Raw genomic sequence first — 57,088 nt, forward strand, 5'->3', positions numbered from 1 at the left:
GTCGCCATCGGAACGACATCAAGTTCTTCCAGGGCTTGAGTTTCGTGATCGGCGACACCGAAATCGAAGCGAACGAAAAGGCTGAGGAATTCACCCGCTGGTCGAGCAATGAGGGCTACCTCGCGCACTCAGCTCTCGTGGACGACAATGGGCGCGTATACCCACCCAACACACCGCTCAAAGACATCAACACGAACACGGCACGAGGGTTCCTCGAGTGGACGAGTCGGGCAATCACCGACCGCGAACCCGTCGTTCAAGACGTTGCTGTTCGGGTCGGTGGCGCAAACCGCGTCGTCGGCACTCCCGAGCAGATTGCGGATCAACTCGAGCGCTGGCAAGCCGCGGGCGTGGACGGGATCAACGTCATCAACTGGGTGATTCCCGGTTCCTTCGAGGAATTCGCCGACAAGGTGCTGCCGGTGCTGCGGGAGCGCGGCCTCGCGCAAAGCGAGTACGCACCGGGCCCGCTGCGACAGAAGCTGTTCGGCGAGGCGTGCCTGAACGAGCGCCACCCCGCGGCTCGCTATCGCGGCGCGTTCGCGCGGGATGCGGCAGGGCAGCTCGCGTAGGTCTAGTTGCCGTAGTCCGGGGCCGGGTCTACGCCGAGGAACTCCTCATACGTGGTCGCACCGGACTCGTGGTACTCGGTGGCAGCATCCACACCGATGAAGCGGAAGTGCCAGGGCTCATACGAGTATCCGGTGATCGCGGTCTCGCCCTCTTCGTACCGCAGGATGAACCCGTACTGCCAGGAGTTCTCGGCGAGCCACTGGCCAGCTTCGGTCTCGCCAAAGCACTCCTGCAGGATGCAGTAGGGATCGCTTCCCGGGGCAGAGATATCGGCCGCGAGCCCGGTCTGGTGCTCACTGTATCCGGGGCGCGCGCTCGTTTCGTCGGCGGTTTCTTGACCTCGCTCGGAAACGTAGCCGTCATAGAGCTGGGTCTGCAGGTCGTAATCGCGATAGCCGCTGGTCATGTCGAGGACGTGGCCGGCTTCCGCAGCCGCCGCGAACAACTCCTGGATACCGAGTGCCGCATCCTCGCGGAGCGCGTGGCCGTTGATCGAATCAATACCGATATCGCTCATATACACGAGCGGCTCGGGGGCGTAATCGGCGGGGTCGAGCGGAGTGCGCTTGTTCAGCAGCACGGTCACGCTTGACGCGGTCGAGATGTCGAGGTCGGTCGTTGACTCCGCTGCGGTGGTCTCCGGGGTGTTCGTCGCGTCGCCAGTCGGCGCGGTGGATGCGCCGTCACCGGTGGGTGCGCCCGGTGCCGTCGAAGTCGTGGGCTGGTCCGGAGCAGTCGTCGGCGAGACAACCGCAGTCGTCGGCGAGACAACACTAAGTGGCTCGTTCGGGGCACCCCAACCGGCAGCGATTCCGATACCGATTACCGTCAGCGCAACGAGCGCAACACTGCCAACGACGCGCGCGATCTGCGGTGCCTTAGAAGAGGATGCCGCAGCTTCGTCGGGCTCAGCAGTCACGTCGTATCTCCTCGGATTCAGGCAGGTATCTCCGCGCTCGGGCGGTCCGGCTCAATCGAGCCTCGCATAGCTTCCCACATCCGTGGAAATCTGCGGCCCTGACTCCCCAGCCCTAGCGGAAGTCGTCCGCGTCCTCCTCGGACTCGTCTTCGTAGCGAGCCACATTGCGCGGTTCCCACAGCACGATTTCGTTGCGAGCACGGATGCGGCTGCCGCGAGTGACAGCAATGATTTCGCCGTGTCCGGCAGCAAACACCCGCTGACGGTTAATGCGTTCCTCGGCGAGTTCGTGCTCGAGCTGCTGCATCCGTTTGCGCAGAATGCGGTTCTCTTCCCGCAGTTCGATAATGCGCAGGATGCCCTCCAGGCTCACCCCAGCTTCCGAGAGCTGGGAGATTTCCCGCAGCTTTGCAATATCGGCGAGCGAATAGCGCCGCACCCGGCCCGAAGTGCGCTCGGGTACCACAAGCCCCATCCGGTCATATTGCCGCAAGGTCTGCGGGTGCATCTGCGCGAGGTCGGCAGCGATGGCAATCGAGAATACCGGTGCGTCCTCATCGAGATTCGGCGTGGGTGGGATTGTCATCGCTACCTCCTATCGAGCAAATGGATGTTGGACTCTACCGAACGCTACACGCGTGCCTCACGCAAGAGGTCATCGCGGGGGTTGTCGGCAGGGGATGCGCTAATAAAGTCATCGAGCGCTTTTTCCTGTTCCTGCGTGAGTCGGTTCGGGACGACCACGGCGAGTTCCACCACCATGTCGCCGGTGGCAGATTTCGTCTTCACGCCACGGCCCTTGACGCGCAGTTTCTTCCCCGACTGGGAAAACTCGGGCACGCGGACCTTGACGGTCTTATCGTCGATGGTCGGCACTTCGATTGTGGCGCCCTTGACGGCTTCCGCAAAGGTGATTGGCGCGGTAACAACGATGTTGTTGCCGTCCCGCTTAAACACGGGGTGTGGCCGCACGCTCACTTCGAGGATGAGGTCACCCGCAGGTCCGCCCTGGTACCCCGGGGAGCCTTTACCGCGCAGCCGAATCTTTTGGCCATCCTTCACCCCGGCGGGGATGCGCACGGTAATGACGCGGCCGTCGCCGGCCTGCAGGTCGATCGTGTCACCCTTGATGGCGGTCATGAAGTTCAGGGTTGTGGATGCGCGTTGGTCCGCACCTTTCGGCGAGGCTTGGAAGCCTGCCGGTCCGCCGGCCCCGGCGCCGAACATCCCGCCAAAGAGGTCTTCGAAGTTGCCCGCACCGGAGGTTGAGTAGCTGCGGCCGCCCTGCTGGAAGCCGCCCTGACTGAAGCCGCCCTGGCCGAACATCCCGCCGAAGAGGTCTTCGAAATTGCCTGCACCGCCAGGACCGCCCGGCCCGGCGGAGAAGCGTGCGCCCGCGCCCATCGCACGAATTTGGTCGTACTCCTTGCGCTTATCGGCGTCGGAGAGCACGTCATAGGCTTCGGAGATCTCTTTGAATTTCTCTTCGGCGGCCTTGTCCCCGGGATTTGAATCCGGGTGGTACTTGCGCGCGAGCTTGCGGTAGACCTTCCGCAGCTCCGCGTCGCTGATGTCTTTGTCGACATCGAGCGTCTTATAGAAGTCTTTTTCAAACCAGTCTTGGCTTGCCATGGACTTCGTCTCCTTTCAAGATCACGGTATTGCCAGCCCTGTGGGCAAATGGGGGCACCCGCGTGAGCGAGCACCCCCATCCATTTCGCCGCTATTCGGCCGGGACAAACACCGCGACCTTGGCGGGACGAATCTCTCGCTCACCAATTCGGTATCCAAGCTGGACCACGTCGGCGATCGTGTGCTCGGTCACTTCGGGATTCGGGATCTGCGCGATCGCTTCGTGGATGTTCGGGTCGAAGGCCTCTTCCTTCTCGCCATACGCTTCCACGCCGAGTTTCTCGATTGTGGCGTAGAACTTCGCCACGATCACCTGCAGCGCGCTGCCCTCGGGGAGGTCCCCCGCGGTCTCGGCGCGACCGAGGTCGTCCAAGACCGGGAGGAACTGCTTGACGATCTCGGCCGCAGTCGCGTCACCAAGTTCGCTCTTCTCCCGCTCGGTGCGACGGCGATAGTTGGTGTACTCAGCCTGCACCCGACGCAGGTCGTCGAGGCGCTCCCGCGCGAGGCGCGCATCCTCGGTCTCTTCGACCGCGGCTGCGGATTCCTCGGGCAGATCAGAAGCTGCGGATGCGTTCATCGCTTCGTTGAGGAGGGATGCGAGGTCTTCGTCCGAGATGGTTTCTCGGTCGAGGTCCTCGGCCGCCTCTTCGTCTGCTGGTGCGTCGTCAGCCGTAGCGTCACTCGCAGCCGCTTCCGCGTCGAGGTTCGGCTCGCGAACCTTCCCGGTCTCCGGGTCGATCCGACGCTTGTCGCGAATGATCGGCTCTTCGTTCTCGGCAGGGTCTCGTTCGCCCCTGTTCTGCTCAGTCATCGACTAGTTCTTCTTCTCTTCGTCGTCTTCGTCTACAACTTCAGCATCGACGATGTCCTCGTCAGCGTCGGTCGCTTCGCCTTCGGTCGGGGCCTGCGGGGCTTCGCCCTCTTCGGCCTGCTGAGCGTAGATAGCCTGACCGAGCTTCTGCTGCGACTCATTGAGCTTGTCGAATGCGGTCTTGACAGCCTCGTCGTCTTCGCCGGCGAGCGCAGTCTTCAGCGCGTCGACGTCGGCCTGCACGTCATTCTTGACGTCGGCGGGGAGCTTCTCGTCGTTGTCGGAGATGATCTTTTCGACCTGGTAGACCGTCGACTCAGCGAGGTTGCGGCGCTCGGCAGCGTCGCGACGCTCCTTGTCCTCTGCCTCGTGTTCGGCAGCTTCCTTGACCATGCGGTCGATGTCTTCTTGCGGGAGGCTCGAGCCGCCCGAGATGGTCATCGACTGCTCGGTGTTGGTGGCTTTGTCCTTCGCGGAGACGTGCACGATACCGTTCGCGTCGATGTCGAAGGTGACCTCAACCTGCGGAATACCGCGCGGAGCCGGTGCGATACCGGTCAACTCGAAGGTGCCGAGCGGCTTGTTGTCGCGCGTGAACTCGCGCTCACCCTGGAACACCTGGATCTGCACCGAAGGCTGATTGTCTTCCGCCGTCGTAAAGGTCTCGGAACGCTTGGTCGGGATCGCGGTGTTGCGCTCAATGAGCTTGGTCATGATGCCACCCTTGGTCTCGATTCCGAGGCTCAGCGGGGTGACGTCGATGAGGAGAACGTCCTTGCGCTCACCCTTGAGAACACCTGCCTGGAGGGCCGCACCCACGGCGACAACCTCATCCGGGTTCACACCCTTGTTGGGTTCCTGACCACCGGTGAGCTGCTTGACGAGCTCCGAAACGGCGGGCATACGGGTCGAACCACCGACGAGCACGACGTGGTCGATGTCGCCAACCTTGACGCCTGCTTCCGCGATGACGTCGTTGAAGGGCTTCTTGGTGCGGTCGAGGAGGTCCTTGGTGAGTTCTTCGAACTTGGCGCGGCTGAGGCTTGCGTCAAGGTTCGCGGGGCCCGAGTCGGTCAGCGAAAGGTAGGGCAGCTGGATGGAGGTGCTGGTCGAGTTCGACAGCTCCTTCTTTGCCTGCTCAGCGGCTTCCTTGAGGCGCTGGAGCGCGATCTTGTCATTCGAGACGTCGACACCGGTCTGGCTCTTGAATTCCTTCGTGAGGTATTCGACGACGCGCTGGTCCCAGTCGTCACCACCGAGGCGGTTGTCACCGGCAGTTGCGCGAACCTGGATGGTCGAGAAGTCGTCGTCCTTACCCACTTCGAGGAGGGAGACGTCGAAGGTACCGCCACCGAGGTCGAAGACGAGGATGAGTTCGTCTTCCTTACCCTTGTCGAGGCCGTATGCGAGGGCTGCTGCGGTGGGCTCGTTGATGATGCGGAGCACGTTGAGGCCCGCGATCTCGCCGGCTTCCTTCGTGGCCTGACGCTCAGCGTCGTTGAAGTAGGCGGGAACGGTGATGACCGCGTCGGTCACACTGTCACCGAGGTAGGTTTCGGCGTCGCGCTTGAGCTTGCCGAGCGTACGCGCCGAGATCTCCTGCGGCGTGTACTTCTTGTCGTCGAGCGACTGAGTCCAGTCAGTACCCATGTGGCGCTTGACGGATGCGATGGTGCGGTCGACGTTCGTGACGGCCTGGCGCTTGGCAGTTTCACCGACGAGCACCTCGCCATCCTTGGCGAATGCGACGACCGAGGGGGTCGTACGCATTCCCTCGGCGTTGGCGATGACCTTCGGCTCGCCACCTTCGAGGACTGCAACGACAGAGTTCGTGGTTCCGAGGTCAATACCAACGGCACGTGACATGTGTTCTCCTTTTGGCTTTTCTTAGTGCGGTCTGCGGTTTCTCGGATGCTATGGGAGCGATTTCCCGAAGAAGCAACCTTGAGTGAACCTGACTCAAGCTTAGTCTTGAGCCGGAGCGTGTCAAGTTTGAAAAGCTGAGAGTTGAGTGGGGGTGGCTCAAGTCTTGCGGTGGCCAGGCGATCAAGACAAGGTGGGCCACCACACTCAGCGATATTCCAGGCGCAACCGGTCCTGTGCATAGTGGAGCACGGCAACAACTTCAATCAGCTCGGACTCCTCGAATACCCGATACCAGAGGTGGTAAGGAAAGACGTCCGTCTTGACGTTCCGCAGTCCCCGATATGCGACACGCGCCAACAGAGGTCGATCGCGAATTACTTCAATGGCGAGGTCGATTTTCTCTACGAAACGCTCAACCTCATGGGGCGCTTCGGCCAGGTACCAGTCAATTGCCTGACTGTAGTCATCATCTGCGGTCCGACGAAAAACTAGTTGAAAGGTCACGCAGATTTCTTCGCTGCAGAAATTTTGCGTTGCCCTCGCGCACGGACGTCCCCCCAGGAAACATGGTCATCAGGGTGGGCGTCTGCTTCGCGAATCCGGGCATCCAGTTGGCTAGCGAGTTCCGGGTCGACCTCGATGTGTAATGAATCGTCGATCGCATCACGAAGCTCGCGACGGGTAGCTGCATCGAGCTGCAGCACTTTCTCCAAGAGATCGCGGTCAACCATGAGTCCAAAATACTCCCGAAACCTGACTATTCAGCTTTGAGTCACACGTATGCGTGCTTGGCGCGTCGCATGCACCACCTCGAGAAACTGATCCGCGAGTTGCCGCGACCCCGCACGCATCCGTGCCTCAACTTGCTCAAACGCAGCAATCTGCGATTCAAATGCCGCTGAGCGATCGGGGTTCTCGGCGAGATCTTCAATGCACCACTCTCTGAACCGAGCCAAGCCCGCTTCGGGGTGAAATTGCACGCCCCAAGCCGACCCGATTCGGAAAGCCTGATGCGCGTAGTCAACGCCGGTACCGAGCAACACAGCCCCCGGCGGCAGCACATCAATCCCGTCGGAATGAAATGCCGCAGATATGAAATCATTCGGAAGCCCGCCGAACACTGCGTCATCGGCCGCCGCATCGGTCCACGACACTTCGACCGCGCCCGATTCGAGGCCCTGCGGCGCAGAGACCTTGACGCTCCCGCCCATCGTCGCGGCAATCAGTTGCCCTCCGAGACAAATACCCAGCGTCGGAATTTCCTTGTCGGCAGCGTCCCTAATGAGCGACCGGACGTCCTCGAGCCAAGGAGCCCGTTCATCTGCGTAGGCATTCATGTGACCGCCAAGAACAATCAGGCTGTCTTCCGCGACCTCGCGTGGCAGCGGTTCCCCCGAATAGGGGCGAATGACCCGAACGGTGACCGCGGCATCCTCGAGCCAGCCAGCGAACTGCGCCAGGTCCGCGGCCTCGTCGGGTTGGATCACGAGCACCGAAGGCTGCGCGCCGGATGCCTCAGAGGACATCGATTCAGGATGCGCAGTTTCGGGATCCGCAACCGCCGGAGCTGCCTTGAGTTCCGATACAGCTTGGTGAGTCGTGTCCTGCGACATTCGATCCCTCTTTCCTCCGAATAACCAGACGACACGCTCAACAATTCGGCGTCGGCCCTGCATTCCTCGCACCGGCACCGATCTGAGCGTTCTTGCTCGGACTCTATCCCACCGGTTGCGGTTTCGGGCGCTCTGAGCGATCTTGCACTATCCGCTTATCGAAGCGGCCGCTCTCACCTACCAAATCAGGAGAGAGCGGCCACTGCGCACGAACGATTAGAGCACCTTGGACAGGAACGCCTGCGTCCGTTCGTGCTGCGGGTTGGTAATCACTTGATTGGGAGGTCCTGCCTCGACGACGTAGCCCTGGTCCATAAAGATCACTTCGTCCGCGACCTCACGAGCAAAGCCCATCTCGTGCGTAACCACAATCATGCTCATTCCTGTGAGTGCGAGGTCCTTCATTACATTGAGTACTTCCCCAACGAGTTCCGGGTCCAGCGCCGAAGTCGGCTCATCAAAAAGCATCAGGCTCGGTTCCATCGCCATCGCACGAGCGATCGCGATGCGCTGCTGCTGTCCACCTGAGAGCTGTGAGGGATAGTGCTTCTCGTGCGTGGATAACCCGACTTTGTCGAGTAAATAGCGAGCCTTTTCAACCGCATCCTTTTTCGAGACACCTTTAACTTTGGTGGGACCCTCAATGATGTTCTGCATCACCGTCATGTGCTGGAACAGGTTGAACTGCTGAAATACCATGCCCGTCTCGCGACGACGCTTCGCGATGGATTCCTCGCGCATCTCGTAGAGCTTGCCGTTTCGGTAGTCGTAGCCGACAAGCTGACCGTTCACCTCGATGGTGCCGCCGTCATGAGTTTCGAGGTGGTTAATACACCGAAGAAAAGTGCTCTTCCCCGATCCTGAAGGCCCAACAATGCAGGCGACCTTGCCCGTCTGCAGGGAAAGATCAATGCCTTTCAACACATCATTCGAACCGAATGACTTCGTGACGCCCTGCGCAACCAAGACTTTTTCATTTTTCATGAGTTACCTCCCCGCAAAGTGACGTTCGACGCGGCCTTGGGCAAGCGTCAACACCGTCGTGACGACCAGGTACCAGATGCAGACCACAATCAGCAGTGGAATGGTCTCGTAGGTTCGCGCGTATATGAGCTGTGCCGAGTGCAGTAGATCCGCCATCGCGATCACACTCACAAGCGAGGTGTTCTTGAGTAACGTGATGAACTCATTGCCCACCGGCGGAATGATCGCTGGCATGGCCTGCGGCAGGATGATTCGGCGATAGATCAGGCCGGGCGTCATCCCGACAGCCTGGGCGGCTTCGCGCTGTCCCTTCCCGACCGAGATGATGCCGCCGCGCACGACTTCGGCGATATAGGCCGCTTGGTTGAGTCCCAAACCGAGAATCGCGGCAGTGAGCGGCGTAATGAGGTCGTTCGCCTGCAGGCCAAAAATCCTCGGATAGAGCGCCCCGAAGTTATACCAAAAGATCAGCTGCACGAGCACGGGAGTGCCGCGGAAGAACCAGATGTACGCGCCCGCGAGCAGCTGCGCAATCTTGGTTGAGGACAGGCGCATGATCGCGAGCAGGAGACCAAGGATGATACCGATGACCATTCCGACGACGGTCAGCACGAGGGTATTCCCGAGTCCGGTGAGAATCTGCGGGTTAAAGAGGTACTCAAGGACGGTGAGCCATTGGAATCGCGAATTGGTTGCGACGCTGTACCCAACGATGATGACCGAGGCCACCAACAGCACGGTCAGGATGTTGCGGACGGGGTGCCGGAGCGGAATGACCGGTGGTTCTTCATTGGGCTCGGTCTTATGTCCTTGCGACGTCGCATCGGGCGGCGCCGCTGATGAGTTTTGAATCGTCATGGTCGCGGCCTACCAAGTGATTTCGGGGTTGAGTTCGGCCTCGGTGATACCGCTGTCGACAAGACCCCAACCATTGAGGATTTCTGTATAGGTGCCGTCATCAATAAGTTGCTGAAGGGCAGCTTCCACAGCAGGTCCGAGCTCCGAGTCTTTTGGCAGCGCGAGTCCAGTCGGGTAGGGCTCAAGGTGATGCCCGACAATTTCGGCGTCATCGGCTTGATCCACGAGGTATGCAACGTTGGTGGTGCCGTTCCAGTAGAGTTCCACGCGGTCTGACTGCATGGCGAGCCAGGCGTCGTTGGCGGTCGGGAAGACATTCAGGTCGATGGCCGCTTCGCCATTCTCTTCACAAGTGGCGCTCTGCTCCTCACCAAATTCGTGCTGGCGTGAGCCCTGCATGACGGCAACCGACATGCCGCACAGGTCTTCGATTGTGACATCCGTGAGGCCGGAGTCAGCGCTCGCGGCAAATGCCTGATTGACCAAAATCAGCGTGACAAAGTCGATTGTTTCCGCGCGCTCGGGTGTAATTCCGATCTGGCCAGCAGCCATTTCAAAGCGCTCGGACTGCAACCCCGGAATCATGGACGCGAATTCAGTGATTTGCCACTCCACCTCGAGACCAAGCACTTCCCCCACGGCCTCGGCAATTTCAATCTCATAGCCAGCGAGCGAACCATCCTCATCCTGGTATCCCTCGGGCGGGAACGTTGCTGGCGTTGCGATCGTGATGGAACCCTGGTCAGCAATGTTTTCAGGGACGAGGCCAGCAGGGCCTTCGGCCGGGACGCCCTCGGTTGAGGATGCATCCGCACCGCCCTGGGCACAACCCGCCAAGGCAATCGCTAGGCCGGCGGCCATCAGGCTAAACGCAAAACGTGACTTCTTTTTCATTTCAGAACTCCTTCGTTCCTTCACTGCTACTGGTATGCGACGAATGCGCGAGTGGGTGACATGTGATCAATTGCGAAGTCTGTTTCGCCGGTGGTGACGAGCTGCGCAATTGCCTCACCCATCGACGAAGCGAACTTGAAGCCGTGACCGGAGAACCCGGTCGCCGCAATGACTCGGCCATCGGTGGAAACCGGGCCAACTACCGGGTGGTCATCAGCGGTGTATCCCTCGTGATAGGCCTCTCGACGCACCGCGATGTCGTGGAGACCGTTGAAGCCTCGGCGAACCGCTTCTCGCGTGGCCTCGACGTACTCATCTTCGATGGTGCGGTCCCAGCCGTCGGCTGCGTCGAGCAGCGTCCGCGGCAAGTGCAGGTTCACTTTGACGAAGTTCCCATCAACGCTCGGGAATGCGGTGAGGTCCAGTCCATCTCCGCGTCGGAGGGTGGGGACGAAGCGATCGGGACCGAACTCACGAGGCTGATCGGTGGGGAACCAAATGGACACGATTCGCTCGGGCCGAACCCGCGGTATTACACCCCCGAGCAGCTCATCCGCCCATGGGCCGGGCGCCACGATGACGCGATCGAAAGTCTCAGTTCCGTGATCGGTGGTGACGGTTGCCTCGGATGCACTTTCTTCCACCGCGCTGACGCGCACGCCCGTGCGGAGTTCCATTCCAGCGTGCTGAGCCTGTTCAATTGCGGAAATTACCGCTGCTTCCGGGCGCAATAGTCCGCCAAGCGGGTCATATATTCCGATTTCACCGTCGTATAGCCGCCACTGCGAGAAGCGCTCGGCCATCGCATCATGACCGAGTTCAAGCAGCTCGAGATCATATGCGTCGGCATTTTCGCGGATGCTCTGGAGATCTTCGTGGTCGGGGTTTCCGATTGTGAGCGAACCGTGCTGCTGGAAGAGTGTCCGTCCGCTTCGCTGTTGAAGCTCCTTCCACAGCGGCGCTGCAGACTGCAGCAACTCCGCGTACTCAGGCCCTTCCTTATAAGCGACCCGATACATGCGGGTTTCGCCAGCCGATGCCCCTCGATTGCTTGCGGGGGCGTACTGATCAAATCCCGTCACGGCTACGCCGCGGGCGGCGAGCCTCCATGCCGTCATCGAACCGATGGCTCCCATGCCAATGATTGCGACTCTTGGTGCAACTGCCATTCCAGCTCCATTCAGCGCTGCTCGTCTCTCGCGACATTGCGATTGAGATGACTGTAGTGGATGCTGCAGATTAGATCAAGAGCGTAGTGTCACTTCAATATTCACTACTCGGATGCGATCAGAGTTGGTCCCGATCACACCGTTTTCTAGATCGTCGAGTTCGGAAACGGTGGTGATGGCATTTCATTACTGCCGATGAAGCGTGATGCGATTTGGTTGAAGAGCGCCCCTTGATTTGCTGAAGTGTTCTGGTTCCGTGCAGCGACCTGAAGGACAAGCGCATAGCCCACAGTCAGTGGCACCAAACTCTCACTGGCGAGATTTGAGATTGTCGGTGGTGTCTTGATGATCATCCGTACGCGATCACGCAGCGAGACACCGAGCGCCTCAGTGATGAGAATGACATCCGTCTCGGTCGCGCTCGCATGTTCGATAATTGCATCCACTTCTGGAGTCTGGTGATAGGGCGCGAAGAGCACAATGACGTCGTCTGCACTCAGAGCAAGCAGATCATCCGCGATTCGATACCCCGTGTGCGACAGCGCGACAGCGTCGCAGCCAATTCGTGTGAGATGAAGTGCCAAGAACCCCGCGATGAAGCTGCCTGGACCAAGTCCAAACGTGAATACGCGGCGCGCAGCAGTCAATAGGGTTGCCGCTGCGTCGAATTGTTCGTCATCCAAGTCCTGCCGAAATCCCTCTAAGACACCGACTGAATCGGCGAACATGCTCATCAGGGGTCGTTCGGTTGCGAGCATTTGATCAATGTTGTGATCGAGTGCCGCTGACATATTCCGACGTCGAAGCACATCTTCCAAAAGCTCGCGCTTGAGGTCTCGGAGGCCACCATAACCAAGTTTCTGAACAGTACGTACGACAGTCGCGTCACTTGTCTCTGACGCCGCAGCAATCTGGAGCGCCGAGGCGTCAATCACCTCATCGGGATGCCGGAGAAGATAATCGCCGATCTTCCGCTCCGTCGGTGTGAGGTTAGCCAGTGCCTGCGTATAGCGCTCTTGAAAGCTGCCTTCAGTTGTCATCGTCGCCCAATTGTTCGTTCACCATTGAATGTTCGCCAATAGTAGGGCGGGCGACGCTGGGGAACTCAACAATGCTGCGGAGGGCAGCATCCCCAGCAGCAAACCCTGGCAAACTAACACCATGAATCGGCGGCCGCTCTCGCGCATCCTTGCCACCACGCTCGCGCTGGTGGCGGCGACGCTGCTGACCGGCTGCAGTGTCGCCGTTGATTTCTTGGCTGAGCCGTCGGATGCGCCGCAAATCACGCTCGAAGGCTCCGCCGAAGAGACCTACGACCTGAGCCACGATGCGCCACTGGCCCAGGGCTCCGCCGGTGCCGAAGCAGTGCTCGAACTCGTGAACCGAGTGCGCGTGCAGGAGGGACTCGATCCGCTCGAGTTGAACGCGCAGCTAAATGAAGCCGCCCAGGCACAGGCCGATCACCAAGCAAGTATCGAAACGATGACCCACGACGGACTCGGCGGGCTCGGCGAACGCGTCTCTGCCACCGACTATCAGTGGCGGATGGTCGCCGAAAACGTGGCAACCGGGCAATTGTCGTATAGCCAAGTCATGACCGGATGGGTCGATTCACCCGATCACTACGCCAATATCGTCAATCCCGATCTCACCGAAATGGGATTCGCTATGACGATCGGCGCTGACGGCCGGACCTACTTCGCGCAGGTCTTCGGAACGCCACTCTTCTAGCCCTCCTTCCGCACGGACCCCGCTTGGGAACATTCAGGGAATGTCATGCCATGATTCGAAGATTGAGGTAATCGGAGGCACGTAAACATGGCACGCTCGGAAGGGCTGGACGGGGCTGCAAGGATTGCAGCTGCGATTGAAGATCTCGGACCCCGTTCGTTCGGCGGCTCCCTAGCATGTTTCGGCGCCGTCCACGGCGGCAAGGTCGATAACTATCACGAACTCGTCGAAGTCCATTCCGTTGCCAGGCACCTCATCCTGCTCTTTGAAGACGGTGTCTCGGTGCACATCTGGCACCCGATGGGGCTAAAACTGGGTGTGCCGGGGCTTGTCATTACCGGGGCATCCAAGGTCGTTCTCGAAGTAATGACGATCGGCTCCGAAGGCGAACCAACAACTACGCGAACCACCGAATATCGCGTGACCGACTCCGCGGAGGTGGAAGTCCGCGCGGACTGGGATGCCCGCATCCCCAAATTCTGGCGCTTCGGCCGGAAGCGGCGCGAGCGAGTGATCACCGGCGAGGAACTCAGTCGCCCGATCATCGCCGCGCCAGCATTCGAGATCATTGACCACGAGGAATATTTCACGCCAGCGGACGACTGAGGTGTCCGGCGCGAGACTCGGTAACGCGCCCGACGCATCCACCGCTTAGACTCCGCTGTGTGAGCACCTCGACGACGCCGGAGCACGGCAAGCCAGACACCGCATCCGATCTGCTGACGACCCAGGACGGCGAGCAGATTCCCGCGAAGGAACAGCGCCGTCGCGCCTTCGCGTGGCAGCTCTACGACGTGGGTAACTCGGCATTCCAGGCCGTGGTCGTCACGTTCGTGTTCGCGACCTACCTCGCATCCGATTTCTTTCTCGACCCTGCCGTGGTTGCGCAAAAGGTCGACCCGGATTTGGTGAGCGCGACGAATCCACAAAACCCGGCGTACCTCGCGGCACAAGCGGGATCGCAGCAAATTATGAGCGGGCTTGACCTTGCGGCAGCGATCATCGTCGCGGTGATTGCGCCGGCGCTCGGTCGCTCGGCTGACGGATCAAAGAAGCGCAAGCTCTTCCTCGCGCTGTTCTCCGGCATCACGATCGCGTGCATGCTCGCAATGTTCTTCGTGTTCCCTGATGCCAAGTTCCTCCTATTTGGGGCTGCGCTTCTCGCTCTCGGCAAGGTGTTCTCGGACCTCGCCGAGGTGAACTACAACGCGATGCTTTCGCAGGTGTCAACGAAGGACAACGTCGGTCGCGTCTCTGGCACCGGTTGGGGACTCGGATATATCGGCTCGATCGTCTTGCTGCTCGTGCTGCTCGTGCTTTTCCTCCAGGATTTCAACGGGGATGCTCCCGGTATTGGTATTTTCGGGGTACCTGATGGGCTTGAGGGCCAGGCACTCAATATCCGCCTCGCTGTCGTCGTCGCAGCTCTGTGGTTCATATCCTTCGTAATTCCGCTGCTGCGTCGCGTCCCCGAAGCTGACGCTCCCGCAGGCGTTAAGCGAGTCGGATTCTTCAAGGCCTATGGCGAACTCTGGAAGACGCTGGTGTGGCTGTGGAAGAACGACCGGAAACTGCTGCAGTTCTTGCTATCCAGCGCGATCTTCCGTGACGGTCTGGGCGCGATCTTCGCCTGGGGCGCGGTGCTCGCCTCGCAGGTCTACGGATTCTCCGGCAGCGAAGTCATTTACTTTGCGGTTGCCGCCAACCTCGCCGCAGGCTTCGGAACGCTCATTTCCGGCTACCTGGATGACAAGTTCGGCCCGAAGACCGTGATCATCGCGTCCCTCGTCTGCCTGCTCGTTGCGGGCGTGGTGCTGATGTCCACGGGCAACGGCAAAACCGTATTCTGGGTGCTCGGCCTCATCCTGTGCCTCTTTGTCGGACCGGTGCAGTCGGCCTCGCGCTCCTATCTTTCGCGCGCGGTACCGACCGGTCACGAGGGTGAGATCTTCGGGCTCTACGCCACCACCGGCCGCGCTGCCGGATGGATCGCAAACTTGCTCTACTTCGCATTCATCACGTGGCTCATGCAGCCCAAGGCTGGCGTGTGGGGCATCCTTATTACGCTCGCAATCGGCCTCGCGATCATGCTCACCGTGCCGGCGAAGCGTCCGGTCGCGAAGCTCGACCAGTAGTTAGGTTGGATGTGCGGGTCGGTGAGATGACTTCTTGCTGTCCCGCACTTCCGCATTGCTGCACAGAATGGAGTCCCTGTGAACCCGAGTCAGCCCTCACCCAAGCCAGGACCACGCGAGGAACCCTCGGCCATTCCCTCGCTCGGAGCATCGGTGCGTTCGCGCATCCCCGCCTTTGAGGTAATGCGCATTACGGATGAGATTGGCCGGCGAAGAGCGTCTGGCCACGACGTACTGTCGCTGTGTGCCGGAGAACCTGAACCACGCCCCGGCCCGCGGTCGGTAACAGCCAGCGGATATACCGGGCCTCTCGGCATCCCATCGCTTCGACGGGCAATCGCCGAACATTACAGGCGCTGGTACGACATCGACGTCGATCCCGAACAAGTCGCGGTCACGACCGGCTCCTCGGGAGCGTTTCAGCTCGCGTTCTTGACTGCATTCGACCCGGGCGACCGAGTCGCGCTCGCGAGCCCCGGATACCCTGCCTACCGCAACATCCTGCGAGCGCTCGGGGTCGAGGTCATCGAGATCGCGACTGGACCCGACACCCGATATCAGCCGACGCCGACGCTACTCGACACGGCAGCTGCCCAGCACGGGCCGCTCTCCGGACTCATTCTTGCGTCACCCGCGAACCCAACCGGCACGATGCTTTCGCGCGCCGACCTCTTGGCGCTGGTGGAGTGGTGCCGCACAAACGGCACTCGCATGGTGAGTGACGAGATTTATCACGGCATCACTTACCCGCAGCCCGGTGATTCCGACCCACGAGGAGTGACCGCGCTCGAACTTTCCAGCGATGCGATCGTCATCAACTCGTTTTCGAAGTACTGGGGGATGACCGGTTGGCGGCTTGGTTGGGCGATCCTGCCACCTGCACTCGTGCCGCCATTTGAAGCGCTCGCGTCGAATTTCGCGCTATCGCCGCCCGCACCGGCGCAGGATTTTGCACTATCAGCCTTCACCGAGTCGGCCTATGCCGAACGCGAGGAAGTCGTCGCTGGATTCGCGCGCGCTCGGTCACTGCTCCTGGATGCGGAGCCGCAGCTTGAGTGGGGCGTCTCGGCTCCCTCCGACGGTGCGTTCTACTTTTACGCCGATCTCGGGAAGCAGCTTGAACGATTTGGCGACTCGACCACGTATGCTCGCGAGCTCTTGCAGGTCGCGGACGTGGCGGTGGTTCCCGGCAATGACTTCGACCCCGCCGGCGGTCACCGCACGGTGCGGTTGTCCTTTGCCGCTGGTGAACAAACAATCGCCGCGGCGATTGCGCGCATCCTGCAGTTTCAGCGCAGCGGGTAGGTCGCGATTTTACTCGCCCCTCCAGAAGCCGCCTGCCCTACCCGGGTCTTGTCGGAGGCGCGAAGTATCCTGTTCTTTAAAGCAGGAGGGAAACGAATGACTCTCATTGAGATGAACAAACTGATCAATGTCCACACTGTGGATACTCACGATTTCGCTCGCCGCCGGGACGAGATTCTTGTTCGAGTGGGCAGCACGTACGACGAACTGCTCGCCAAAGAAGACACCTACTCACTTACGAAGACAGAATCGGCAGCGCTCCTCGAACTGCGTAACCTGGACTTCCTCATCGGTGAGTAGCCACCGTCCAAACGCCACGTCGGACGAGAACCACATCGTCCAAGCAGCAACAGAGTGGGCAGGTGAACTCCTCTACGACCTCGCCCGCATCCTTCCCTCAGATGCAATCGAATTAGTGCCCAATGTCGACACCATGGAAGGAACAGGCCGCGTCACGGTCTCCCATCCAGGCATCCCTCTGCTCGTTGAAGGTAAGCCTGTTCTAGAACTCGAGATCGCGTATTGGCTCGTCTCACGTTCCTCAATAGATCCAAGACTCACGGTTGAGTCATCATCACTAAAGTTGCGAGTGGTCGATGTACAAATGCCACTATTTTCGCTTGATTTTAGGCGCAACGAGAAAAAGAACATTCCAGCCAGCCACTACAACGTTCATGCCAAGCGTGACGACATGGTGTGGGCAATGGCATCCGCAGGTCGGCGTCATCGTGGACGACGCCGTCGGCAAGCACTCGACTCCGGCAAGCGCAATCCGCAATTTAGCGACCTCCATTTCCCGACCGGAGGGGCGCGGTATCGCCCTTCCTTAGAGGATGTTCTTCAATTCGCCATTCTTGAGTTTGGAATCGACACGAGACCAGAGGCCGATGATGTGCTGATAGAGCGTCGACGCGTTTGGCGAGAAATTCAATTGCGCGCTGCCATCGGTGATGACCTTGAAACTGCCATTAGTGAGTTGGAAGCTCAAGGGTTTGCTGTTGAACGGACGCGGACAGTGCCCTCGCCTCGGCGCGAACGAACTGACCGATACTAGGAACGCCGAATACGCGTAGGTCTGGAGAGCGCCAGATACCGTCTTGAAGGCTTCAGGCCGCAGGAAGGGTGAAGCCCAGCAATACCAGAATCCTTTCCCCAGCGATCCGCGGCATACTTTGGGAATGACGGCCAACGACGCCCCGCACCAAACCGCGCGCTCACGCATCCGCCCCGCAAGCCGCGCCGAGCAACTCGCGACCGGCCGCGCGTTGCGAAAGCAATCACCGCGGAAATCACTCGCGACCCTCAAACCAACAGGCCGCGATCCCGTAGCCCACCTCGAGGAGCAGAACGCGACTCGGCTCCAGCACCTCGTGCCGTTGCGGTTCGGGCGGATGCTCGCCAGTCCATTCGCGTTCTACCGCGGCACCGCGGGACTGATGGCCCTCGATCTCGCGAATGATCCGCACTCGGGCATCCCGGTACTCGCCTGTGGGGATGCGCATGTCAGCAATTTCGGGTTCTTCGCCTCCCCCGAACGTCGGCTCGTGTTCGATCTCAACGATTTCGACGAAGTCGCAATCGCGCCGTGGGATTGGGATGTGAAACGGCTAATCACGAGCATCATTGTCGGCGGATTCGACAATGGCGACGATGAGCCATCGATTCGGAAGAGCGCCCTCGCTGCCTTCGCCGCGTATGCGGATGGGCTGCGCGCGATGGTCGATCAGAGCCCCGTGGAGCGCTACTTCGTGCAACCACATATCGAGGCGCTCACCGCAAAGATCGACAAGCACACGCGAAAGGTACTGGAACGCTCGGTTGATTCGGCGCATAAGCGGACTTCGGAGCGCGCTGTTCGGCGCAATACCGAGCGAGATGAAGATGGCCGCTTGCGGTTCATCGAGCAGCCACCACGCATGACGCGGCTTGACAATATGAACGCGCCCCTCGTTGGTCGACTCTTCGATGAGTATCGCAGCACCGTCACCTTCGATGTCGCGTCGGTGCTCGCACAGTACGCCCCGACCGATACGATTCGCCGCGTGGTCGGGGTCGGTAGCGTCGGTACGCGCTGCGCATTGCAGCTGCTCGAAGGTGCCGATGACGACACCCTCGTGCTGCAGATCAAGCAGGCGAACCAGTCCGTGCTCGCGCAGTATGGCGGGTTCGCGCAGCCCCTTCGGTTGGCGGATGCCGTGGGCCGGCTTGGCCAGGGAGCTCGCGTGGTCAACGGCCAGCGGCTGCTGCAGGCGGTGTCGGACCCCTTCCTCGGGCACCTGCAATTCGACGACAGTGACTTCTACGTGCGCCAGTTCCACGATATGAAGGGCTCGGTGGAGCTCACAGAACTCGACTCGGATGGGTTTCGCGACTATGGCATCCTGTGCGCAACGCTGCTCGCGCGAGCGCATTCGCAGAGCCCGCTTGCGGTCGAGGTGGTGGGCTATATCGGGGCCTCAAAGACAGTCGCCGAGGCAATCGTCGATTGGTCCTTCGCCTACGCCGAACAGTCCCTTGCCGATTTTCGGGCACTGGAGGCCGCGGCCGCAGCGGGGCGCATCGAGGTGCAGCGCGAAGACTGACCGGCGCCGCAGGTCACGCAACCGCCTGCGAAACTTTCCGCGCCGCTACAAGTTCCCGAACCCGCGGCAGCACGTACTGCCCCAGCTCAATATTGACCGCGTTCCAATCGCCATAGCCACGCAGCGAGAAAGTGGTGTATCCGAGGTCGTAATAGGCCGCGAGCGCCTCGGCGACGCGTTCATAGCTGCCGACGAGCACCGCGGATGATCCAATCGCGCCGGTGGTTTGCGCGAGCTTCGTCCACAGCACCCCGTCGTGAAGCTCTTCGCGTTCCGCGATGTTCAGGATGCGGTGGGTAGATTCCGCGCCCTGTTTACCCGAGTGCGCCTTCACCTCGCTCGCCGCCCGATTCCGCGAGGCCCACGCGGCGAGTCGCTCCTGGATGCGATGGGCTTCGGCCCAGGCCAATTCATCCGTCGGCGCAGTGATCACGCGCGAGTCAAGCATCAGTCCGAGCGGCGCATCCCGGTCGGCTTTCGCCTCGAGAGCGCGGAGCTTCGCGATCTCCGCGCGCGATTCCGCGAGCGGTTCGGTGAAGGTCGAGAAGATATCGGCCGCGGCCACGCCGGCCTGGAAGGCGGCCGCCGAGGAGCCGCCGACCGAGATGGGCAGCGGCGCTCCGGCGTGCGGTTTGATGCGCGGCGTGTAATCGCGGATCGTGTAAAACTCACCCTCGAAATCGAAGGATGCGTCCTCGCCCCAGCTGCGGCGGAGGAACTGGGCATATTCGGTCATCCGCCGATAGCGCTCATCCTTCGTGGCGAAGTCACCCTCGCGCTGCTGATCGGAGTCCAGCCCGCCCGCGATGAGGTGCACCTGCGTGCGGCCGCCATTGATCTGGTCAACCGTGCCATAGGCGCGCGCCGCCATCGTGGGTGCCAGCGCGTTCGGCCGCAGCGCGATGATCGACCCGAGCCTGTCGGTGTGCTGGCCGATTGTGGTCGCCACCGTGAAAGGATCCAACGAATACGAAGAGTAAATGATGATCGTCTGGTCGAAGCCGCTGGCTTCCATGATCTGTGCCGAGGCGATGGTCCGCTTCACGTCAATCTCGGCGACATCGACCCCGTTCCATCCGTCTGCCGTGCTCAATGTGCCGACAAATTTCACGTCGTCCTGGGCTGACACAGTGCTGGTTCTCCTTAGGATCCGCAAATTGTTGGATCTGGTACATTTACTTGGGTTGCCAGTCTACAGATCGAATAATTTGGCCGCAGCGCGGCCACCTGAGGGAGCTTCATTGCCCAACGCAATACCCGAACGCGTCTTCGCCGCAATCCCACCCGCGATAACGCCGTCAGCCCTCGACGAACTCACGAAGATTCTCGCCGCATCCGCCGCCGAAGCCGACGCGACCGGACGACTCTCCTGGGACTCGATCGAAACGGTCCACGAGGCGGGACTCCTCACCGCGACGGTCTCGGAACGGTTCGGCGGTCGCGAAATCGACTTCGGCAGCTACGTGGATGCGTACGCCGCCATGGGTGAGGGCGACCCCGCGGTTGCCCTGGTGGCGCTGATGACCTCGATGCAGCATTCCGCGGTCGCCAGTGGCGTCACCTGGCCCACCGATGTCTACGAGCAGGTGCTGCAGGATTCGGCGAAGCGTCCAGTGCTCGTGAACACCGCACGTTCCGAGCCCGCGCTCGGCGCGAGCGAACGCGGCGGTCAACTCGCCACCACGGCGCACAAGACTGAACGCGGCTGGGTGATCAACGGCCGCAAAGCGTTCGTCACCGGTTCCGAGCTTCTCGACTGGCACGTCGTCCTCATCGCACTCCCCGATGAGGGTGGGCTCGCGCGCGCCTTCGTCCCCGGTAACGATCCGGGTATCGAGGTCATCCAAAGCTGGGATGGGATCGGGATGCGCGCCTCGAGCACGCACGATGTGGTCTATCGCGAGGTCGAGATTCCGGATGAGCACCTCATCCCATCGACCGGCGGCACCGGACCCGCGATCATTGGCGCGATGTTCGGTATCGGATTGAGCGCGATCTATCTCGGGGTGGCTCGAGCGGCACGAAACGCGCTCGTGAAGTTTCTGAACGAGCGGGTGCCAGCCTCGCTCGGCGCACCGCTCGCGACCGTCGAGCGGCTGCAGGATGCGACCGGTGAGGTGACGGCGGAGTTGATTGTCGCCGAGGAAGTGCTCCACTCGGCAACCACCCAGCTCAGTCAGGGCGTCGAGCCGGATGCGACCCGCATCGCCGCGACCAAGCTCATCAGCACGCGCGCCTCGATCAATGTCGTGCAGGAATCACTTCGCATTGCGGGTAGCTACGGGCTCAGCGGCAGCGGCCCGATCCAACGACACCTCCGGGACGTGCTGTGCGCGCGACCGAATCCACCGCAGGAGGACGTCGCGATTCGACGTCTCGGTATCAACTCCCTCGCGGAGGCACACTGGCGACTCAACAACTCCACACTGAGAGACAACAACGCATGAATTTGCTCCCCATTTCGCCCCGTTCATCGCGCCGTCGTGCCGTGCGTGGGGTGGCCATGATCGCCGCCGCAGCCGCAACCCTCGTGCTCAGCGCCTGCGCGGGAACGAATAGCAATCCCGACTCCACCGAGGCGGTCGAGGGCGGCACGCTACGCATCGACGGGCCGATGGACGCCGGAGCGAACCCCTGCCTCGACCCCTTCCAGGGTTGGGGTAGCGACTGGACCCTCCTCACCTCCAATATCGCTGAGCGACTCGTGGATCAGCATCCCGAAACCGGCGAAATCGTGCCGTGGCTCGCATCCGGGTGGGAGATCAGCGAAGACGGACTGAACTACACCTTCACCCTGCAAGAAGGCGTCACCTTCAGCGACGGCTCGGCGTTTAACGCGGAAGCCGTCAAGACCGCCTATGACGCGGACCTCGCCCTGCTCGAAGAGAACCCCGGAGTGCTCGGCGGCGCGGACATCGCGGGCCTCGAGTCCATCACCGTCGATGACGAATACACCGTGACCCTCACGCTCGACCAGCCCAACGCATCCTTCTTGAACCGACTCTCGTGGAACCGCCTCGGCATCCTCTCCCCCGCGTCCTACGAGCTTTCGGCGCAGGAGCGCTGCGAGGTCGGGATCTCGAGCACAGCCGCATTCGAGGTTACCGAGTTCACGCCCTACGAGTCGATCGTGTTCAGCGCCCGCGGGGACTACACACCGACTTCCACGCTCAACACACACGACGGCCCCGCACACCTCGACACGATCGAGTACTACTTCGTCGGCGAGAACAGCGTGCGCGTGGGCAACCTGACCAGCGGTGCGAGCGATATCGCGTGGAAGGTGAATCCCTACTCTCCCACCGACCTCGAGCAGTTTGCAGCGAACGGCAACATTACGCTCGAACAGCGTTCGATGCCCGGTACGACCTACTTCTACTGGACGAATACCGCGGCCGAGCGCCCGTTGAGTGACAAGAACATCCGCCTCGCGGTGCTCCACGCGCTCGACAATGAGACCTACGCCGACGTGCTCTACGGCGAGGACTACCCCGACCTCACCGGGATGTACGACAGCTCGACCTCGCTCACCGAACCCGCCGACGCGAGCCTGTACGCCTACGACCCCGAGCTCTCGGCCCAGCTGCTCGAGGAGTCTGGCTGGGAACTCGGCGAGGACGGTTACCGCGTCAAGGACGGCGAGCGGCTCACCATCGAGGCACTCAGTTACGGCACCGACCCCGTTGGGGAGGCGCTCCTGCAGTCCCAGCTCAAGGAAGTCGGCATCGACCTCCAGCTCATTGAGGTTCCGGCCGCCGAACTCGTCGCGCTCGAAAACGCGGGGGAATTCGACATCGCCTACGGCTACTTCAACGGCAGCGACCCAATCACACTCTTCCGCTTCTACAACCAACCGGGTGCTGGTGGGCTGCGCGGCCTCGACGAGGACACGACCGCCGCGATCATCGACCTCATGGATGCGAACCTCGCGGCCGCTGACGATGAGGAACGCCTCGCGCTCACGAACGAGTTGCAGACGCTCATGCTCGAAGAGGGCCTGATCCTGCCGATCTTCGATCGGATGCAGCAGGCTGCGGTGTCGGATCAGGTCGGTGGGTTCCAGTTCACCGCCGAGTCGGTGATCCGCTTCCACGACCTCTGGTTGAACCAGTAGCGAGGCGCCGCCCGCCAATGATCGCCATTGTGCTGCGAGTCACGCAGGCCGTGTTCGTACTGCTCGCGGCCTATACCGTGACGTTTTGTGTGCTGCGGCTGGTGCCCGGCGATCCGGTCACCGTGATGCTGACCGCGGGCGGGCACGAGGTGAGCAACGCCGATCCCGAACAGGTGGCCGTGCTCACCGCCAAGTTCGGGCTCGATAAGCCTCCGCTCGAGCAATACTTCGCGCAGCTGTGGGATCTCGTGCGCGGCGACTTCGGGTTCTCGTATCGCACCGGGAATCCCGTCATCGACGTGATCACCGACCGCGCACCGAGTACGCTCTCGCTGAGCGCCCTCGCGCTGGTGCTCGCGGTCATCGGCGGACTCGCTCTTGCCTGCGTGACTGCGCTCACGAACTGGCAGCCGCTGCGCAGACTCCTGCGGCGACTTCCCGCGCTCGGCATTGCCGTGCCCAGCTTCCTCGGTGGTCTGCTGCTCATCCAGGTCTTCGCGTTCTCGCTAGGCCTGCTGCCATCAGGGGGCGGTCGTGGCTTTTCGAGCCTGATCCTGCCCGCGCTCACACTGGCCATCCCCGCCGCCGCAGTGATCGCCCAGGTGCTCATGAAGGGGTTCGACGAGGTCGCGGTCGAGCCGTACCTCAATACCGCACGGATGAAGGGGCTGAGTCGAGTCCGTGTGCTGCTGCGGCACGGTCTGCCGAACGCCATCGCCCCAACCGTGACGATGCTCGCGCTCATCATCGGTTCGATGGTGACCGGCACGGTCGTGGTCGAAGAACTGTTCTCGCGCAACGGTCTCGGCAAAGAACTGCAGCAGGCGGTGCTGCATCATGACTTCCCGGTCGTGCAGGGCATTGTCGTGCTCGCATCAGTGCTTTTCGTCACGATCAACTTGCTTGTTGACCTCCTCTATCCGCTGCTCGATCCGCGCCAGCGCGACGATGCCGAAGTACCAGAGGAGATGCTCGTTTCGTGACTGCCCCTACCCGCGCGCTGTTCCGCCAACCCGGCGTGACCATCTCGCTACTGTTCCTCGTGTGGGTCGCAATCGCCGCGGTCTGGCCGCAGTGGCTCAGCGATGTCGATCCCACCTCGGTCGACCCCGACAGCCTGCTGCAGCCACCGAGTACGGCAGCTCTATTCGGGACGGATGAACTCGGTCGCGACGTCTATTCGCGCGTCGTGCAAGGTGCATCGCTGACCGTGCAGGCGGCATTTTTGGCGATCGTGATTGCCGCAGCCTTCGGCCTGTTCATCGGTGTCGTGGCGGGTGCCGCGGGAGGCATCCTCGACACCGCCCTGATGCGGATCGTCGACGTGAAACTCGCGGTTCCAGGTTTGCTCCTTGCTCTCGTGATCATCTCGGCCCTCGAGTTCAACGCCGTCAACGCAGCAATCGCGGTAGGAATTGGATTCATCCCGAGTTTCGCGCGCACCACCCGAGCGCGTGTGCTGACCGTTCGTTCCGCCGGCTACGTCGAGGCGGCTCGCACGAGCGGCCATTCACGAACCTCGATCCTTTTCAAACACATCCTGCCCAACGCATCCGGCCCGGTGGCAGCGCTCTTTGTCCTCGACTTCGGGGGCGCGATCATCGCCGTCGCCACGCTCAACTTCCTCGGTTTCGGCGCACAACCGCCGCTCGCGGACTGGGGCTCGCTCATCTCCGACGGTCGCAACTTCCTCACCACGGCACCGTGGGTGCCGCTGCTGCCGGGCCTCGTGGTGGTCTGCACCGTGCTCGCCTTGAACCACCTCGCTCGCTCACTCGAGGAGGTCTCGCGATGACACCATCCACAAGCCCCGCGACCCGGCCCGCCGCAAGCCTCGAGATCCGCGACCTTAACGTGTCCTACCGGCAAGGCCGTTCGTCGGTGGCCGCGGTGCGTCACGTCGATCTCGTCCTCCGCCCCGGCGAGGTTCTCGCGATCGTCGGAGAATCCGGTTCGGGAAAGAGCACCCTCGCATCGGCATTGCTCGGTCTCCACGAGCGCTCCGTGACGGTCGCAGCCGAGCGGATGCGCATCCTCGGCCAGGACATGCGGGATGCGCGGGAGCGTGACTGGCGCCACCTGCGACAAGACGTAATCTCGCTCGTGCCGCAGGACCCGCTCGTGAGCCTCAACCCGTCGATGCGCATCGGGCAGCAGGTGCTCGAGGCGCTGCGCAGTTCGGATGCGAGGCGGCAGGATCCAGCGCAGGTCCTCCACGATGCCGGGCTCGATGACCCCGAACAGCAGCTGCGCAAGTATCCGCACGAGCTTTCGGGAGGTCAGCGGCAACGCGTGCTCATCGCGATCGCCCTGGCCTGCGAGCCGCAGCTGATCATCGCCGACGAACCGACCAGCGCCCTCGACGTCACCGTCCAGCGGCGCATCCTCGACCACCTCGAAAGGCTCGTTCAAGCGCGAGGCATTTCACTCATCCTCATCACCCACGATCTCGCCGTCGCCGCCGAACGCTCGCATCGAATGCTGGTCCTCGACCAGGGCCTCGTGGCCGAGCAGGGACCAACGCAAGAGGTGCTCGAGTCTCGATCCCCAGTCGTTCGGCAGCTGCTGGATGCGGCGCCGGCGCGCAGCGCCTCGGGGGAGCTTGAGCTCGGCAGATTCGCCAACGGCGAGCCGGATCTTGCGCCATCAGCAGCCGAGCCGCTCATCGCGTTCCGCGGGGTGAGCAAGCAGTACCGGGTGCGGGCAGTCGACAATGTACAGCTCGAAATTCCGCGCGGGCAGACGCTCGGCATCGTGGGTGAATCCGGGTCCGGCAAGAGCACCCTGCTGCGCATTGCGCTTGCACTGACGCAGCCAAGCTCTGGAGAGGTCACGTACGCGGGCGAGAGCCTGCAGGAACTCGGGCCGCGAGCGCTTCGGGCGCTGCGCCGGAAGTTCCAGTTTGTGCAGCAGGATCCCTTCGCATCCTTTGATCCGCGCTACACGGTCGGCCGCGCCATTGCGGAGCCGCTCGACGCATTCCGAATCGGTACCCGGCAGCAGCGCCGCGCCCGCGTGCGGGAGCTGCTCGAAATGGTCGACCTGCCAGCGGAGTTTGCGGAGCGCTTACCGCACCAGCTTTCGGGCGGCCAGCGACAGCGCGTCGCGGTCGCTCGCGCACTGGCCGCGGAGCCGGAGACCATCTATTTGGACGAGCCCGTATCTGCGCTCGACGCCACCGTGCAGAAGCGCCTGCTTGACACACTGGTCGCGATTCAGCGCGACCTCGGCGTCACCTACGTGTTCGTCTCCCACGATCTCGCGGTGATCGCCCGAATTGCGCACCGGGTCGCGGTGATGCAGCACGGTCGAATCGTGGAGGAGGGTCCGGCACCGCAAGTGCTGCACGACCCTCGAGCCGGATATACCCAAGCGCTCCTCGCCGCGGTGCCCAAGAGCATCCACGAACCGCAGACTTCGGAGAGCACCTTGCATAACGCGCAGGAGTCTTGAAACTCCTCGAACCTTGCACTTCATTGACGCTGAATACCTAAATTGCTCCTACCCCAAGAGTGATCATTAGACACACGCGTCACATCTCACAGTGCCGAAGAGGCGTGATGGCGCGAGATCGGGATGGTCAATGATGAACTATTCGGGCAGAGCTGGCACGGTAGCGGGTCTTGCGGCCGCATTATTCGGTGCAGCCGGATATCTCTGGTGGTGGATGAGCACGCAAAACCCGATCAACGTGGTGACGATCACACTCGGGGCTGCCTTCGCTGCGCTCATCGTCACGCAGTTGATTCGTCTCTTCGTTGATCACGGCAAGGGAGCGAACACGCCGCTAACCCTCGTTGTGGCCGGCCTCTGGATATTTCTGATCTGCGGCATTGCCGGACTCGCGGTCGCGGGAGCAATCATCCGCGGCGATCACCTTGTCGCATCAACATTTACGATCCGGATGCTGTTTGTCGCCGCGTTCATTGCGGCCTATGCGGTAGCACTCTTTGCGGTGCGTCACCGATGGATTCTCCTCCCCATGGCACAGCTTCACGGCATTGACCCAAAGAAACCGGACGAGCCAGATCCGAACCCAATGGTCAGCCCCTTCGCCGCCGGCTACTTCATCGAGGAGTATCGACTGCAGCGCTCGCATTTCCTGCGCCAGCTTCGGCTTGAGCAGGGTGCCGACCTGCTGAAGCGAGCGGGACGTGCACTTTCGATGTCGGAGTCTATTGCGGGCCTCAAGGCGCAGCACGAAGAGCTGGCCGGACTCTTGGTCGAGGCCACTAAGCCTCCGATAAATCGGTGGCTATTCGTTGGCAAGCGGCGCACCGTTCCGAGTGGGCAACGCATCCGCCAGCTCAGTGCTTCGCTGTACGAAGCCGCCAATGGACAGTCGAAATCACGTGACGTGTTTCTCATGAAAGTGCAGAATCAACTCGCCGTTGTTGCGCTGTTCCTGCTCGTAACGGTGGGAGCTTTCGCTGCAACCGGATGGGTTGTACCCATGGCTCTGGCCGGTGTTGCGGCGCTTATTTTTCGCATCCGCAAGCTCATGCCTGAAGGAGATCCTGCTGCATACGACGGCGGAGCCCGGTGGATGGCACTGTTCATCACACCCTTGCTCGGTGCGGTCTCGGCGGTGATCGGTCTGCTCGCGATCGCCGCGCTGGTGGGCGCGGACGTGCTCAGTGACACCCTTGGCGCTGGGCTCGAGCTGCCAGAAGGACTCGGCATCGATTCCGGGCCGCAGGAGTTCGGAATTCTCGCCCTGGGAATCGCGATTGCCTTCGGATGGTCAGCCCGGCTACTCGACACCATGCTTTCGACGCTGAGCGACCGGGTGTCAGCGCCGGCGCCGGCGGAAGAATCTTCTGCAACCGCGACGCCGTCCGACGGGCAGTGACGCAGTGGACGAAGGGTCGAGACACCGACCTGCCGGGTAATGGGCCATTTCAGCCGAGTAAACGGCGAACCCATTCGCCTATTCGTCCGAAGAAACCCCTGCGTCGTCTCTGCTTCGACGCAGTGCCCGAGTTACCCCCAGGAGGCTCAGTTGCTTTCGAGTCGGCTTCTAATCGGTTGATCACAGTGTCGAGGCCCGCTCGATATTGACCCGTGAACTGATACTCGGCGTGCCGCGCAACTTTCCAAAGGTAACTCCGCGGGTCGCTTTCTGTCGTTCCCGTGTCGATCTCATTATTCGTCGTGACAAATCCGTAGACCGGGAACCCAAGGTAGTCCGTTCGTCGCCACAGGTTGACCCATGCGGGTGCCGAACTCGTGCTCTTCTGCAGCAATTCACGGAGTCCGGGCCCGTAACGACCACTAGTGTCGCGCTTGCCGTACTGCTGCCCCCAACCTGCCTCGTGTAGGACCTGTCGATGCCACGGGTCAACGCTCAACAGCTGTGGTGCGAGCGTCGGTGGTACCCCAAGCACATCCGGGCCCAACACATCCGGAAAGAGTCGCGAGAAATATGGGCGCAATTGGATACCGAAGGTAAGTAGCCCGATTCGATCCTTCACATCCTCCCTGCGCCGGGCGCTCAATGCCGCAAAGATCGTCGCCGTGGCGAGCACCGCACCCATCGAGTGGGCAGCGAGCACAATCTTTCGGGTCGACGCAGCGTGCTCCCGATCCTGCGACTCAGCGTCTTCAAGGTCATTGGCTTCCAGCCAATCGAGCACGCGGACGCTCAACTCAGGGATGGTGCGTTCCCCGTAACAGGGCGGAGCAAAAGGGTGACCGGCGCGCGGTAAGAAACACAGTATGTCCCACAACAGCCCGAGCGGTCGCTCATCTTTGGAGGCTGTGTTGGCGATGACGAGGGCCACTAACCCGGCTGAGGCAAAGACCAAGAGCGGGAGTGCTAGATTTCTGGCCGTCAGGACGAGTACCGCCCACCATTCATTTGCAATCTCCGGAGTTTCGCTCCCCATTGGGAAGCTCACCAAGACCGCAAAGAATACGAGAACAATCGCGGTGACAGCGAGCAATCCCAAAATGGGCTCCCCACGTTGCGCAAAAGACGCAAACCGTCGTGCCGATTGCGTTTCACGCTGAATCGGGTCCGTTGCTCGTTCGACTTTCTGCGGGTAGTCGGCGGAAATTTCTCCCGGCGTCCGGATTATTCCGTACGCGCGTCGGCTTCCTGTCGTGCCACTTGGCCATTCCAAAGTCGGTGTGACCAGGAGTCGGTACTTCGGCCACGACTGCCTCAATGCGACGACCACCAAGACCATCAGGAGCAAGATAAAAACCACCACCAAAGCGACGCCAAACAGCTCATAAACGTATGGGGCGACGATTAATTCGGTAGGTATTTTCTCGGCAACTGCGGCAGCATTCCCGTCAGCTCCTGTTGCGCCGATGCCAGTTTCGTTCAGCTCTGTTGCGTTGGAGGCCGTCGCGGGGACTGTGCAGCACACGGGCTTTTCGGTTTGCTCTTGCACGCCAGCATTCAAGAGACTTCGTGTCCCGAACACCAGGAGGCACGTGAGCAACAACGCGGCAATCATTGACAAGGTGAGTGCCACCGAACTCCCAAGGCCCCACCAACCGGTAAAGCGGGTCTGCTTTCTCGTGATCCATATGCAACGCGCCACCATCACGAGGTAGAAGCCCAGGAAGATTCCTCCGGTAATCGAGATCGCCGATGTGCCAATGCTCCCAAAGAACTCGATTTCTTCGCGCTTGGCAAAGCAGCCCATGATCAGCAAGAAGACTGCAACCAGCGGGAAGATTCCCCACCAGCCGTCGCGGCGAACGTTCCGCCACCACAAGGCGGCAAGACAGCCGACGAGAAGTAGCGCGACAAGAGCGGTGGGCACCACCGTGAGCCCGAGAAATACTGTGACCGTTGATTCCTCTGGTGCCGCGTTGTTTGCTTGTCGTTGCAAAGCATCCACGCCAAGGTAGCTGAGGTATGCGAGATAGGCGAGACCAGCCGCAATAAGAAGTGCCCAGCTCGCCACGTGTCCCACATGAATACATCGAGTTGACCGCGCGGTTGGAATCATTGTCAGCACTGTTACCAACGCAACTACCCCGGTCGCAACAATGACCATGGCCCATGAGAATGGTGAGCCAGTGGTCATGTCCTCGACCCGGCACTCGTCTCCGGAGAAAAGCGCCACTAAGCGATGACAAGCAGGGTTCGCAGCGAACGTCGCGTCCCAGGCAAGGAGACCGAGAATCAGGGCAATGCTGGCGGCAAGGTGCGCACGCTCCGCAGTCTCACCAACCCGAGTGCTTGACCAGAAGCCCCGGCTCGCGAGTAGCGGTGGCTCTTGCGAGGCCGCGGCGTTTTCCGGTGAGTTAACCAGTTCTGAGACCTTCTCGGGGTCGAACTTCTCAGCCCACTTCCGCAGGCCAGATTCGTACCGGACGCGGGTCATTCTGGTGATCAGATGAAGAAGCACGATCACCGCAATAACAGCGAGGCTCAACACCCCAAGTCTCAGCGGCCTTCCGACAGCCTGATCCCGAAGGCCATCAAACGCTTCTGGCAGCCCCGCACATTTGATTCCTGACTGGTAACACTGTGTCCCGACTAAGTCGAGCGCAACAGTCGCGAGAGCCGAGGTCAACAGCAGGGTGAGCCCGAGCGCAAACAGCCGCACTGTCAATGCACCCGGTCCGGTCAACCACTCGTGCTCGCCATCACTCTTCCGAACGATTCTCCTGGTCCAGTAAGCCGCATTGCACAGCGAGAACGGAAGCGTGAGCAGCCAGCCAATTTGGACAACCACCGAGGTGACTGTTTCCCACAACGGCCCGAGCGATCCCGTCGTACGCACCATGTTTCCCCACGAATAGGCTTCGGTACGGACCTTCGGGTTTCGGTCCGTCCGCGTCCGCGCCGGTTTAAGACTGATCGGCTGTGCCTCTTCGTCTGCAGGTGGCGGATCTTTGTAGGTCCAGAATCCGCCGAGGTCATCGCTCGCAACACTGACGATTTCGCTCTTCTCAACACCGAGCATTTTCTCCGGTGGCGTGTTATTGATGCCGTGGATGCGCAACTCAAGAATGTGCGGCGTTTGTTTCTCGACCATGACGACCCCTTTGTCGCTCGCATCGACCGCGCTAATTAATGCGCATTCATCAGTCTATTTTCCCTATTCGACTATTACTCAGTTCCCAGCGCACAGAATTTGCACGCTTAGCGAAGCATCCTGATATCCGCCGGGTATTCGGCGCCGAAGGACTTTTCCACGCGGGGCTCTTCCCGCACGAACCCGTGCTTGCGATAGAACGCTTCGGCCCGGTCATTGCCCTCGAGCAACCACAGCCACGCCGGCTGGTTACCGATCGCCGCATCCATCAACTGCTTTGCAAGCCCGGTGCCGTGCGCCTGCGGGAGGGTGTAGAGCCGCTTGAGCTCCACCGGCCGCGGGCCCTCCGGAGTGCGCACCGTGTACGCAAACCCGACGATCTCTCCGACAAGCTCGGCAATCCAGACACCAGCAACCGCGCCAAGCTTGCGGAGCTCTACCGCAAGCGCATCCTTTACTCGCGGCACGTCGAGATGCGGGTCGACAACGTGGACTGGCAGCACCGGGCCGTAGATATCGCGCCAGGTAATGGCATGGATGCGCGCGAGCTGGTCGAGATCATCCGGCGTCGCGGGGCGGATGCGGGTATTGCGTTGCACGGTGACCACCTTATAAAAGTCTGTGCTTTTGGAAGCATCGGCCGAGCCAAGTTCGCCTGGAATGGTTATGCTCGGGCTGCATTCATCGCACTGCGATCAACGCACTGCGATCAACTCAGAATTTGGGAGACCACTTTGCCAACCGTTCTCGCTCTGCACGCCGCCACCGCCGATGTTCCGCTGCTCACTGGCGGCACGATCGCTCGCCTGACGGATGAAGGCCGTCGAGTGGTCATCGTGACGCTCACCGGCGATGCCCCAACCGCCATCGCGCAGCAGCTTGGTGCCGCGCGTGCCGAAACGCTCGGCTACGAACTCGCACTCGAGTCCGAGTCGAAGGTGCCCGTCGCCGAAGCGACCGACCGCATTGTGGAGCTCCTCAAGGACGAAGAAATTGACCTCATCCTGAGCTACGACAAGATCGGTGTCGTACATGAGCCCACCCACGTCCGCGTGCACGAGATCGGCAATGCACTCGTCTCGCGCCTCGGCGCACCCACGGTCGAGGCCGCACTGACCCGTGAACTCATCAACAAGGGTGCCGGGGTTGCGAAGACGCTTCGGAAGACGGTCCCCTTCAACGAAGAACAGCTCTCGCAGTTCGCGTCCAAGGATGACCTGGCGTATGACATCCCGGCGAAGAAATCCTTCGACACGAAATGGGATGCGATGAAGGCAGCCGGTGGCGGTGCCGACCGGTTCTCGCAGTTGCTCGCTCGAGGGATGAAGTTCCCCAAGATGGTTGTCGGCTCACTGTTCCAGCACGAGTACTTCGGTACGGGTCAGGGCGAGGCTCCGGAATGGTTCACCTCGCTCGCGAAGTAGCGGCGCGGCTGGGAACGCTCCTGACGCGTCTGTCGGGTTGGCCTGAGCAATCGAGGTGGTCAGGGTTGTCGAGGCCATCGAAGCGGCCGCAATTATCACTATATCGCGATCGATATATTTGACGTAGAATTGTCCTATGGACCTACGCACCGCGCGAATCGCGGCTGGGATGACACAATCCCAGCTCGCGATCGCCGCCCGCGTCCCCCAACCCAATCTTTCGGCCTATGAGAATGACAGGCGAACACCAAGCCCCGAAGTAGCCGAGCGCTTGGCGCGCGCCCTCCGCGGGCGTCCGTCTGAGCGGTTGGCACAGCACCGCGACGCGGTCCTGGCGCTGCTCGCCAAATACCGCGCATCCAAACCTAGAGTCTTTGGATCTGTCGCGCGAGGCGAGGACGAGGCGGGTTCCGATTTGGATCTCATTGTCGATTTCGGCTCGGACGCGAGCCTTATTGACGAAGTGGGGCTTCGAATTGCGCTCACCGAGTTGCTGGGGATCGAAGTCGATGTCGTCGGAGCCGACACGTTACGTGGTGATTTTGGGCGGCGGGTTGCGCGCGACGCGGTGCCCGTATGACCGACGCCAATGCCAAAGCACGAGACGCCATAGACCGGGTCATTGACGTGTGCGAAACGCTCGAATCGCTTACAAGGATGCCCCCAGAGGAGTTTCTGATCGATACTCGCAGCCAATGGGCCGTTGAGATGGGACTCATCCGAATTGGCGAAGGGGTGAACCGCATCCCCGAATCGGTACTGCAGCGATTTCCCGCGCAACCGTGGCGGCAAATCGTGGGCATGCGAAATTTTGCCGCCCATCAATACGATGATCTGAATCCCGGCCCCGTCTGGCGCACGGCGACCGTTGATGTCCCCGCGCTTCGGCGCTACCTCGTCGAAGTCGTGATCGACGAACTTTGAGTTGAAAGCGCGCGGAATTCTGGCGGAGATACTCAAGCTTTACTTGTACGGCAGGCCGAAGTGCTCGCGCAGCGTCGACCCCGTGTACTCGCGGCGGAAGAGGCCGCGCTCCTGCAGGATCGGCACCACGTGCTCGGCGAACTCGCGCAGCTGACCCGGGATCGTGTACGGCATCAGGTTGAAGCCGTCCGCCGCACCCGACTCGAACCAACGCTGCATCTCGTCGGCCAATCGCTCGGGCGAGCCGACGATCTGGTGATGACCGCGCTGCCCGGCCACGCGCTTCGCGAACTCACGCAGGCTCAGGTTTTCGGTCTCGGCAATGCGCTTGTAGACCGCCAGTCGCGATTGGTGGCCCTGCACCGATTCCGGATCCGGCAGCTGCGGCACCGGCCCATCCAGCGGGTACTCGCGCAGGTCGAGCTGGACCACATCGCGGATGCTGCCAAGGATGTGCTCGGGCTGCACGGTGTCGAGGAAGGCCTCATGATTGCGCTTGGCTTCTTCCTCGGTGGATCCGATCACATACGAGAAGCCGGGCGTAATCAGCACCTCTTCCTGCGCGCGACCGGCTGCGGTGACCTTTTCGCGGAGTTTCGACGCAAAGTTCACCCCTCTTCGAGCGTGGTCTGCGCGGTAAAGACGATCTCGGCATGCTTCGCTGCGAAAGCCACACCGCGGGCTGAAGAGCCCGCTTGCACACGCACCGGCTCTCCCTGCACGGAGCGACGGAACTCACCCGGGCCGGCAACCGTGAAGTAGTGCCCATCGTGGTCAATCGCCTGTACCGAGCCGGGTCTCGTGTAGCTGCCGGCTTCGCGGTCCCAAGCCACCGCATCCTCGCCCCAACTGCGCCAAAGCTCGCGGACGACGCCGATCGCCTCTTCCGCGATCTCGTAGCGCTCATCGTGCGGCAGGTGCTCGGACTGCCCGAAGTTCTTCACCGTGTCGGGCGAGTAGCTCGTGACGATATTCCAGCCGGAGCGGCCCTTCGAGAGGTGATCGAGCGCGAGCACGCTGCGCGAGATCAGGTACGGGTGCTGGAAGGTGGTGGATGCGGTCGCGATGATTCCGAGTTTGTCGGTCAGCGCCGCGAGGGCACCGCCGAGCGAGAACGGCTCGAAGGCATCCACCGGCGGTCCGTAATGCCAGTTCTCGTCCGAACCCGCGGAGAGCTTGTCGGCGATGAAGAACGCATCGAACTTGGCGTCCTCGATGATGCGCGCGGCCTCAGCGTACTGGCTGAGGTCATTGGTGCTGTGCGCGGGAATTTCTGGAAGCCGCCAGGCGGAAGCAAGCTGCCCGTGGGGCAGTGCGAAGAGGGACAGGTGAATCTGGCGGTCTTGGGACATGGTTCTCCGAGGTTCATGAAGCAGTCGGCTTCGATCGATACATTAGGCATGCCTAACCTAACTTAGCCTCTACCTTCGGAGACAGACAGCCCCATGACCCAGCCCACCGTTTCCCCGAACTCGACCGCTGACGCCGGCCGCGCATTCATCACCCCCGACTTCGCGCGCACCTGGCTGATGCGTTCCGGTCGCCCGGCTGTCACTCGCGAGTGGGCCGCGACCGCGGCTGACGTGCTCGTGATCGATCTTGAGGATGCGGTACCCGCGGCCGAGAAGCAGGCTGCGCGGGATGCGCTGGTCGCGGCATTCGCCGCCGGTCACCTCGCGTGGGTGCGGATCAATGCGTTCGGGAGTGGCGAATGGTGCGCCGACTTGGAGGCCTTGGCAACGCTCGGCGACCCGGAACCGCTCCTCGGGGTCGTGCTCGCGAAGGCCGAGACTCCGGAGCAGGTCGCGCGTACCGTTTCCACGCTCCCGGGTGTGCCGGTGGTGCCGCTGATCGAATCGGCACGCGGGTTACAGCAGGTGGATGCGATTGCCGAGGTCAGCGGCGTGCTGCGGCTCGGCTTCGGATCGGGAGATCTCCGACGGGACACCGGCTTCAGTGCCGCGGATCACGTCCTCGGCTACGCCCGCAGTCGGATCACGGTGGCTTCGGCCGCGGCGGGACTGCCCGGTGCAGTCGATGGTGGCGCGCGGGGAACGGATGCGGAATCCTTGCGCGCGCAGGCCGCGAACGCGCTCGACTACGGTTTCGAGGGGAAGTTCGCGATCTACGAGACCCAAGTTGCGCCGCTCAACGAGGCCTTCGCGCCAACTCCAGCCGCGGTCGAATCGGCTCAGAAGCTCGTCGCCGCCCTGGACCCAGAAAACCCAGCCACGGGCGATGATGCCCCGCAGTTGGGTTTTGCCCAGCGCATCCTCACGCGCGCGGCCGCCTACGGGGTGCTCGCTGAGTAGTCCTATCGCAACGAGGCTCTTTCCGGCAGCCTCCGAGCATCCGCCTAGACCGTGCCGGGCTCATCCTCGAATTCTGTCCCGCCGTCGCACCCACTGCGAGGACCGTATCCGCAACGCCAAGACCATGGGCGTACTCAACCTGCCCCTGCACGGATTCGACCAGAACCGCGTATGGCGCCAACTCGTCACCCTCGCGAACGAACTCACCGCCTGGATGGGGCTGCTCGCGCACCCCGACAGCCCACAACGCCGGCGGGAACCCAAACGGTTGCGCTACCTCTTCTTCTCGATCCCGGCCAGCATCGCCCGCCTGACCAGCGCGAGCACTTAGCGGCCGGGCGACAGCCGACCGCGCGGAGAGTCACATTTCTTCACCTTCGGCCCTACGCCTATCCGCCCAGCGCATCCGCCGATACGGCGAGGCGAGACCATCCCGAATCGGAGAAGAACCGTGAGCACCGTAGCCCTCGAAACCCACACCACTCCACTCGAGCCCGTTGAACTCGACGTCGATACCATCGCGAGACTCCCTCGCAACAACGTCGAGGCCATCCCTCCCCTGCATCCGCAGTGGCAGTCGCTCGACCTTCGCGAGGTGCTCGCGCGCCCGGCCGCGTTCGTTTCGGTGAGCCAGTCGAATTCGCTTTATAAGCCGGGCGGCGTGCAGTACGCGGAAGGCCACGCGTATCGTGGCAGCCTCGAAGCGACGGTGCGAGTCGCCGAAGCCGCGCGGCAGGCCCGCAACTTCGTCTCGTTCAACTGGGTCGGGTTCTCGGTCTTCCGCGATCAATATCCGCAGACCGTGTTCGACGCGGCGCAGTACGAGCACTGGACCGGCCACATCGACGCTACCCCGGAGCAAATCGCGTGGGACGATGCGATCGTCGACGAGCTCGCCGACCTCATCCAGCCCGGCGACAAGCAGCTCAAGGAGACGGCACTGCAGACCGCGTTCGTCGGCACCGATCTGCCCGGCACGCTCGCCCGCCAGAAGGTCGAAGTCGTCGTGATCACGGGCATCCACCTCGACTGGTGCGTGGAGGGCAACGCTCGCGCCGCGCGCGACCACGGCCTGCTGCCGATCATCATCGGCGCCGCCACCGGTGCGCACGACCCGGCGGATGAAGCCGCCGCGTTCCGACGCATCAACAACTTCTTCGCCCCGGTGATCAGCTCGGAGCAGTTCGTGGAGCTCATCGGCTAGCTAGCTTCCGAAACTGCCAGGGCACAACAAATCGGTCACTGGTTGGGGCTATTTCGAGAATTAACCCCAACCAGTGACCGATTTGCGGATGCGACCCTATTTGAACCGCAGCAGCCGCAGCGAGTTGAGCACCACGAAGACGCTCGAGAACGCCATCGCGACGCCTGCGATCATGGGCGACAGCAGCCCCAGCGCGGCGAGCGGTATCGCCGCGACGTTGTAGGCGAAGGCCCAGAACAGGTTCTGCATGATGACGCGATTGGAGCCGCGCGATAGCCGGATGGCGCCCACTGCGGCGGTGACATCGTCACGCACGAGCGTGATGTCGGATGCTTCGATTGCGGCATCGGTTCCGCCGCCCATTGCGATGCCGAGGTCGGCAGTCGCAAGCGCCGGTGCATCGTTCACGCCGTCGCCCACCATCGCAACGCGCTCGCCTTCGTGTTGCAGCTGGCGGATCACCTCGGCCTTTTGCTCGGGAAGCACTCCGGCAATCACCCGGTCAATACCGACCTCGGAGGCGACCGCCTTTGCGACGAGTTCGTGGTCACCGGTCAGCAGGACCGGTTCGAGGCCGAGTTCGCGAAGCCGTGTGATTGCCTCGGCAGACGTGGGCTTGATCGTGTCGGCAACTGCGATCACACCGATCGCCTCACCGTCGGCACGGACGAGCACCGGTGTCTGGCCGGCGCTCGAGAATTCGGCAATCACATCCTCGCTCGCAGCGGCACCGCCTTCCGCCACCACTCGACCCACGCGGATCTCCATGCCGTCAACGAAACCAACCACACCGCGGCCGGCCTCATTCCGGAAGTCCGACACCGCATCCAGCGGCAAACCACGTTCGGTCGCGGCGGCGACGATCGCGCGGGCAAGCGGATGCTCCGAGGCATCCTCGACCGAGGCTGCGAGCGTGAGCAGCGCATCCTCACTCACCGAATCGCTCAGTGGTCGGATGCGCGCGACGCGCATTTGACCGCTCGTGACCGTGCCGGTTTTGTCGAGCACGACCGTGTCGATTCGGCGCGCCTGCTCGAGTGCTTCGGGGCCGGCGATCAGGATGCCCAGCTGGGCTCCTCGACCGGTTCCGGCCAGGATTGCGGTCGGGGTTGCGAGGCCGAGCGCGCACGGGCAGGCAATGATGAGCACCGCGACTGCGGCGGTGAAGGCCATGTCGACCGTGCCACCAAACACAAGCCACGCAATGAGCGTCACCACCGCAAGCACAAGCACGATGGGCACGAAGACCGCCGAGATTTTGTCTGCGAGACGCTGGGCTTCGGCCTTGCCGGACTGCGCGTTCTCAACGAGTTCACCCATTCGGGCAAGCTGCGTGTCGGCACCGACTCGGGTCGCTTCGACCACGAGCCTGCCGGATTCGTTTACGGTCGCACCGATTACGGTGTCGCCTTCGGATACGTCGACCGGCACTGATTCACCGGTCAACATTGAGGTGTCCACGGCAGAGGAACCCGAGATCACGGTGCCGTCGGTCGCGATTCGTTCGCCGGGGCGAACGATGAAGTGCTGGCCGACTGCGAGTTCTGCGGTGGGGATGCGACGGGTCGAGTCGCCGTCGATGATCTCGACGTCTTTTGCCCCGAGGTCGAGGAGTGCCTGCAGCGCGGTACCAGCCTGTCGCTTGGCTCGCGATTCCAGCCAGCGACCGAGGAGCAAAAACATCGTGACCCCGGCGGCGACCTCAAAGTAGATATTGCCGGTACCGGATTGTGGCGTGAGCCGCCATTCGAAGCCGTGCACCATGCCGAGCTCACCCGCGTGACCAAAGAACATGGCGTAGAGCGACCACAGAGTGGCCGCGGTGACACCGATCGAGACGAGCGTATCCATGCTCGTGGCGCCGTGGCGCAGGTTCCGCAGCGTCGCGCGGTGGAAAGGCCACGCACCCCAGGTGACCACCGGGAGTGTGAGCACCATGACAACCCACTGCCATCCGATGAACTGCAATTGCGGCACCATGGACAGCGCGATAACCGGGACCGTCAGAATTGCGGACCAAATGAACCTGCGACGGTATGCCTGCGCGGCCCGTTGATTCTCGTCGGGGGTGCCGGCGTGGTCGTGGTCGTGACCTTGGCTGTGGTCGTGGTTGTACTCCTGCGCGTTGCCGATCTTGGCAGGATCCTGGCCCTGGGATGCGCGCGCGGTGACCTCCCGACCATGGCCGTCATGCTGAGCGCTCCCGACTTCTTCGACGTGATGTGCATGCGCGGCAACTGTCGCGAATCGACTCTTGTGCGGCATTGCGTCGTAGCCCGCGGCACGCACCGTCTCGATGAGTCGCTCGAACTCGGCGTCCGCATCCTGACCCTCGGGGACCCGAACACTGGCGCGGTTGAGCGCGAAGTTGACGGTCGCGTCGACATCGTCGAGTTTATTGAGCTTGCGCTCGATCCGGTTCGCGCAGGAGGCGCAGGTCATGCCCTCGACGTCGAGCGTGAGGGTTTGCAGCACCTGCTCGTTGAACGTGGGTGTTTCGCGCGCGTCGGGCTGGTTATTCCTCGTGGGCGAGTTCATATCCGGCCTCCTCGACTGCGGCGCGCACCGCGCTCACGTCGAGGGATGTTGCGGACTCGACGATGGCCGTTCCGTGTTCGTGGCTTGCGGCGACTGAGGTGACTCCGTTGATCTCGCCAATTTCCTCGCGAACGCTCATCTCGCAGTGCCCGCAGGTCATCCCGGTGATCTGGTACGTGGTTGTGGTCATGGTTTCCCTCCTCGATCGATACAACCAATATACCCCCTACGGGTATTCCCGTGTGCTGCGATTAGAGTGGATGCGATGAGCGGCTATTTCGAACGACAGTCTGTGGGCGGACGCGATGTTTTTGTTCCTGCCAATCTCGCGCGCGGCAGTTGGGGCGATATGGTGCGCGGGCCAGCGATCACCGCGCTACTTGCTCGGGCGCTCGACGATGTCGAGAGCACTGCAGGCCTGATGCCGGCGCGAACGACCTTTGACCTCCACTCGCCGGTCCCGCTCACACCGCTTCAGACGCAGACGCGAGTCTTGCGCAATGGCCGACGACTCAAGCTCATCGAGGCTGACCTCACCAGTAACGACAAGGTGTACGCACGGGCAAGGAGCCTGTGGCTGAAGCCGAACGCGGATGCCGCGACCGAGGACAACCAGCCGTGGCATCCGGAAAGCACATTCGTGGCTCCCGGTGAAGGACCGTGGAACCTCACTGAGGAAGGCCGGCTGTACCGGAGCGCGGGTAGCGACTGGAGCGATGTGGGCTTGGACCATCAAAACAGTGCTCAAAAGTCGGTGTGGCAATTCGCCATCTCGGCCGTTGTCGACGAACCGCACTCACCGTTTGAAATTGCCGCTTCCACCTGCGACGTCGCAAACCTCGCAACCGGCTGGGGCCCCGACGGAATCGAGTTCATCAATGCCGATACGACCCTGTCGCTAGTCCGCCTCCCCATCGGCAACGGTGCCGGACTCATGAGCATTGATCGCACAGAACAAGATGGGATCGCCGTCGGTACCGCGGCGCTCTTCGATGAAATCGGTCAGTTCGGCACCGCTCAGGTCACCACCATTTTTCAGCCGGGTGGACGACTTCGCTTTGGCAATCCCGACGCACCCGTTGAGAACCGGTTGTCGCGGCGCGGGGATCCGCAGTAGGGCTGGTCCGCACTACTTCAGCAGCCGCTTCACCACGTCCGTGACTTCTTGTATCTTGACTGCGGTAAATTCCGGGTCACCGGTGGTCGCGGCATCGGCGACGCAGTGTTCGAGGTGGTCTTCGAGCAACAGCATCGCGACCCGGTCGAGCCCGGCTTTCACCGCCGAAATCTGGGTGATGACGTCGATGCAGTACGCATCCTCCTCCACCATGCGCTCGACCCCGCGCACTTGCCCTTCGATGCGCTTCAGTCGGTTCTTCAGTGCCTGCACGTCGTTTTGGTAGCCATGCTGATGCGTCTCGTGGCCCGCGTGGCCAGGCGTCATAGACTCACTCATCACATCCACCTCGGCACAAGAAACCCGAGCGACACGAGGTCGCGCACATCCCGCAACACACTCGTGTTTAGCTCGTCCTGGTCGACCTCGAGCAGCGCCGCGATTGCGGTGAGAATCTGCCGACCGGTGAGCTCCCCATCCGAGACCGAGACGAATGATGAGAGTTCGGTCGATTCCGGGAAGGTCCGGCGGAAGCCACCACCCTGCCGCAGCAGCATCGCGGAGGGGTTCGCGTCGCCCGGGATGGTCCAGCGCTCTTCGGTGACGTCGCCGGCGACGACGAATGTCTCATCGATCAGGTCTTCGTCATTTCGCTCGCGGAGCCAATCGTCGGCGGTGAAGGCGTCGCGGATGCGCGCTCCAAGCGGCTGCTCGAGCTGATGTTCGAGGACTTCGAAGCGGCGAACCGGCTCGACGCCTTCCGGGGCGCGATGGAGGAAGAACATGCCCATCCCGACCGCCTGAACGCTGCGGGATTCAAAGTCACGGAGGTAGCGACCAAACTGCGTGCGCCAGGATTCCAGTTCGCGGTTCTCGGCCGCATCCTTGAGCCACATGTCGGCGTATTCGATGGGCGTCGCTTCTTCGCGTTGGATGACCCACAGGTCGGTTTGCTCGTCGGGCCAGGCTTCGATTCGGGAGTGCCAGTTCGTGTCTTGCTCGTGAATTTCCCAGTTGCCGAGCATCACCGCAATGCCATCGGGCGCAAGAATCTCGCCGAGACCGCGGAGCAGGCTCTCCACCAGCTGATCGCCCGGGCGGCCGCCGTCACGGTACGTGTATTGCTCACTCGCGCCTTCGCCATCGCGGCGCGGGGTGATGACGAACGGCGGATTCGAAACCACCAGGTCAAAGCGCTCCCCCGCAACCGGTTCGAGCAGGTCACCAATTCGCAGCGATACGCGAGCATCGAGATTCGCCGGATCGAGTTCGAGTGGCGACGCGTTGATGAGGAGGTTGAAGCGCGCGAATGCGAGGGCCCGTTCGGAAATGTCGGTGGCGACCACGTGGTCCACGTGCCGCAGCAAATGCAGCGTTTGCACGCCCATGCCGATGCCCAGGTCGAGCGCGCGGGCCACGGGGGTTCGCGGGGTGAGCTGCGCGAGATTCGTGGTGGCGGGCCCGATACCAACGACGTGATCGCGGCGCAGCGGCCTGTCTTGCGGCACCTGCAAGCCGCCGAGATCACTCGCAATCCACAGGGTGAGCGTCGTCTCCCCCTCCGCGATTGCGTACGGGCGAATATCGACGCGCGCGGCGACGAGCCCGTCTTGGTCGCGTGGGTCGAGGAGGCCCGCGTCGATCTGTTCCGCTACCGCGGGAATGTCCCCGGCTTCGACCGGTTCGGCAAGGAGGTACACGCGGATGAGCGCGGCGAGTTGGCGGTCGGATGCGCTGGTCGGGGTTGTTGTGCTGGTTGGGGTGGATGTGCTGGCTGAGCCCGTTGCGTCCGCGTGCGTGAGCGCATCAATGACGAATTGCGCGGGCGCGAGCAGGTCCCGGTGCAGAGCGGCGGCCGCCTCTGCACCGAGCAGCCGCTCGACACCATCCACTGTGTAGTCGACTTGTTCGAACGCGGCACGAATCCGTTCAAGTCTCGGGATATCGGTGCTGTCTGGGGCGTCGCGTGGATCATCAAAGTTCACGCTGTCCATTGTCCCCTATTGCGTCGAGACCGCCCACCACGCCACCACCGGCACCACACCACCAAAATCCTGGTCACAAACGTCCACTTTCGGGGCCGTAATGGTCACATATGTGACCAAGATTTTGGGGGTAGGTGGGGACGGCGGCTAGAAGCCGACGCCGGAGGGGGATGGCGTTGCGGGGTCGATCACGAGGTGCAGCAGGGCGGGGCCGTCGAACTCGAGGAGGTCGGCGACGGTTTCGGCGATGTTCTCGTTGTTCTCGAGGCGAGCGCCACGCCCTCCGAAGCTCTCGACCCATGCCGAAAACTCCGGGTTGACGAGGTCGGTGCCCGAGGCTCGGCCCGGGTACCAGCGCTCTTGGTGTTCGACGATGGTCGCAAACTTCGAGTTGTCGACCACGACGAACAGTGCCCGAGCACCTTGTGCGACGAGCGTTGCGACTTCCTGTCCGTTCATGAAGAAGTCGCCATCGCCGCACACTGCGACCACCCGGCGCTCGGGAAACACGAGCGCCGCCGCAACCGCCGCGGGAACAGCCAACCCCATGGCTCCGTTTCGCGAACCAACCAGGCTGTTCGGCACGTTGTGGGTGAGCTGGCGGTGCCCCCAGATCGTGGCGTTGCCGGCGCCGTAGGTCACGACGCGCTCGTCGCCGAGTTGCTTCTCGAGCTCTTCGAAGACGAGTTCAAGATCGACACCCGTCTGCATGGGCTCGTGCTCGGTCACCCGGGTGAAGCGCTCGTGGCTCGCACGGAGCTCGGCCACACGATCACCTGTCCGAGCACCGCGCACGTCGCCAACGCCAGCAAGCGCCGCCACGAAATTCTTCGGAGTCGCGGCGATGAACTGGTCCACTCGACCCGCATGCTGCAACAGTTGCGCATCCATCGACACGAGCACGGTCTCCGCGTCGAAACCGGCGGTATAGCCCTCGCTCATCACGTCGCCGCGAACTGCGCCAATGCCAATGAACAGGTCGGCCTCGTTGAGCGCGGCAACGATGCTGTCTCGACGACCGTAACCGGGCCAACCGATGTACGCGGGGTGGTTGTTCGGCACCGCGTCATAGTTCCGCCAATCACCCGCAACCGGCACGTGGTTCGCGAGCGCCCAATCGGCGAGCTGCTTGCCGGTCTCGCCAAAGAACGCGTCGCCACCGGCGAGCAAGAATGGCTTTTCGGCCTTGAGGATGCGCGCCTTGAGCTCCTCGAGGTCGACCTGGCTGGGTGCCGGTGCGGCAACCGCACGCGGCGATGCGGCGGGAGTCTCAGTCAGGTCGCGCAGCAGGTCTTCCGGCAGACCGACCACAACCGGACCGGGACGGCCGGAGACCGCAACGTGCATCGCTTCCGCCACGATGTCGCCGGCGTGATCAGCATTCTCGACGGTGAGCACTCGCTTCACGGTCGAGCCGAACCAGCTGTCGATGCTGAATTCTTGGAACGATTCGCGACGGCGGTCGTTGATCGGCACGAGGCCGATGAAGCACACGAGTGGGGTCGCATCCTGGTACGCGCAGTGGGCCGCGATGAAGAAGTTCGCGGCGCCCGGGCCGCGGGTGACCAACGCGATTCCCGGTAGCCCGGTGAGTCGACCTTCCGCGAGCGCCATGAACCCGACGCCGCCCTCCTGTCGACACACGACGTTCGTGATGTCCGAGTCGTACAGGCCGTCAAGCACATCGAGAAAGCTCTCGCCGGGAACCGAGTAGACGCGCTCGACACCGTGATTGGCGAGCGTTTCAACAATGAGATTGCCGGCCGAACGCGAATTGGTCATTGGGAGTTCCTCTCAACACTGGCTTAGCATCGTGGATCCCGAAGGACCGGCCACGATGCCGGGTACAGCATCCAACTGTTCCAGGTTCAAATGCCCAATGCACGGGGCAACCGCCCCCGGTTTAGCGCGCCGGATTGGGAATATGCACTTTCAAGCCGAATCGCATTCAGCCAGGCGATCAGCCAAGCTCGAGCGCCCCGGCAATCTCACTGAGCGAGTGGATACGCGTCTCGACATCGAACCCATTGGGTTGCAGCATGATTTCATCCGCTTCGGTCGCATCCATCAGGTGGCGGATGCTGTTCACCACGAGCTGCGTCGGCCCGACGAACTGGCTGCCGGTCGCCCGGTTCCAGAAATCAGAGTTCACAATGCGCTCAGAGTAATCCTTCGCATCGTCCGGCGTCATGGTTCGACCGAGTTTGCCCGCAAGCAACTGATAACGGTTCACTCGGGTGGGCAGGTCCAGCCGCCGTGCTTCCTCGATCGTGTCCGCGACGAGGACCGTGGCCGACACCATCGCGCGTGGCTTGTCGAGCATCGAGGATGCTTCGAAATGCTCTCGATAGTGCGCAAGCGCCCCAGCCGCGTTGCCACCCATCGAGAAATGGTTCGCGTACGAGAACGGCATCCCGAGTGCCCCCGCGAGCTCCGCCGAATAAAGGCTCGAACCGAGCAGCCAGATCTCGGGACTGTGTTCAAGATCGGCCGCAGCCCGCAAACGCCGAAACACCTCGGGGTCGATTTGCTCACGCTCGTCGCCAAGGTAGCCCGCAAGTTCAATCACATCCGCCGGATACCGCTCGACCGCCTCGCGCGACATGTCGCGGCGAAGTGCCCGCGCGGTAATCGGGTCGGTCCCGGGTGCACGCCCCAGCCCCACATCAATACGGTCGGGGTACATCGCTTCGAGCAGCGAAAACTGCTCGGCAATAATGAGCGGTGAGTGGTTCGGCAGCATCACCCCGCCCGACCCGAGCCGGATGCGAGTGGTCGAGTTCCCGAGATACGCGAGCGAAACCGCGGGCGAGGTGGATGCGATGGCCTCGGTGTTGTGGTGTTCCGCAACCCAGTAACGGTGGTAACCGAGCCGGTCTGCCGCCTCGATCAGCTGTCGCGAAGATTCAAGTGCGTCGGAGACGCGTTGGTCAGAATTTACTGGAATGAGGTCAAGCACCGAGATCTTCGTCATACTCACGGACAACAATGATTCCGCAAGAGTCATTCCGCATCGCGCACGTAGTTCCACCCTTTGAACGACGTGAACGGTAAATTGCTAAGGGAAACTGGGAGAGAACCCCCACGAATGGAGACCCATGCCTCACACCCGCAACGGCATTCGCCGTGTCGGCGCGATTTTGGCGACCGCGGCCGCACTCCTCATGAGCGGATGCGCCGTGACGGATGTGCAGGGCGAAACTTCTGCAGGTGGTTACGCGCCATACCTGCCCGAAGTACGCAGTGACGATGCGGGTCTCCGCGAGGACTTTGAAGCAACACCGCAGGAGTCCCACGACTTTTGGTCTGACCCAGAAAAACTTGAGGACGCCGAGGGGATGGAGTTCCAATCCCCCGATAACAGCCTGCCGCCGGGCCCTGGCGACCCTGCGACCGGAGCGTACCTACCCGCATCCGCGACGATGCCTTCGGACCCAACCGGCTATGGCACAGTAGCCACGGCCGAGGTCTTTGACCGCAACGGACTCGGCGCATCCACCTTCGGCCGCCTCTACTTCACCTTCGACGGGCAAATGCTCAATGTCTGCTCCGCCACGATCGTCAATTCCGATTCCGGCAGCATCGTCGTCACCGCCGCGCACTGCGTGGTCACCACCGATGGCACCGGCACGGTCGCTCAATCGGTCATCTTCGTGCCAGGCGACCGTAACGACGCGCAGGAGCAGCCCCACGGCATGTGGGCAGCAACCTCGGTGTCGGTCCCGCAGCAGTTTGTGGACGGTGCGATCACGGATGACCAGGGCTACTTGCAAAGCGACGAAGGCTGGAACTACGACTTCGCATTCCTGAAGATGGAAGAAAAAGATGGTCAGACCATCCAGGAAGTCGCGGGTGCACAGGGCATCGCGTTCGGCGTCCCCGTCGACACGCTCACGCAGATTGGCTACCCGAGTGCGGGCGAATTTGACGGGCGTGAAGAATACATGTGCGCTTCGACTTCGTTCACCTCAAACTGGCAGGGCGGCTATACCCACGACTGCAATATGACCCAGGGCGCTTCCGGCGGGGGCTGGCTCTCGGACTACGATCAAGAAACGGGCACGGGATACGTGGTCGGTGTTACCTCAACGATTTCAACGGGTATACCGGACACGAACTCGCCGGTGCTGGGGCAGACGGCGCTCAATCTCTATAACGAACTCGACGGGGCGTGAACCACATGAACATTGCGATGCGCCGTTCCCTCGCCGTGCTCGCTGCGGGCACGGTCATGTTCGGCCTTTCCGCCTGCGCACCACTGACCTCACTGGGCCAAGACCTCGGCCTCGAGCAAGAAGTGGAGCCATGGGTCGTCGCGCACCACGACGAGAAGGCAACCTTTCATGAAGGTGCGGGAGACGAACTCCTCAACCTGGATGCCACCGCGGGCCTCGCATCCCTCGACGAGTTTCAGGCAGTCGGCTATCACCACTTCGAGTCACCCGATGTCGAACTCCACATGGAGTACGAGACTTCGGTCAGTGGCGAGAGCTACGTGTCGCGGCTGTTCACCGACATTGACGGCTACTCGTTCGACCAATCCCACCAAGAGGGCACCGGCGAGACGTACTACCTGCTCGGGGATGTGATCAAGGACGAGGTCGCGAACGGCATGTCCTGGGTCATGGTGCCGGTGCCCGATCTCGGGCTCAAGGACGACCCGTCGATGGCCTGCCAGCTTTTCGCCGTCGCCTACACCTGTGCGCTTGTGGATGCGTGGAACATCACCCGAGAAGAAACCGAGTCGGTTCCGGTGCAGCTTTCACAGACTGAGTCGGGTGACCAGCACTTTGCCACCGCGGTGTCCTACGGCGCACTCTCCGATACGGGGCTCATCATTCGCGAAGGCGATTTGAGCAGCTTTGGCGGCGATGACGCGGATGAAACCCTGGTGCCGATGCATCTCTGGGTAAACCCGGAAGGGATCGTCACCAAGATCGAGATCAACGGCGTCCTCGAGAACGACAGCGGCGAGGAGCTGTCGATGCAGATCGGGTTCGAACTCACGAGCACTTCCGCGTCCTCCGAGATGGTGCCGATCTCAAGTGGCGATGTGCCCGCCGACGATGTCTACCGCATCACCACCGAAGCGCAGCTCGAAGAGTTTCTCACCAAAATTGGCCAGATTTAGCCAAGCAGCGAGGATTTGAAGATGACACAGCCCCCGACGCACGACCCTCGTGACGAGCAGTCGCGCAACCGCATGCCCGACCTGCCGGCCCTTGGTGAGCCGCGGCAGGATGGCCGCACGGATGCGGGCCAGGATGCGCGCTCGGATGCGAAGCGACCGGATGCTGCTGATGGCACGCGAGCGGATGGCACCCCAGACGGTGCCTCACGAGCCGAGGCCACCTCAGCTGATGGCACGGGCGGCAATCGCCCGGATGCAACCGGATCCGGTTCGAGTGCGCGGCAGCGCCCGGTAGCAGGCGAGTCTCGACCGATTCCGCCGCGGACAAGCCAGCAGACTTCAAGCCACTCCAGCTCTTCTTCCTCTTCTTCCTCGCGGCAGCCGTGGAACGGTCCGGGAGCGAGCCACTCGAACTTCCAGCCCGGCAGCTACGCCGGCCAATCACATAGCCAGTTCGGTCGTCCGAGCCAGAGCCAGGGCTCAGCATCGGCCTCATCCGGATCGCCAACTGCAGGATCCCCCACCGCTGGATCACAAACATCCGGCCTGTCGCCGCAGCACGCGCAGTCACAGTCACAGTCGAGCTATGGCCGCCCAACTCCGCAGCCATACCGCGGTGGCGCGCCAACAACGCACTATGGCAACACGACCAGCCAGTACGGTGCTCCGCTCGGCGCGACCTCGCAGACGATGACGCCACAGACCGAAGCAGAGTCCAAGAAGGAAAAGAAGCGTGGCCGCGGCGCCCGGGCGACCGTGGTCATCATGTCTCTCCTGCTGCCGATCGGAATCGCAGCCGGACTCTTCGCAGGGTACCTCTACGCCGACCAGTTCGGCAGCTTCAACACCGACGCCGTGGAGCGTGAAGTTGTCGCGGTGCTACGTGATGACTACGGCCTGAGCGACCTCAGCGAAGTCGAGTGCCCCACCTGGATCAAGGTGGAACAGGGCGAGTCTTTCCAATGCGAGTTCGAGTACGCCGGGGCCGAGCAAACCGTCACGGTCACGCAGGGGTCACAGTCCGGTCAGCTCGTCGTGGGGGCCCCGGAATAGCGAGCGCTGGCCCTATGGCGCCTGGACGAATTCGCCCGCGGTCACGCGGCGCAGCACTTCGGTGAGGAGCTCAACGCCGGCGAGGAGGTCTTCATCTTTGGTGAATTCCTTCTCGTTGTGCGTGATGCCGTCGACGCTCGGTACGAACAGCATGATGGTTGGCACCATGTCCTTGAGGTTCGTCGAATCGTGGCCAGCGAGCGTCCGCACTTGGCTGTGCGAGAGGCCGAGCGAATCCGCCGCGGCGGCCGCAAGCTCCTGCCCCTTCTGGTCGTACTCATTCGCGCCCCAAATGTGTTCTTTACCTCGTTCGAGCACCACATCGGCGCGTTCGGCAGCGGCCTCGAAACGACGGATGAGTTCGGCGTCGGCTTCGGCAAGACGGTCCACGCTCGTGCTGCGAATATCGATGAGGAGTTCAACTTCGCTCGCAACGACCACCGGCGAGTTGGGGAACACACTGATCTCGCCACACGAGGTAACGACCATCTCTTCATCGTCGGTGAACTGGTCGGCGACGTCGCGTGCGGCGACGATCATGCCTGCCGCACCCAAGAGCGCGTCCTTCCGGTCAGCGATCACGGTTGCACCGGTGTGACTCTGATCGCCGACCACGCGGTACTCGTACTTATTCGCGGCCCAAGTCGATTCAACGACGCCGATCTGGACGCCCGAGTCGTCGAGCGATCGGCCCTGTTCAATGTGGATCTCCACGTAGGCGGCAACGTCCAGCGTGAAATCGCCGATCGTGCCGATCGCCTCGAGTGCCTCGCGAACCGTGACACCCTTCGGGTCGGTTGTTGCGAGCACCTGTTCCGCGGGGAGCTTTCCCGTGAACACCGAACTGCCCATCATCGATGGCTTGAAGCGGCAACCCTCTTCATTAAACCAGTTCACGACCGCAATATTGAATTGCGCATCCCCGCCCTGCTCCGCGAGCGCCTTGGCCGCATGCGCTCCCGCGAGCACGCCGTAAGCGCCGTCAAAGCGACCGCCGAGCGGCTGCGAGTCGAGGTGTGAGCCAACCGCGATATACGGTGCGCCGGGGACGAACTCGAGCAGGGCGAATTGGTTACCGACCTCGTCGTAGTGGACTTCGAAGCCGTAGCCCTCGACCAGACCGCGGAACCAGTTGCGCGTCTGGCCATCAGCGATGGTCGCGGCCTGCCGATCGACGCCGCCGCGCTCGGTCGCGCCGAACGAGCTCATCGAGCGGAAATCCTGCAGAAATTCTGAAGTCTGCGCAGTCATTGCGGTACCTTCCTAAGCATTTGTTTCGGCGCTAGTTAGCGCCGGTGTTTCGGGAGTCAAAGGTCGTGGTCCCGCCCACGAAAGTCGCCACAACATCCAATTCGGCGATGTTCTCGCACGTGAGTGGCGAGTCGGAGAGCACCACAAAGTCCGCGAGCTTGCCGCGTTCAAGCGTTCCCTTTTCGGCGATTTGCCCGGTGCCAAGAGCACCCCATTCGGTGTACGAGCGCAGCGCTTCTTCGGGTGAGATGCCCTCATCCGGCCCGAGCACCATGCCGTTCTCAGTGAGTCGGTCGACCGCTGACTGCATCCCGCGGCGGATGTTGTTGTCGGCGACCGGAAGGTCGGAGGAACCCGCGAGAATTGCCCCGGCATCCACAATCGAGCGACCGCGATACAACCAATTTTCTCGCTCTGGACCAACGTTCTTCGCGAACTGGTCACCGAGCGGGCCGATGAAGCCCGCTTGCGGGGTCACGGTGATTTTCAGGCGGCCGGCGCGCTCGACCTGGTCAGGGCGCGCGATACCGAAGTGCTCGATCCGGTTCGGGGCACCGTTGCTGCCATAGGTCTGCTGGCATTCTTCGATGAGCTCGAGCGCCATGTCGATCCCCGCATCCCCAATCGCGTGCAACGCGACTGGCCAACCGGCGCGATACGCGGCAAGCACGTCGATGCGGTATTGCTCTGGCGTGTTGAGGAGGTAGCCACGGTTGTGATCGTGCCCGCAATAGTCTTCGGTCACGGCCGCGGTCGTGCCGAGGAGCGAGCCGTCCATGAAGGCCTTAACGTGACCGAACTTGATCCACTCGGTCCCGAATCCCGTGCCGACGCCGAGGGATGCGGTCAGCCCCGCGCCTTCACCGCGGAAGTCGCTCGCATTGCCCTCGATCATCGACAGCGAGTCGATTGCCGGCATGACTTGCGCCCGCGCGTGGAGGCGATCCGTGGCCTTCGCGAGCTGATAGCCGGCGACTTCGATCGGGCTGTGGCCAATCCAGCCACCGCCGATTCCCGCTTCGCTGAAACTCGTGATGCCTTGGGCCGCGAATCGCGAGGTCGCCGCGTCGAGTGCGCGTGCGATCTCTTCCGAGCTGTACGGCAACAGCATCGACTGAATCAGACTCTGCGCGGCCTCATCGAGAAGCCCGGTCGGGGAGCCATCCGGGTTACGGACGACTTCCCCACCCACCGGGTTCTCGAACCCTTCGTCAAGCGCGCCGATCATCCGCAGTGTTGCGGTGTTCGTGATCGCGGCGTGCCCCGAGGTGTGTCGGAGATACAGGGGATGCTCGCCAGTAATTTCGTCGAGCCGAGCGATGTCGGGATACGCGCCGTCGTGGTGCTTCTGGTTGAACCCGGTGCCGTGGATCCACGCAGTCGAGTCATCGCCGACGCGTTCGACTTCCGCCTCGATCATTGCGTAGAGCTCCTCGAGCCCACGCGCCTGATCGAGCTGCACGGCGGTGAGGCCGAGGCCCCACCAAGTCGTGTGGCAGTGGGCATCGATGAATCCAGGCACGAGCACCTGGTCCGGGAAGGATTCTCGGTTGGTCGACGTCACCGCGTCGAGTTCTTCATCGAATCCCACGATTTTTCCGCCAAGCACCCCCATCCGGGATGCGGTTGGTCGCTCGGCATCCAAGGTGAGGATGCGCTTGGCCTCGACAATGAGATCGATTTCCATGAGTGATTTCCTTCCGCGGATTCCCGCCGTGACTAGTGCTTGAACCCGGGCAGATTCACGCTCATGCGTGGCGTGATGAAACCCGACGCTGCGGTGAATAGCGACAAGAAGACCAGCATGGCAGCGGCGGGCCACCAGTGGTTTGCCGCTGCGGCCACGGTTGCGGTCGCGATCAGCGGAATGAAGCCGGAGACCATACCCGCAATGTTCTGCGCCATCCCGACACCCGTGTAGCGAGTCTTCGCTGGGAACAGGCCGGTCAGGACGGTTCCAGATGCGGCGTACGGGAGGGACAGCGCGGCAACCGCAATAGTCATGCTGAGGACCACGAGCACCGGATTGCCGGATTCGAGCATAAGGAAGCTTGGCACCGCAATGATCGCGGAGGCCACGCCACCCCAGAGGATCACGCGACTCGCGCCGAACCGAGCGCCGAGTCGCCCGCCGATGATGAGGACTGGTATCTCGACGGCGGCGGCCACCATGCTGCCGAGCAGCATGAGGTTTGAGGTGTATCCGAGAACATTCACGCCGTACCAGACGATGAATGCGGTCACGAGGTAGAAGCCACCAATACCGAGCAGGCCCGCAGCCATACCCATGAAGATGTGCTTCCAGTAGTACCTAAATGTATCGAGCACCGGGCTCTTCGCAGTCTCGCCCTGCTCCATGAGCTCCGTGAATACCGGCGACTCTTCAAGCTGGCGGCGGATGTATACCGCGATCAGCAGCATTGGAATCGCGATGAGGAAGGGAATTCGCCAGCCCCATGCGTCAAAGCTGTCCTTGGTGAGCAGCAGCGTCATGACGAAGAACCCGCCCGAGGACAGGATCGTCCCGATCGGCGAACCGATCTGCGGGATCGCGGCATACATCGCGCGCTTTTCCAGCGGTGCATTCTCGACAACAATCGTCATCGCGCCCGACCACTCGCCACCGACGAAGAGGCCCTGGAAGATGCGCAGGAGCACGAGGAGGATCGGCGCAGCGATTCCGATTGCGGCGTAGGTTGGGAGCGCACCGATGAGTGCAGTCACGATGCCGATGCCGACGATCGTGATGAGGAGCACTTTTCGCCGTCCGATTTTGTCACCCATCGTGCCAAAGATGAGCCCACCAATGGGACGAGCGACAAGCCCAACACCGAATGTCGCAAAGGACGCCATGGCGGCTGCCGTTGCGCTCTCGGTAGAGAAATACTGCACGTTGAAGACAAGTGCGGCAGCAGCGCTGAAGAGGAAGAAGTCGTACCACTCCATCGCGGTACCGATCAACGCACCAATGGCAACCTTGTTCGCCTCCTTGGTGGAGATCTGCTTTGTAGCGCCGTATTCGATCGACGCTGTTGGTGAGTTCTGATTGCTCAAGACCACTCCTTTGTAGGTCGTAGCGTCGCTCGCGGTACTCATGCATCTACCGTGCCAGGGACAATGCCCGGATGCGCGGGGCATAATTCACCGACTTCTGGCGTATATTGTGCATTTGCACTTATATTGAGGGCGTGTCGAATCAACTCCTGCAACCACAGATCGAAGATCAACAGCGTTGGGTCGAAATACTCGACGCGGTTTCACCGGACCTACTCGTTGAGCGGTTCATTGAACGGGTCAGATTAGTCGACGACTACCGCAATCCTCTCGTGACCTGGGATGAAATCCGCACGAGTGCGTTGAGCTCCTTTCTCGCGCTCCTCGACGCACTCGGAAATGTCGATAGCGACCGCACCATCGAGATCGCCGCACACGTGGGCATCACACGGGCCCGCGCGAGCATTCCGATGGCATCCCTCATGACCGCGATCCGCGTCGACTTCCAGGTGCTGTGGAACGCCATCATTGAGGTCGCCGAGGACTCCGACTCGCAGCTGCTCATCCGCCACGCAAATCTGGTGTGGATGACCGTCGACAATTACGTTCGCCAAACCCAGAATACGTACATTGCTGAAGAGAAACGCATGGCTGATGAGGCTGGTTCGGTGCGCCGCAAGCTCCTCGCCGAACTCTTACGCCATGAAGAGATCTCGCAACACCGTCTCGATGTGATTGCGGAATCACTCGGCATTTCCAGCGACTCAACCTTTTTCGTCGTCGCAGCAGACAAAGATGAGCAAGCGATTACCGCGCTTCGCACCGAACTCAATCGGCTCGAACGCGCATCCCTCACCCCATTCGCACAGTATCGGGACACGTCACTGGTCATGTTTCTCGAGGTGCCCGCGGCCCCGACGACGGCACAACAGCTCGCGCTCGATTCGCTTCGGCAATTTCCATTCGGTCTGATTGACCACGCAGAAACGTTGGCTGGTCTACGGCACGCGGTACCGCTCGCCATCCAGCTTGCGGGCCTTGCGACAACGAACGCCGTGACGCCAGAACTCGGCTGGACCAGACTCATCCACGATCGCGTCCATGACCTCAACCTCGGCACCTTCTTGGATGTGCATCCCTACCTCGCCGATTGCGGTGAGGCCGAGCGGAAGAATCTCATTGCGGCGGTTCGCGCTTTCCTCCGCACTGGGAGCGTGTCGGAGGCCGCCGAAATGACCTTCTGCCACCGCAATACCCTGACGAACCGGTTACATCGGTTCCAGGAACTCACCGGCGTCGACGTGACCGTGCCTCAGGAGGCGGCGTTGCTCGTCGTGCTGTGGTCTTGATCGATCGTTTTTACGACCTTCGCGGGCGACCCCATCGCGAGCGCATTTTCCGGCACGTCTCGTGACACCACGCTGCCCGCGCCGATTACGGCGCCGTCGCCGATCGTGACGCCGGGCAGTACCGCGACGTGTGCGCCGATCCAGACGTTATTGCCGATCGTGATGGGCCGCGCCTGCTCGAGGCCCTTATTCCGAGAGGTGAAATCAAGCGGGTGCGAAGCGGTATAGAACCCAGTGTTTGGCCCGATGAACACGTTATTGCCGATTCGAATTCGGCCACCGTCCATGAAGAACACGTTCGCATTGACGAAGACGTTCTCGCCCAATTCCGTGAGCGAGCCGTAATCGCAGATGAACGGGCTAATGACCTCGACGTTGCCGAGTTCGGTTGCAAAAATTGATTCGAGTAGTTCGTGCCGCTTCGCCGTGTCCTTAGGCGCTGTTTGATTCAGTTGGAAGCAAAGGTCTTGGGTCCGCCGGCGCTCGTCGAGGAGGTCCTTGTCGAAATTGGCGTCGTACCACTGCCCCTGCAGCATTTTCTCGCGTTCAGTCATGTTCTCGCTCGACTTTCTCTTCGCGTTTCGGTAGCGATTGCTACGCGACCACCCCGCCGAAGGCGAGGCCGAGTACGTAGGTCACCGCGGCGGCTCCGTAACCAATCAACAGTTGTCGCAGCGCCCGCTTCCACGGGGTCGCGCCAGACAGCACACCGACGATGCCACCCGTAAGCAGCAGAGCGAAGCCGACGATAACTGCCGCAACGACGACCGCGATCAACCCCTCGAGGCCGAAGATCCAGGGCAACACCGGAATCAACGCGCCGATCGCGAAGAACATGAAGCTCGAGGCCGCCGCACCCATCGGCGTTCCGAGTTCCTCGTGATCGCTCGGCTGCGCACCGTGATGGTCAACGGGAACCGGTTGGGTGCCTCGACGTGCTGTCTTGAGCGTGATGGTCGCCTTTTGCTTCGCCTCCGCTTCGCTCATCCCGCGGGCACGGTAGACCAGCGCCAGTTCGTTTTCGTTGACGTCGAGCGCCGGAAGCTTGTTGTTCGTATCGGGGTTCGGGGTGGATGCATTGAGCAGCTCCTTTTGCGAGCTGACCGAGACGTACTCTCCCGCGGCCATCGACAGCGCGCCGGCGAGGAGCCCCGCAATACCGGTGGTGAGCACGACCGCTGAAGACACCCCCGTCGCGCCCACACCGAGCACCAACGCAAGGTTCGACACCAGGCCGTCATTCGCCCCGAATACCGCGGCGCGGAAAGTGCCACTCATGCGCGCGCGGGACCGTGTCGCGAGCGAACGGACGACTTCTTCGTGAACGCGTTCGTCAGCTTCCATCTGGTCAGTCGCGTCAGGATCCTCCGCGTAAGGCGTGCGCGCCTCGAAGTTCTGCATCAGCGCAAGCACGAACACCGAACCAAAGTGCTTCGCAAAAAAGCTCAGCACCTGAGTCTCAAAATCGGGGCGGACCTTCTTTTCGGCGAGCGGCCCCAGCTTGTTGACCCAGTGTTCTTCGTGGCGCCTCTCCGAGTCAGCGAGCTTGATCAGGATGTCGTGCTCTTCACCGCCTCGCTTGGCCGCGAGCAAACGATAGGTCTCGCCCTCCGCCCGCTCGTTCGCAAGATAACGTCGCCACCGGCGAACATCCTTCCGGGAAGGATCTGGACGGTGTTCGATTCGGTTCGGCAAGGTGGCTCCTGAGAATATTTCGACCCCTGTGAAGCTTACGCGTGCGCGTTCAGGATCTGCACCCACGCAGCTCACCGGCGCGGTCGACCGCCTCGACCACCGCATCCTGAATCGCCATGAGCCGTAGGCGATTTACCGGGAACGGTTCGAGGATCCCGGACAGGTACACGAAGGTGATCTCTCGAGTCGGATCACTCCACGCAACCGACACATTGGAGCCGTTGTGCCCGAAGGTTTTAGCCGACGAGCGCTGCCCAAATGCGGATGCGGTGAACGGCTGGTCGCCTTCATGCCCGAGTTGCAGGCCGTTGCTCCACCACACTTTCGAGCCGGCATAGCGGTCGAATTCGCCGTCATTGCTCGGTTCGAGCAGTTCGCGGACAGTGCTTTCGCTCAGGTTAAGGTCGCTGCCACCCTGACGAATCGCCTCGAGCACGCGTGCCAAATCGTGAGCATTGGTTGAAATGCCGCCGGCGGGAATCACGGCCTCGCGCACTTTCGGGCGATTGAGCACGCTCGCAACGACCGCAGAGCCGGGGTCGCGGGCCACAAAGGGCACCTCACGCCAGGCCTCCGTCTGCGGCAAGGTCAAGAAGGTGTTTTCGGCACCGATCGGGCTCAGGATGCGCTCCGACAGCAGCTCGTCGAGGTCTCGGCCAGTCGCACGCTGCAGTGTCTCCCCGAGCATGAACCCCCACGACAGCCACTCGTACGCGGGGACCTCGTCGGCGTCCGGCTCTCGCGGATGCTCTTCGATTCTGCGAATCGATTCGTCCCAGTTCGTCATTGCGGCGACTTCGGGAATCGTGCCACCGACGCGCGGAAGACCGGAACGGTGCTGCAGCACCTGGCGGATCGTCACCGAGGCTTTCCTCGACTGCGCAAACTCTGGCCAATATCGCGCGACCGGAGCATCCAC

General features: G+C 62.0%; 54 protein-coding genes and 1 pseudogene (2 of these 55 only partly in view). 25 read left to right on the forward strand and 30 right to left on the reverse strand.

Annotation, left to right across the window (positions count from 1 at the left end):
- Positions 1-572 carry the 3' portion of an LLM class flavin-dependent oxidoreductase gene (locus ACTHXA_RS08870; RefSeq protein WP_441671478.1) on the forward strand. The gene continues 805 nt to the left of window position 1, outside the view, so only the last 572 of its 1,377 coding nucleotides appear in the window; its start codon lies beyond the left edge, outside the window; its stop codon occupies positions 570-572.
- A 2-nt stretch (positions 573-574) separates the two neighbouring features.
- Here the strand turns inward: ACTHXA_RS08870 and ACTHXA_RS08875 are convergent, their stop codons facing one another.
- The 13 genes from ACTHXA_RS08875 to ACTHXA_RS08935 all read right to left on the reverse strand — a co-directional run bounded on the left by ACTHXA_RS08875 (position 575) and on the right by ACTHXA_RS08935 (position 12,362).
- On the reverse strand, positions 575-1,492 hold the full coding sequence (locus tag ACTHXA_RS08875; RefSeq protein WP_441671480.1) for a D-alanyl-D-alanine carboxypeptidase family protein: 918 nt from the start codon (positions 1,490-1,492) through the stop codon (positions 575-577).
- Between the two features lie 112 nt (positions 1,493-1,604).
- The gene (locus ACTHXA_RS08880; protein ID WP_441671482.1) at positions 1,605-2,078 is read right to left on the reverse strand and encodes a heat shock protein transcriptional repressor HspR; all 474 of its coding nucleotides are present in this window, start codon (positions 2,076-2,078) and stop codon (positions 1,605-1,607) included.
- Between the two features lie 44 nt (positions 2,079-2,122).
- Positions 2,123-3,124, reverse strand: coding sequence for a DnaJ C-terminal domain-containing protein (locus ACTHXA_RS08885; RefSeq protein WP_441671484.1), 1,002 nt, complete (start codon positions 3,122-3,124; stop codon positions 2,123-2,125).
- 91 nt (positions 3,125-3,215) lie between these two features.
- Positions 3,216-3,938, reverse strand: coding sequence for a nucleotide exchange factor GrpE (locus ACTHXA_RS08890; protein ID WP_441671486.1), 723 nt, complete (start codon positions 3,936-3,938; stop codon positions 3,216-3,218).
- A gap of 3 nt (positions 3,939-3,941) precedes the next feature.
- Positions 3,942-5,804, reverse strand: a complete 1,863-nt coding sequence (gene dnaK / locus ACTHXA_RS08895) for a molecular chaperone DnaK (RefSeq protein WP_441671488.1) — start codon at positions 5,802-5,804, stop codon at positions 3,942-3,944.
- Positions 5,805-6,008: 204 nt separating this feature from the next.
- Positions 6,009-6,308 carry a type II toxin-antitoxin system RelE/ParE family toxin gene (locus tag ACTHXA_RS08900; RefSeq protein ID WP_441671490.1) on the reverse strand — a complete coding sequence of 100 codons (300 nt, stop codon included), beginning with the start codon at positions 6,306-6,308 and terminating at the stop codon, positions 6,009-6,011.
- Positions 6,305-6,535, reverse strand: a complete 231-nt coding sequence (locus ACTHXA_RS08905) for a hypothetical protein (RefSeq protein WP_441671492.1) — start codon at positions 6,533-6,535, stop codon at positions 6,305-6,307. Before ACTHXA_RS08905 ends, ACTHXA_RS08900 begins: the two co-directional genes overlap by 4 nt.
- Before the next feature lie 30 nt (positions 6,536-6,565).
- Positions 6,566-7,417, reverse strand: a complete 852-nt coding sequence (locus tag ACTHXA_RS08910) for a type 1 glutamine amidotransferase (protein ID WP_441671494.1) — start codon at positions 7,415-7,417, stop codon at positions 6,566-6,568.
- A 216-nt stretch (positions 7,418-7,633) separates the two neighbouring features.
- Positions 7,634-8,401 (reverse strand): amino acid ABC transporter ATP-binding protein, encoded by a 768-nt coding sequence (locus ACTHXA_RS08915; RefSeq protein ID WP_441671496.1) that lies wholly within the window; start codon positions 8,399-8,401, stop codon positions 7,634-7,636.
- 3 nt (positions 8,402-8,404) lie between these two features.
- Positions 8,405-9,259 (reverse strand): amino acid ABC transporter permease, encoded by an 855-nt coding sequence (locus ACTHXA_RS08920; protein ID WP_441671498.1) that lies wholly within the window; start codon positions 9,257-9,259, stop codon positions 8,405-8,407.
- Between the two features lie 9 nt (positions 9,260-9,268).
- Positions 9,269-10,153, reverse strand: coding sequence for an ABC transporter substrate-binding protein (locus ACTHXA_RS08925; RefSeq protein WP_441671500.1), 885 nt, complete (start codon positions 10,151-10,153; stop codon positions 9,269-9,271).
- A 26-nt stretch (positions 10,154-10,179) separates the two neighbouring features.
- Complete coding sequence (gene solA / locus ACTHXA_RS08930; protein WP_441671502.1) at positions 10,180-11,322, reverse strand: N-methyl-L-tryptophan oxidase; 1,143 nt, start codon at positions 11,320-11,322, stop codon at positions 10,180-10,182.
- A gap of 146 nt (positions 11,323-11,468) precedes the next feature.
- Positions 11,469-12,362, reverse strand: a complete 894-nt coding sequence (locus ACTHXA_RS08935) for a MurR/RpiR family transcriptional regulator (protein ID WP_441671504.1) — start codon at positions 12,360-12,362, stop codon at positions 11,469-11,471.
- Between the two features lie 121 nt (positions 12,363-12,483).
- Between ACTHXA_RS08935 and ACTHXA_RS08940 the strand changes: the two genes are divergently transcribed.
- The 7 genes from ACTHXA_RS08940 (at position 12,484) to ACTHXA_RS08970 (ending at position 19,075) form a co-directional block, all read left to right on the forward strand.
- Entirely contained in the window at positions 12,484-13,053 is a 570-nt protein-coding gene (locus ACTHXA_RS08940; RefSeq protein ID WP_441671506.1) for a CAP domain-containing protein, read from the forward strand.
- Positions 13,054-13,140: 87 nt separating this feature from the next.
- Positions 13,141-13,659: a hypothetical protein gene (locus tag ACTHXA_RS08945; protein WP_441671508.1), complete on the forward strand. Its 519-nt coding sequence runs from the start codon at positions 13,141-13,143 to the stop codon at positions 13,657-13,659.
- Between the two features lie 59 nt (positions 13,660-13,718).
- Positions 13,719-15,188: an MFS transporter gene (locus ACTHXA_RS08950; protein ID WP_441671510.1), complete on the forward strand. Its 1,470-nt coding sequence runs from the start codon at positions 13,719-13,721 to the stop codon at positions 15,186-15,188.
- Between the two features lie 78 nt (positions 15,189-15,266).
- Positions 15,267-16,493 carry a pyridoxal phosphate-dependent aminotransferase gene (locus ACTHXA_RS08955; protein WP_441671512.1) on the forward strand — a complete coding sequence of 409 codons (1,227 nt, stop codon included), beginning with the start codon at positions 15,267-15,269 and terminating at the stop codon, positions 16,491-16,493.
- 96 nt (positions 16,494-16,589) lie between these two features.
- The gene (locus tag ACTHXA_RS08960) at positions 16,590-16,793 is read left to right on the forward strand and encodes a hypothetical protein (protein ID WP_441671514.1); all 204 of its coding nucleotides are present in this window, start codon (positions 16,590-16,592) and stop codon (positions 16,791-16,793) included.
- Positions 16,794-16,908: 115 nt separating this feature from the next.
- Positions 16,909-17,547: a hypothetical protein gene (locus ACTHXA_RS08965; RefSeq protein ID WP_441671516.1), complete on the forward strand. Its 639-nt coding sequence runs from the start codon at positions 16,909-16,911 to the stop codon at positions 17,545-17,547.
- 124 nt (positions 17,548-17,671) lie between these two features.
- Positions 17,672-19,075, forward strand: a complete 1,404-nt coding sequence (locus tag ACTHXA_RS08970; RefSeq protein WP_441671518.1) for a DUF2252 domain-containing protein — start codon at positions 17,672-17,674, stop codon at positions 19,073-19,075.
- A 13-nt stretch (positions 19,076-19,088) separates the two neighbouring features.
- Here ACTHXA_RS08970 and ACTHXA_RS08975 read toward each other — a convergent pair whose 3' ends face one another.
- Positions 19,089-20,204 (reverse strand): LLM class flavin-dependent oxidoreductase, encoded by a 1,116-nt coding sequence (locus tag ACTHXA_RS08975; protein WP_441671520.1) that lies wholly within the window; start codon positions 20,202-20,204, stop codon positions 19,089-19,091.
- Between the two features lie 112 nt (positions 20,205-20,316).
- On the opposite strand from ACTHXA_RS08975, the gene ACTHXA_RS08980 reads away from it, so the two are divergent.
- The 6 genes from ACTHXA_RS08980 (at position 20,317) to ACTHXA_RS09005 (ending at position 28,041) form a co-directional block, all read left to right on the forward strand.
- On the forward strand, positions 20,317-21,522 hold the full coding sequence (locus tag ACTHXA_RS08980) for an acyl-CoA dehydrogenase family protein (protein WP_441671521.1): 1,206 nt from the start codon (positions 20,317-20,319) through the stop codon (positions 21,520-21,522).
- Complete coding sequence (locus ACTHXA_RS08985) at positions 21,519-23,189, forward strand: ABC transporter substrate-binding protein (RefSeq protein WP_441671523.1); 1,671 nt, start codon at positions 21,519-21,521, stop codon at positions 23,187-23,189. Before ACTHXA_RS08980 ends, ACTHXA_RS08985 begins: the two co-directional genes overlap by 4 nt.
- Positions 23,190-23,206: 17 nt before the next feature.
- Complete coding sequence (locus ACTHXA_RS08990; protein ID WP_441671525.1) at positions 23,207-24,172, forward strand: ABC transporter permease; 966 nt, start codon at positions 23,207-23,209, stop codon at positions 24,170-24,172.
- Positions 24,169-24,984 carry an ABC transporter permease gene (locus ACTHXA_RS08995; protein ID WP_441671527.1) on the forward strand — a complete coding sequence of 272 codons (816 nt, stop codon included), beginning with the start codon at positions 24,169-24,171 and terminating at the stop codon, positions 24,982-24,984. The genes ACTHXA_RS08990 and ACTHXA_RS08995 overlap by 4 nt, the downstream gene beginning before the upstream one ends.
- Positions 24,981-26,642 carry a dipeptide ABC transporter ATP-binding protein gene (locus tag ACTHXA_RS09000; RefSeq protein ID WP_441671529.1) on the forward strand — a complete coding sequence of 554 codons (1,662 nt, stop codon included), beginning with the start codon at positions 24,981-24,983 and terminating at the stop codon, positions 26,640-26,642. The genes ACTHXA_RS08995 and ACTHXA_RS09000 overlap by 4 nt, the downstream gene beginning before the upstream one ends.
- Before the next feature lie 130 nt (positions 26,643-26,772).
- Positions 26,773-28,041 carry a hypothetical protein gene (locus ACTHXA_RS09005; protein WP_441671531.1) on the forward strand — a complete coding sequence of 423 codons (1,269 nt, stop codon included), beginning with the start codon at positions 26,773-26,775 and terminating at the stop codon, positions 28,039-28,041.
- Between the two features lie 49 nt (positions 28,042-28,090).
- On the opposite strand, the gene ACTHXA_RS09010 is transcribed toward ACTHXA_RS09005, so the two are convergent.
- Together ACTHXA_RS09010 and ACTHXA_RS09015 are read right to left on the reverse strand one after the other, a co-directional pair.
- Positions 28,091-31,192 (reverse strand): hypothetical protein, encoded by a 3,102-nt coding sequence (locus tag ACTHXA_RS09010; protein WP_441671533.1) that lies wholly within the window; start codon positions 31,190-31,192, stop codon positions 28,091-28,093.
- Between the two features lie 107 nt (positions 31,193-31,299).
- On the reverse strand, positions 31,300-31,791 hold the full coding sequence (locus ACTHXA_RS09015) for a GNAT family N-acetyltransferase (protein WP_441671535.1): 492 nt from the start codon (positions 31,789-31,791) through the stop codon (positions 31,300-31,302).
- A gap of 135 nt (positions 31,792-31,926) precedes the next feature.
- Here ACTHXA_RS09015 and ACTHXA_RS09020 point away from each other — a divergent pair, with 135 nt between their 5' ends.
- The 3 genes from ACTHXA_RS09020 (at position 31,927) to ACTHXA_RS09030 (ending at position 33,540) form a co-directional block, all read left to right on the forward strand.
- Positions 31,927-32,616 carry a PIG-L deacetylase family protein gene (locus ACTHXA_RS09020; RefSeq protein WP_441671537.1) on the forward strand — a complete coding sequence of 230 codons (690 nt, stop codon included), beginning with the start codon at positions 31,927-31,929 and terminating at the stop codon, positions 32,614-32,616.
- 136 nt (positions 32,617-32,752) lie between these two features.
- A complete protein-coding gene (locus ACTHXA_RS09025; protein WP_441671539.1) occupies positions 32,753-33,196 on the forward strand; it encodes a helix-turn-helix domain-containing protein in 444 nt (147 codons plus the stop codon).
- A complete protein-coding gene (locus ACTHXA_RS09030) occupies positions 33,193-33,540 on the forward strand; it encodes a HepT-like ribonuclease domain-containing protein (protein WP_441671541.1) in 348 nt (115 codons plus the stop codon). Before ACTHXA_RS09025 ends, ACTHXA_RS09030 begins: the two co-directional genes overlap by 4 nt.
- 39 nt (positions 33,541-33,579) lie before the next feature.
- On the opposite strand, the gene ACTHXA_RS09035 is transcribed toward ACTHXA_RS09030, so the two are convergent.
- Together ACTHXA_RS09035 and ACTHXA_RS09040 are read right to left on the reverse strand one after the other, a co-directional pair.
- The gene (locus tag ACTHXA_RS09035) at positions 33,580-34,152 is read right to left on the reverse strand and encodes an LLM class flavin-dependent oxidoreductase (protein ID WP_441671543.1); all 573 of its coding nucleotides are present in this window, start codon (positions 34,150-34,152) and stop codon (positions 33,580-33,582) included.
- A complete protein-coding gene (locus tag ACTHXA_RS09040; RefSeq protein ID WP_441671545.1) occupies positions 34,149-34,892 on the reverse strand; it encodes an NtaA/DmoA family FMN-dependent monooxygenase in 744 nt (247 codons plus the stop codon). Before ACTHXA_RS09040 ends, ACTHXA_RS09035 begins: the two co-directional genes overlap by 4 nt.
- 93 nt (positions 34,893-34,985) lie before the next feature.
- On the opposite strand from ACTHXA_RS09040, the gene ACTHXA_RS09045 reads away from it, so the two are divergent.
- From ACTHXA_RS09045 to ACTHXA_RS09055, 3 genes and pseudogenes are all read left to right on the forward strand, one after another.
- Entirely contained in the window at positions 34,986-35,852 is an 867-nt protein-coding gene (locus ACTHXA_RS09045) for an HpcH/HpaI aldolase/citrate lyase family protein (protein ID WP_441671547.1), read from the forward strand.
- Between the two features lie 79 nt (positions 35,853-35,931).
- Positions 35,932-36,162: pseudogene (locus ACTHXA_RS09050) on the forward strand (transposase); the annotation flags it as partial.
- A 141-nt stretch (positions 36,163-36,303) separates the two neighbouring features.
- On the forward strand, positions 36,304-37,056 hold the full coding sequence (locus ACTHXA_RS09055) for a cysteine hydrolase (RefSeq protein ID WP_441671549.1): 753 nt from the start codon (positions 36,304-36,306) through the stop codon (positions 37,054-37,056).
- Positions 37,057-37,152: 96 nt separating this feature from the next.
- Here ACTHXA_RS09055 and ACTHXA_RS09060 read toward each other — a convergent pair whose 3' ends face one another.
- Both ACTHXA_RS09060 and ACTHXA_RS09065 read right to left on the reverse strand, forming a co-directional pair.
- Positions 37,153-39,594: a heavy metal translocating P-type ATPase gene (locus tag ACTHXA_RS09060; protein ID WP_441671551.1), complete on the reverse strand. Its 2,442-nt coding sequence runs from the start codon at positions 39,592-39,594 to the stop codon at positions 37,153-37,155.
- Positions 39,572-39,784, reverse strand: a complete 213-nt coding sequence (locus tag ACTHXA_RS09065) for a heavy-metal-associated domain-containing protein (RefSeq protein ID WP_441671553.1) — start codon at positions 39,782-39,784, stop codon at positions 39,572-39,574. The genes ACTHXA_RS09060 and ACTHXA_RS09065 overlap by 23 nt, the downstream gene beginning before the upstream one ends.
- A gap of 75 nt (positions 39,785-39,859) precedes the next feature.
- On the opposite strand from ACTHXA_RS09065, the gene ACTHXA_RS09070 reads away from it, so the two are divergent.
- A complete protein-coding gene (locus ACTHXA_RS09070; protein ID WP_441671555.1) occupies positions 39,860-40,711 on the forward strand; it encodes an acyl-CoA thioesterase domain-containing protein in 852 nt (283 codons plus the stop codon).
- A 12-nt stretch (positions 40,712-40,723) separates the two neighbouring features.
- On the opposite strand, the gene ACTHXA_RS09075 is transcribed toward ACTHXA_RS09070, so the two are convergent.
- The 4 genes from ACTHXA_RS09075 to ACTHXA_RS09090 form a co-directional block, all read right to left on the reverse strand.
- Positions 40,724-41,050 (reverse strand): metal-sensitive transcriptional regulator, encoded by a 327-nt coding sequence (locus ACTHXA_RS09075; RefSeq protein WP_441671557.1) that lies wholly within the window; start codon positions 41,048-41,050, stop codon positions 40,724-40,726.
- Positions 41,050-42,705, reverse strand: coding sequence for a DUF7059 domain-containing protein (locus ACTHXA_RS09080; protein WP_441671559.1), 1,656 nt, complete (start codon positions 42,703-42,705; stop codon positions 41,050-41,052). The genes ACTHXA_RS09075 and ACTHXA_RS09080 overlap by 1 nt, the downstream gene beginning before the upstream one ends.
- 138 nt (positions 42,706-42,843) lie before the next feature.
- Positions 42,844-44,478: a thiamine pyrophosphate-dependent enzyme gene (locus ACTHXA_RS09085; protein WP_441671561.1), complete on the reverse strand. Its 1,635-nt coding sequence runs from the start codon at positions 44,476-44,478 to the stop codon at positions 42,844-42,846.
- A 178-nt stretch (positions 44,479-44,656) separates the two neighbouring features.
- The gene (locus tag ACTHXA_RS09090) at positions 44,657-45,670 is read right to left on the reverse strand and encodes an LLM class flavin-dependent oxidoreductase (RefSeq protein ID WP_441671599.1); all 1,014 of its coding nucleotides are present in this window, start codon (positions 45,668-45,670) and stop codon (positions 44,657-44,659) included.
- 124 nt (positions 45,671-45,794) lie between these two features.
- Between ACTHXA_RS09090 and ACTHXA_RS09095 the strand changes: the two genes are divergently transcribed.
- The 3 genes from ACTHXA_RS09095 to ACTHXA_RS09105 are packed head-to-tail and all read left to right on the forward strand — an operon-like array spanning position 45,795 to position 48,880.
- Positions 45,795-46,871, forward strand: coding sequence for a trypsin-like serine peptidase (locus tag ACTHXA_RS09095; RefSeq protein ID WP_441671563.1), 1,077 nt, complete (start codon positions 45,795-45,797; stop codon positions 46,869-46,871).
- 5 nt (positions 46,872-46,876) lie between these two features.
- On the forward strand, positions 46,877-47,827 hold the full coding sequence (locus ACTHXA_RS09100) for a hypothetical protein (RefSeq protein WP_441671565.1): 951 nt from the start codon (positions 46,877-46,879) through the stop codon (positions 47,825-47,827).
- Positions 47,828-47,848: 21 nt separating this feature from the next.
- The gene (locus tag ACTHXA_RS09105; protein WP_441671567.1) at positions 47,849-48,880 is read left to right on the forward strand and encodes a DUF4333 domain-containing protein; all 1,032 of its coding nucleotides are present in this window, start codon (positions 47,849-47,851) and stop codon (positions 48,878-48,880) included.
- 12 nt (positions 48,881-48,892) lie between these two features.
- On the opposite strand, the gene ACTHXA_RS09110 is transcribed toward ACTHXA_RS09105, so the two are convergent.
- Genes ACTHXA_RS09110 through ACTHXA_RS09120 form a run of 3 tightly spaced genes read right to left on the reverse strand, consistent with a single transcriptional unit; the run spans position 48,893 to position 53,227 of the window.
- Positions 48,893-50,131, reverse strand: coding sequence for a M20 family metallo-hydrolase (locus tag ACTHXA_RS09110; RefSeq protein WP_441671569.1), 1,239 nt, complete (start codon positions 50,129-50,131; stop codon positions 48,893-48,895).
- Positions 50,132-50,162: 31 nt separating this feature from the next.
- Complete coding sequence (locus tag ACTHXA_RS09115; protein WP_441671571.1) at positions 50,163-51,818, reverse strand: amidohydrolase; 1,656 nt, start codon at positions 51,816-51,818, stop codon at positions 50,163-50,165.
- A 32-nt stretch (positions 51,819-51,850) separates the two neighbouring features.
- Entirely contained in the window at positions 51,851-53,227 is a 1,377-nt protein-coding gene (locus tag ACTHXA_RS09120) for an MFS transporter (protein ID WP_441671573.1), read from the reverse strand.
- Between the two features lie 92 nt (positions 53,228-53,319).
- Here ACTHXA_RS09120 and ACTHXA_RS09125 point away from each other — a divergent pair, with 92 nt between their 5' ends.
- Positions 53,320-54,474, forward strand: coding sequence for a PucR family transcriptional regulator (locus ACTHXA_RS09125; RefSeq protein WP_441671575.1), 1,155 nt, complete (start codon positions 53,320-53,322; stop codon positions 54,472-54,474).
- Here the strand turns inward: ACTHXA_RS09125 and ACTHXA_RS09130 are convergent.
- The 3 genes in view from ACTHXA_RS09130 to ACTHXA_RS09140 are tightly spaced (at most 49 nt apart) and all read right to left on the reverse strand, a layout consistent with a single transcriptional unit that may run on beyond the window.
- On the reverse strand, positions 54,438-55,028 hold the full coding sequence (locus ACTHXA_RS09130) for a sugar O-acetyltransferase (protein ID WP_441671577.1): 591 nt from the start codon (positions 55,026-55,028) through the stop codon (positions 54,438-54,440). The genes ACTHXA_RS09125 and ACTHXA_RS09130 overlap by 37 nt on opposite strands.
- 40 nt (positions 55,029-55,068) lie before the next feature.
- Positions 55,069-56,169, reverse strand: coding sequence for a VIT1/CCC1 transporter family protein (locus ACTHXA_RS09135; protein WP_441671579.1), 1,101 nt, complete (start codon positions 56,167-56,169; stop codon positions 55,069-55,071).
- Between the two features lie 49 nt (positions 56,170-56,218).
- On the reverse strand, positions 56,219-57,088 hold the 3' portion of the coding sequence (locus ACTHXA_RS09140) for a serine hydrolase domain-containing protein (RefSeq protein ID WP_441671581.1). It continues 198 nt past the right edge of the window; only the last 870 of its 1,068 coding nucleotides appear in the window; its start codon lies beyond the right edge, outside the window; its stop codon occupies positions 56,219-56,221.

Origin of the sequence: Gulosibacter sp., assembly GCF_052090685.1 — a bacterium.
GTDB lineage: Bacteria > Actinomycetota > Actinomycetes > Actinomycetales > Microbacteriaceae > Gulosibacter.

Excerpts from the sequence above, each read along its gene's own strand:
- ACTHXA_RS09130 (WP_441671577.1), bottom strand. The coding sequence starts at position 55,028 with ATGACTGAACGCGAGAAAATGCTGCAGGGGCAGTGGTACGACGCCAAT.
- ACTHXA_RS09075 (WP_441671557.1), bottom strand. The coding sequence starts at position 41,050 with ATGAGTGAGTCTATGACGCCTGGCCACGCGGGCCACGAGACGCATCAG.
- ACTHXA_RS08935 (WP_441671504.1), bottom strand. The coding sequence starts at position 12,362 with ATGACAACTGAAGGCAGCTTTCAAGAGCGCTATACGCAGGCACTGGCT.
- ACTHXA_RS08990 (WP_441671525.1), top strand. The coding sequence starts at position 23,207 with ATGATCGCCATTGTGCTGCGAGTCACGCAGGCCGTGTTCGTACTGCTC.
- ACTHXA_RS09080 (WP_441671559.1), bottom strand. The coding sequence starts at position 42,705 with ATGGACAGCGTGAACTTTGATGATCCACGCGACGCCCCAGACAGCACC.
- ACTHXA_RS08885 (WP_441671484.1), bottom strand. The coding sequence starts at position 3,124 with ATGGCAAGCCAAGACTGGTTTGAAAAAGACTTCTATAAGACGCTCGAT.
- ACTHXA_RS08940 (WP_441671506.1), top strand. The coding sequence starts at position 12,484 with ATGAATCGGCGGCCGCTCTCGCGCATCCTTGCCACCACGCTCGCGCTG.
- ACTHXA_RS09010 (WP_441671533.1), bottom strand. The coding sequence starts at position 31,192 with ATGGTCGAGAAACAAACGCCGCACATTCTTGAGTTGCGCATCCACGGC.
- ACTHXA_RS08985 (WP_441671523.1), top strand. The coding sequence starts at position 21,519 with ATGAATTTGCTCCCCATTTCGCCCCGTTCATCGCGCCGTCGTGCCGTG.
- dnaK (WP_441671488.1), bottom strand. The coding sequence starts at position 5,804 with ATGTCACGTGCCGTTGGTATTGACCTCGGAACCACGAACTCTGTCGTT.
- ACTHXA_RS08880 (WP_441671482.1), bottom strand. The coding sequence starts at position 2,078 with ATGACAATCCCACCCACGCCGAATCTCGATGAGGACGCACCGGTATTC.
- ACTHXA_RS08905 (WP_441671492.1), bottom strand. The coding sequence starts at position 6,535 with ATGGTTGACCGCGATCTCTTGGAGAAAGTGCTGCAGCTCGATGCAGCT.
- ACTHXA_RS09105 (WP_441671567.1), top strand. The coding sequence starts at position 47,849 with ATGACACAGCCCCCGACGCACGACCCTCGTGACGAGCAGTCGCGCAAC.
- ACTHXA_RS08925 (WP_441671500.1), bottom strand. The coding sequence starts at position 10,153 with ATGAAAAAGAAGTCACGTTTTGCGTTTAGCCTGATGGCCGCCGGCCTA.
- ACTHXA_RS09040 (WP_441671545.1), bottom strand. The coding sequence starts at position 34,892 with ATGTCCCAAGACCGCCAGATTCACCTGTCCCTCTTCGCACTGCCCCAC.
- ACTHXA_RS09000 (WP_441671529.1), top strand. The coding sequence starts at position 24,981 with ATGACACCATCCACAAGCCCCGCGACCCGGCCCGCCGCAAGCCTCGAG.
- ACTHXA_RS09060 (WP_441671551.1), bottom strand. The coding sequence starts at position 39,594 with ATGAACTCGCCCACGAGGAATAACCAGCCCGACGCGCGCGAAACACCC.
- ACTHXA_RS09100 (WP_441671565.1), top strand. The coding sequence starts at position 46,877 with ATGAACATTGCGATGCGCCGTTCCCTCGCCGTGCTCGCTGCGGGCACG.
- ACTHXA_RS09065 (WP_441671553.1), bottom strand. The coding sequence starts at position 39,784 with ATGACCACAACCACGTACCAGATCACCGGGATGACCTGCGGGCACTGC.
- ACTHXA_RS08970 (WP_441671518.1), top strand. The coding sequence starts at position 17,672 with ATGACGGCCAACGACGCCCCGCACCAAACCGCGCGCTCACGCATCCGC.
- ACTHXA_RS08915 (WP_441671496.1), bottom strand. The coding sequence starts at position 8,401 with ATGAAAAATGAAAAAGTCTTGGTTGCGCAGGGCGTCACGAAGTCATTC.
- ACTHXA_RS09120 (WP_441671573.1), bottom strand. The coding sequence starts at position 53,227 with ATGAGTACCGCGAGCGACGCTACGACCTACAAAGGAGTGGTCTTGAGC.
- ACTHXA_RS08920 (WP_441671498.1), bottom strand. The coding sequence starts at position 9,259 with ATGACGATTCAAAACTCATCAGCGGCGCCGCCCGATGCGACGTCGCAA.
- ACTHXA_RS09090 (WP_441671599.1), bottom strand. The coding sequence starts at position 45,670 with ATGACGAAGATCTCGGTGCTTGACCTCATTCCAGTAAATTCTGACCAA.
- ACTHXA_RS09085 (WP_441671561.1), bottom strand. The coding sequence starts at position 44,478 with ATGACCAATTCGCGTTCGGCCGGCAATCTCATTGTTGAAACGCTCGCC.
- ACTHXA_RS08910 (WP_441671494.1), bottom strand. The coding sequence starts at position 7,417 with ATGTCGCAGGACACGACTCACCAAGCTGTATCGGAACTCAAGGCAGCT.
- ACTHXA_RS09115 (WP_441671571.1), bottom strand. The coding sequence starts at position 51,818 with ATGGAAATCGATCTCATTGTCGAGGCCAAGCGCATCCTCACCTTGGAT.
- solA (WP_441671502.1), bottom strand. The coding sequence starts at position 11,322 with ATGGCAGTTGCACCAAGAGTCGCAATCATTGGCATGGGAGCCATCGGT.
- ACTHXA_RS09110 (WP_441671569.1), bottom strand. The coding sequence starts at position 50,131 with ATGACTGCGCAGACTTCAGAATTTCTGCAGGATTTCCGCTCGATGAGC.
- ACTHXA_RS08890 (WP_441671486.1), bottom strand. The coding sequence starts at position 3,938 with ATGACTGAGCAGAACAGGGGCGAACGAGACCCTGCCGAGAACGAAGAG.
- ACTHXA_RS09045 (WP_441671547.1), top strand. The coding sequence starts at position 34,986 with ATGACCCAGCCCACCGTTTCCCCGAACTCGACCGCTGACGCCGGCCGC.
- ACTHXA_RS09030 (WP_441671541.1), top strand. The coding sequence starts at position 33,193 with ATGACCGACGCCAATGCCAAAGCACGAGACGCCATAGACCGGGTCATT.
- ACTHXA_RS08945 (WP_441671508.1), top strand. The coding sequence starts at position 13,141 with ATGGCACGCTCGGAAGGGCTGGACGGGGCTGCAAGGATTGCAGCTGCG.
- ACTHXA_RS09095 (WP_441671563.1), top strand. The coding sequence starts at position 45,795 with ATGCCTCACACCCGCAACGGCATTCGCCGTGTCGGCGCGATTTTGGCG.
- ACTHXA_RS09070 (WP_441671555.1), top strand. The coding sequence starts at position 39,860 with ATGAGCGGCTATTTCGAACGACAGTCTGTGGGCGGACGCGATGTTTTT.
- ACTHXA_RS08960 (WP_441671514.1), top strand. The coding sequence starts at position 16,590 with ATGACTCTCATTGAGATGAACAAACTGATCAATGTCCACACTGTGGAT.
- ACTHXA_RS09025 (WP_441671539.1), top strand. The coding sequence starts at position 32,753 with ATGGACCTACGCACCGCGCGAATCGCGGCTGGGATGACACAATCCCAG.
- ACTHXA_RS09005 (WP_441671531.1), top strand. The coding sequence starts at position 26,773 with ATGATGAACTATTCGGGCAGAGCTGGCACGGTAGCGGGTCTTGCGGCC.